The organism is Bacillus sp. N5-665 (assembly GCF_022637375.2).
Taxonomy (GTDB): domain Bacteria; phylum Bacillota; class Bacilli; order Bacillales; family Bacillaceae_G; genus Bacillus_A; species Bacillus_A wiedmannii.
Window position 1 is genome coordinate 980876 of sequence record NZ_CP093325.1, and the last position, 57671, is coordinate 1038546.

General features: G+C 37.1%; 55 protein-coding genes, 1 pseudogene and 2 other annotated features (2 of these 58 running past the window's edge). Of the genes and pseudogenes, 49 read left to right on the forward strand and 7 right to left on the reverse strand.

Annotated elements, in window-relative coordinates; translation table 11 throughout:
- The 32 genes from hemA to pheA all read left to right on the forward strand — a co-directional run.
- A protein-coding gene (hemA, locus tag MNO09_RS07480) for a glutamyl-tRNA reductase (protein WP_000547843.1) crosses the window boundary here: on the forward strand, window positions 1-445 show its 3' portion. 890 nt of this gene lie to the left of the window's left edge; 445 of the gene's 1335 nt are visible here — the last part of the coding sequence; its start codon lies off the left edge, out of view; the stop codon is at window positions 443-445.
- 17 nt (window positions 446-462) lie between these two features.
- On the forward strand, window positions 463-1296 hold the full coding sequence (locus tag MNO09_RS07485) for a cytochrome c biogenesis protein (protein ID WP_000008998.1): 834 nt from the start codon (window positions 463-465) through the stop codon (window positions 1294-1296).
- A 15-nt stretch (window positions 1297-1311) separates the two neighbouring features.
- On the forward strand, window positions 1312-2241 hold the full coding sequence (hemC, locus tag MNO09_RS07490; protein WP_001226427.1) for a hydroxymethylbilane synthase: 930 nt from the start codon (window positions 1312-1314) through the stop codon (window positions 2239-2241).
- A gap of 2 nt (window positions 2242-2243) precedes the next feature.
- A complete protein-coding gene (gene hemD / locus MNO09_RS07495; protein ID WP_241950106.1) occupies window positions 2244-2996 on the forward strand; it encodes a uroporphyrinogen-III synthase in 753 nt (250 codons plus the stop codon).
- Window positions 2997-3016: 20 nt separating this feature from the next.
- Window positions 3017-4006 carry a porphobilinogen synthase gene (hemB, locus tag MNO09_RS07500; RefSeq protein ID WP_001087076.1) on the forward strand — a complete coding sequence of 330 codons (990 nt, stop codon included), beginning with the start codon at window positions 3017-3019 and terminating at the stop codon, window positions 4004-4006.
- Window positions 4006-5295 carry a glutamate-1-semialdehyde 2,1-aminomutase gene (gene hemL, locus MNO09_RS07505; RefSeq protein WP_000712956.1) on the forward strand — a complete coding sequence of 430 codons (1290 nt, stop codon included), beginning with the start codon at window positions 4006-4008 and terminating at the stop codon, window positions 5293-5295. Before hemB ends, hemL begins: the two co-directional genes overlap by 1 nt.
- Before the next feature lie 110 nt (window positions 5296-5405).
- On the forward strand, window positions 5406-6383 hold the full coding sequence (gene spoVID, locus MNO09_RS07510) for a stage VI sporulation protein D (RefSeq protein ID WP_000179735.1): 978 nt from the start codon (window positions 5406-5408) through the stop codon (window positions 6381-6383).
- Window positions 6384-6445: 62 nt separating this feature from the next.
- A complete protein-coding gene (gene ysxE, locus MNO09_RS07515; protein ID WP_000350663.1) occupies window positions 6446-7471 on the forward strand; it encodes a spore coat protein YsxE in 1026 nt (341 codons plus the stop codon).
- A gap of 172 nt (window positions 7472-7643) precedes the next feature.
- Window positions 7644-7876 (forward strand) — a binding site (T-box leader).
- A 37-nt stretch (window positions 7877-7913) separates the two neighbouring features.
- A complete protein-coding gene (locus tag MNO09_RS07520; protein WP_000072220.1) occupies window positions 7914-10559 on the forward strand; it encodes a valine--tRNA ligase in 2646 nt (881 codons plus the stop codon).
- A gap of 92 nt (window positions 10560-10651) precedes the next feature.
- Complete coding sequence (locus MNO09_RS07525; RefSeq protein WP_088107387.1) at window positions 10652-11953, forward strand: bifunctional folylpolyglutamate synthase/dihydrofolate synthase; 1302 nt, start codon at window positions 10652-10654, stop codon at window positions 11951-11953.
- Between the two features lie 165 nt (window positions 11954-12118).
- Window positions 12119-13081, forward strand: coding sequence for a stage II sporulation protein B (locus MNO09_RS07530; RefSeq protein WP_241950107.1), 963 nt, complete (start codon window positions 12119-12121; stop codon window positions 13079-13081).
- A 220-nt stretch (window positions 13082-13301) separates the two neighbouring features.
- Window positions 13302-13877 (forward strand): Maf family protein, encoded by a 576-nt coding sequence (locus MNO09_RS07535; protein WP_001226270.1) that lies wholly within the window; start codon window positions 13302-13304, stop codon window positions 13875-13877.
- Between the two features lie 46 nt (window positions 13878-13923).
- On the forward strand, window positions 13924-14601 hold the full coding sequence (gene radC / locus MNO09_RS07540) for a DNA repair protein RadC (RefSeq protein ID WP_001013378.1): 678 nt from the start codon (window positions 13924-13926) through the stop codon (window positions 14599-14601).
- Window positions 14602-14758: 157 nt separating this feature from the next.
- Window positions 14759-15778, forward strand: coding sequence for a cell shape-determining protein MreB (gene mreB / locus MNO09_RS07545; protein WP_000466737.1), 1020 nt, complete (start codon window positions 14759-14761; stop codon window positions 15776-15778).
- 41 nt (window positions 15779-15819) lie between these two features.
- The gene (gene mreC, locus MNO09_RS07550) at window positions 15820-16671 is read left to right on the forward strand and encodes a rod shape-determining protein MreC (RefSeq protein ID WP_001135497.1); all 852 of its coding nucleotides are present in this window, start codon (window positions 15820-15822) and stop codon (window positions 16669-16671) included.
- 14 nt (window positions 16672-16685) lie between these two features.
- Window positions 16686-17231: a rod shape-determining protein MreD gene (gene mreD / locus MNO09_RS07555; protein WP_000975757.1), complete on the forward strand. Its 546-nt coding sequence runs from the start codon at window positions 16686-16688 to the stop codon at window positions 17229-17231.
- A gap of 35 nt (window positions 17232-17266) precedes the next feature.
- A complete protein-coding gene (minC, locus tag MNO09_RS07560; protein WP_000391511.1) occupies window positions 17267-17953 on the forward strand; it encodes a septum site-determining protein MinC in 687 nt (228 codons plus the stop codon).
- Between the two features lie 2 nt (window positions 17954-17955).
- A complete protein-coding gene (gene minD, locus MNO09_RS07565; RefSeq protein ID WP_000503312.1) occupies window positions 17956-18753 on the forward strand; it encodes a septum site-determining protein MinD in 798 nt (265 codons plus the stop codon).
- A gap of 133 nt (window positions 18754-18886) precedes the next feature.
- Window positions 18887-19633 (forward strand): stage IV sporulation protein SpoIVFA, encoded by a 747-nt coding sequence (gene spoIVFA / locus MNO09_RS07570; protein ID WP_000797469.1) that lies wholly within the window; start codon window positions 18887-18889, stop codon window positions 19631-19633.
- Window positions 19626-20486, forward strand: coding sequence for a stage IV sporulation intramembrane metalloprotease SpoIVFB (gene spoIVFB / locus MNO09_RS07575; RefSeq protein WP_000599080.1), 861 nt, complete (start codon window positions 19626-19628; stop codon window positions 20484-20486). The genes spoIVFA and spoIVFB overlap by 8 nt, the downstream gene beginning before the upstream one ends.
- A 67-nt stretch (window positions 20487-20553) precedes the next feature.
- Window positions 20554-21942, forward strand: a complete 1389-nt coding sequence (locus MNO09_RS07580; protein ID WP_000855438.1) for an Rne/Rng family ribonuclease — start codon at window positions 20554-20556, stop codon at window positions 21940-21942.
- Between the two features lie 77 nt (window positions 21943-22019).
- Window positions 22020-22097 (forward strand) — a sequence feature (ribosomal protein L21 leader region).
- Window positions 22098-22111: 14 nt separating this feature from the next.
- Window positions 22112-22420 (forward strand): 50S ribosomal protein L21, encoded by a 309-nt coding sequence (gene rplU / locus MNO09_RS07585; protein ID WP_000270907.1) that lies wholly within the window; start codon window positions 22112-22114, stop codon window positions 22418-22420.
- 11 nt (window positions 22421-22431) lie between these two features.
- The gene (locus MNO09_RS07590) at window positions 22432-22776 is read left to right on the forward strand and encodes a ribosomal-processing cysteine protease Prp (protein ID WP_002008596.1); all 345 of its coding nucleotides are present in this window, start codon (window positions 22432-22434) and stop codon (window positions 22774-22776) included.
- 3 nt (window positions 22777-22779) lie between these two features.
- Window positions 22780-23070, forward strand: coding sequence for a 50S ribosomal protein L27 (gene rpmA, locus MNO09_RS07595; protein WP_000944957.1), 291 nt, complete (start codon window positions 22780-22782; stop codon window positions 23068-23070).
- Between the two features lie 63 nt (window positions 23071-23133).
- Window positions 23134-23682 carry a sporulation initiation phosphotransferase B gene (locus MNO09_RS07600; protein WP_001003578.1) on the forward strand — a complete coding sequence of 183 codons (549 nt, stop codon included), beginning with the start codon at window positions 23134-23136 and terminating at the stop codon, window positions 23680-23682.
- Window positions 23682-24965, forward strand: coding sequence for a GTPase ObgE (obgE, locus tag MNO09_RS07605; protein WP_000497116.1), 1284 nt, complete (start codon window positions 23682-23684; stop codon window positions 24963-24965). The genes MNO09_RS07600 and obgE overlap by 1 nt, the downstream gene beginning before the upstream one ends.
- 137 nt (window positions 24966-25102) lie before the next feature.
- A complete protein-coding gene (locus MNO09_RS07610) occupies window positions 25103-25810 on the forward strand; it encodes a response regulator transcription factor (RefSeq protein WP_000276709.1) in 708 nt (235 codons plus the stop codon).
- Window positions 25800-26882, forward strand: a complete 1083-nt coding sequence (locus MNO09_RS07615) for a HAMP domain-containing histidine kinase (RefSeq protein ID WP_000865390.1) — start codon at window positions 25800-25802, stop codon at window positions 26880-26882. The genes MNO09_RS07610 and MNO09_RS07615 overlap by 11 nt, the downstream gene beginning before the upstream one ends.
- Window positions 26883-26975: 93 nt before the next feature.
- Window positions 26976-27752 (forward strand): ABC transporter ATP-binding protein, encoded by a 777-nt coding sequence (locus tag MNO09_RS07620; protein ID WP_000114530.1) that lies wholly within the window; start codon window positions 26976-26978, stop codon window positions 27750-27752.
- Window positions 27727-29649, forward strand: coding sequence for an ABC transporter permease (locus tag MNO09_RS07625; RefSeq protein WP_001011405.1), 1923 nt, complete (start codon window positions 27727-27729; stop codon window positions 29647-29649). Before MNO09_RS07620 ends, MNO09_RS07625 begins: the two co-directional genes overlap by 26 nt.
- A 49-nt stretch (window positions 29650-29698) precedes the next feature.
- Window positions 29699-31612, forward strand: coding sequence for an ABC transporter permease (locus MNO09_RS07630; RefSeq protein ID WP_001026329.1), 1914 nt, complete (start codon window positions 29699-29701; stop codon window positions 31610-31612).
- A gap of 96 nt (window positions 31613-31708) precedes the next feature.
- Window positions 31709-32560: a prephenate dehydratase gene (pheA, locus tag MNO09_RS07635; protein ID WP_000621716.1), complete on the forward strand. Its 852-nt coding sequence runs from the start codon at window positions 31709-31711 to the stop codon at window positions 32558-32560.
- A 112-nt stretch (window positions 32561-32672) separates the two neighbouring features.
- Here pheA and MNO09_RS07640 read toward each other — a convergent pair whose 3' ends face one another.
- The 3 genes from MNO09_RS07640 to MNO09_RS07650 form a co-directional block, all read right to left on the reverse strand.
- The gene (locus MNO09_RS07640; RefSeq protein ID WP_070169133.1) at window positions 32673-33320 is read right to left on the reverse strand and encodes an MOSC domain-containing protein; all 648 of its coding nucleotides are present in this window, start codon (window positions 33318-33320) and stop codon (window positions 32673-32675) included.
- Window positions 33321-33403: 83 nt separating this feature from the next.
- On the reverse strand, window positions 33404-33946 hold the full coding sequence (locus MNO09_RS07645; RefSeq protein WP_000812240.1) for a transcription repressor NadR: 543 nt from the start codon (window positions 33944-33946) through the stop codon (window positions 33404-33406).
- Window positions 33946-35088 (reverse strand): IscS subfamily cysteine desulfurase, encoded by a 1143-nt coding sequence (locus MNO09_RS07650; protein WP_000973752.1) that lies wholly within the window; start codon window positions 35086-35088, stop codon window positions 33946-33948. Before MNO09_RS07650 ends, MNO09_RS07645 begins: the two co-directional genes overlap by 1 nt.
- 152 nt (window positions 35089-35240) lie before the next feature.
- Here MNO09_RS07650 and nadB point away from each other — a divergent pair, with 152 nt between their 5' ends.
- From nadB to MNO09_RS07675, 5 genes and pseudogenes are all read left to right on the forward strand, one after another.
- Window positions 35241-36770, forward strand: coding sequence for an L-aspartate oxidase (nadB, locus tag MNO09_RS07655; protein WP_001138553.1), 1530 nt, complete (start codon window positions 35241-35243; stop codon window positions 36768-36770).
- A gap of 19 nt (window positions 36771-36789) precedes the next feature.
- Entirely contained in the window at window positions 36790-37623 is an 834-nt protein-coding gene (gene nadC / locus MNO09_RS07660; RefSeq protein ID WP_001092213.1) for a carboxylating nicotinate-nucleotide diphosphorylase, read from the forward strand.
- Between the two features lie 30 nt (window positions 37624-37653).
- Window positions 37654-38760, forward strand: a complete 1107-nt coding sequence (nadA, locus tag MNO09_RS07665; protein ID WP_241950108.1) for a quinolinate synthase NadA — start codon at window positions 37654-37656, stop codon at window positions 38758-38760.
- A 226-nt stretch (window positions 38761-38986) separates the two neighbouring features.
- Window positions 38987-39143, forward strand: a pseudogene (gene safA, locus MNO09_RS30995) (SafA/ExsA family spore coat assembly protein); the annotation flags it as partial.
- Between the two features lie 2038 nt (window positions 39144-41181).
- On the forward strand, window positions 41182-41838 hold the full coding sequence (locus MNO09_RS07675) for a YhcN/YlaJ family sporulation lipoprotein (protein WP_001093529.1): 657 nt from the start codon (window positions 41182-41184) through the stop codon (window positions 41836-41838).
- 33 nt (window positions 41839-41871) lie between these two features.
- Here the strand turns inward: MNO09_RS07675 and MNO09_RS07680 are convergent, their stop codons facing one another.
- The gene (locus MNO09_RS07680; RefSeq protein WP_078182771.1) at window positions 41872-42315 is read right to left on the reverse strand and encodes a branched-chain amino acid ABC transporter substrate-binding protein; all 444 of its coding nucleotides are present in this window, start codon (window positions 42313-42315) and stop codon (window positions 41872-41874) included.
- A gap of 431 nt (window positions 42316-42746) precedes the next feature.
- On the opposite strand from MNO09_RS07680, the gene MNO09_RS07685 reads away from it, so the two are divergent.
- Window positions 42747-43277 (forward strand): BofC C-terminal domain-containing protein, encoded by a 531-nt coding sequence (locus tag MNO09_RS07685; protein ID WP_000871201.1) that lies wholly within the window; start codon window positions 42747-42749, stop codon window positions 43275-43277.
- An 11-nt stretch (window positions 43278-43288) separates the two neighbouring features.
- Here MNO09_RS07685 and MNO09_RS07690 read toward each other — a convergent pair whose 3' ends face one another.
- A complete protein-coding gene (locus tag MNO09_RS07690) occupies window positions 43289-44233 on the reverse strand; it encodes an iron-hydroxamate ABC transporter substrate-binding protein (protein ID WP_078182770.1) in 945 nt (314 codons plus the stop codon).
- A gap of 188 nt (window positions 44234-44421) precedes the next feature.
- On the opposite strand from MNO09_RS07690, the gene ruvA reads away from it, so the two are divergent.
- The 6 genes from ruvA to yajC are packed head-to-tail and all read left to right on the forward strand — an operon-like array spanning window position 44422 to window position 48755.
- Entirely contained in the window at window positions 44422-45039 is a 618-nt protein-coding gene (gene ruvA / locus MNO09_RS07695) for a Holliday junction DNA helicase RuvA (protein ID WP_000464511.1), read from the forward strand.
- A 5-nt stretch (window positions 45040-45044) separates the two neighbouring features.
- The gene (ruvB, locus tag MNO09_RS07700; RefSeq protein WP_000344466.1) at window positions 45045-46046 is read left to right on the forward strand and encodes a Holliday junction branch migration DNA helicase RuvB; all 1002 of its coding nucleotides are present in this window, start codon (window positions 45045-45047) and stop codon (window positions 46044-46046) included.
- Window positions 46043-46243 carry a DUF2905 domain-containing protein gene (locus MNO09_RS07705; RefSeq protein ID WP_000138162.1) on the forward strand — a complete coding sequence of 67 codons (201 nt, stop codon included), beginning with the start codon at window positions 46043-46045 and terminating at the stop codon, window positions 46241-46243. Before ruvB ends, MNO09_RS07705 begins: the two co-directional genes overlap by 4 nt.
- A 19-nt stretch (window positions 46244-46262) precedes the next feature.
- Entirely contained in the window at window positions 46263-47315 is a 1053-nt protein-coding gene (gene queA, locus MNO09_RS07710; RefSeq protein ID WP_000354006.1) for a tRNA preQ1(34) S-adenosylmethionine ribosyltransferase-isomerase QueA, read from the forward strand.
- A gap of 12 nt (window positions 47316-47327) precedes the next feature.
- A complete protein-coding gene (gene tgt, locus MNO09_RS07715; protein WP_000125362.1) occupies window positions 47328-48467 on the forward strand; it encodes a tRNA guanosine(34) transglycosylase Tgt in 1140 nt (379 codons plus the stop codon).
- A gap of 27 nt (window positions 48468-48494) precedes the next feature.
- A complete protein-coding gene (gene yajC / locus MNO09_RS07720) occupies window positions 48495-48755 on the forward strand; it encodes a preprotein translocase subunit YajC (RefSeq protein WP_001068064.1) in 261 nt (86 codons plus the stop codon).
- A 36-nt stretch (window positions 48756-48791) separates the two neighbouring features.
- Here yajC and MNO09_RS07725 read toward each other — a convergent pair whose 3' ends face one another.
- Window positions 48792-49175 carry a TIGR04086 family membrane protein gene (locus MNO09_RS07725; protein WP_000349130.1) on the reverse strand — a complete coding sequence of 128 codons (384 nt, stop codon included), beginning with the start codon at window positions 49173-49175 and terminating at the stop codon, window positions 48792-48794.
- 103 nt (window positions 49176-49278) lie between these two features.
- Between MNO09_RS07725 and MNO09_RS07730 the strand changes: the two genes are divergently transcribed.
- A complete protein-coding gene (locus MNO09_RS07730; RefSeq protein WP_000455380.1) occupies window positions 49279-49926 on the forward strand; it encodes a DUF421 domain-containing protein in 648 nt (215 codons plus the stop codon).
- A 29-nt stretch (window positions 49927-49955) separates the two neighbouring features.
- On the opposite strand, the gene spoVB is transcribed toward MNO09_RS07730, so the two are convergent.
- Entirely contained in the window at window positions 49956-51515 is a 1560-nt protein-coding gene (gene spoVB, locus MNO09_RS07735) for a stage V sporulation protein B (protein ID WP_078182769.1), read from the reverse strand.
- Between the two features lie 186 nt (window positions 51516-51701).
- On the opposite strand from spoVB, the gene MNO09_RS07740 reads away from it, so the two are divergent.
- The 4 genes from MNO09_RS07740 to recJ all read left to right on the forward strand — a co-directional run.
- On the forward strand, window positions 51702-51986 hold the full coding sequence (locus tag MNO09_RS07740; RefSeq protein ID WP_000890214.1) for a post-transcriptional regulator: 285 nt from the start codon (window positions 51702-51704) through the stop codon (window positions 51984-51986).
- A gap of 270 nt (window positions 51987-52256) precedes the next feature.
- Window positions 52257-54521, forward strand: coding sequence for a protein translocase subunit SecDF (secDF, locus tag MNO09_RS07745; RefSeq protein WP_001119085.1), 2265 nt, complete (start codon window positions 52257-52259; stop codon window positions 54519-54521).
- A gap of 156 nt (window positions 54522-54677) precedes the next feature.
- Entirely contained in the window at window positions 54678-55571 is an 894-nt protein-coding gene (locus MNO09_RS07750; RefSeq protein ID WP_000409734.1) for a cation diffusion facilitator family transporter, read from the forward strand.
- Window positions 55572-55672: 101 nt separating this feature from the next.
- Window positions 55673-57671, forward strand: the 5' portion of a protein-coding gene (recJ, locus tag MNO09_RS07755; RefSeq protein ID WP_000941274.1) for a single-stranded-DNA-specific exonuclease RecJ. It continues 341 nt past the right edge of the window; 1999 of the gene's 2340 nt are visible here — the first part of the coding sequence; the start codon lies at window positions 55673-55675; its stop codon lies beyond the right edge, outside the window.

Genomic DNA, 57671 nt, shown 5'->3' on the forward strand with positions numbered 1-57671 from the left:
ATATGACATTGATGATTTGCAAGGAGTAGTGGAAGCAAATCGTGCTGAGCGTTTGAAAGAAGCAGAGAAAATTCAATTTATGATTGAAGAGGAAATTGTTTTATTTAAAACGTGGTTAAGTACACTTGGTGTTGTTCCGTTAATAGCAGCTCTTCGTGATAAGGCACTTGCTATCCAAAGTGAAACGATGGAAAGCTTGGAACGAAAAATACCGAATCTTAGTGATCGTGAGAGAAAAGTAATTAGTAAGCATACGAAAAGTATTATTAATCAATTATTGAAAGACCCAATTTTAGTAGCGAAAGAGATAGCCGCTGAAAAGGGAGCAGACGAAAAATTAGCGTTATTTGCAAAGATTTTTGACTTGGAAATGGAAGATGTAGAGAGTTGTGCGGAAGAAGTAGAACATAAAAGAGCGTGGACACCATCCGTTCCATCTTTATAATTTGGAAGGATGATCGGATGAGTTTTTTAAATAACAGTATTATTTATCATATTGCAATTATTTTATATGCTTGTAGCATTAGTTTATATTTTATAGATTATTTCCAAAGTAACCGAAAGGCGAACCGATTTGCTTTTTGGTTACTTTCGATTGTATGGGTTCTGCAGTCTATCTTTATGTTACTCAGGGCTACAGATTCAGAAACGAACCCTATATTAACTTTATTATCAGGGATTTATTTTTATGTTTGGCTATTGATTACGATGTCGTTAGTCATTAATCGATTTATGAGAATTGACTTTTTAGTCTTTTTTACAAATGTTGTCGCATTTGGCGTAAGCGCTTTTTCTATTTTTACACCGCTCGGAAAGATGTCGCCGGTACTGGCAGAGCAATTAGTTTCAGAACTTGTATATGTACATGTCGGTATGGCTATTATTTCTTATGCAACTTTCACTGTATCGTTCATTTTTTCTATTATGTATTTATTGCAATATCGCCTATTAAAAAAGAAAAAATGGAATGCGAGATTAAGAAGGTTAGGGAATTTACCGAAGTTAGAATCGATGTCTTACGGATTAAATTTATTTTCTGTTCCATTTTTCTTACTAGCTATTTTATTAGGATGCATATGGGGATATACGAAATTGGACAATTTCCATTGGTATGATACGAAAGTGATTGGGTCTTTTGTCGTTCTATTTGTATATTGTGCTGGCCTATATTTACGAGTGGCAGATGTGTTGCAAGGGAAGAAAATCGTGCAGTGGAACATCGGAGCATTTCTCGTAATGCTAATCAATATTTTTCTATTAAGCAGTTTATCCAACTTCCACTTTTGGTATTTATAATGAGGAGAGAGAATTATGCGCAAAATTATTGTAGGGTCACGAAAGAGTAAATTAGCATTAACGCAAACAAACTGGTTTATTGATCAGTTAAAAGCACTAGGTTTACCATATGAATTTGAAGTGAAAGAAATCGTCACAAAAGGTGATGTTATTTTAGATGTTACTCTTTCAAAAGTAGGCGGAAAAGGCTTGTTTGTTAAAGAGATTGAACATGCGTTACTTACGAAAGAAATTGATATGGCTGTACATAGTATGAAAGATATGCCGGCCGTACTTCCAGAAGGATTAATGATTGGTTGTACACCGAAGCGTGTTGACCCTCGTGATGCTTTTATCTCAAAAAGCGGAGCATCGTTTAAAGAGTTAGCAGAAGGCGCTATTTTAGGTACGAGTAGCTTAAGACGCAGTGCACAATTATTAGCTGCGAGACCAGATTTACAAGTGAAGTGGATTCGAGGAAATATCGATACACGTTTACGTAAATTACAAGAAGAAGATTACGATGCAATCATTTTAGCAACAGCTGGATTACAAAGAATGGGCTGGGATAATGAAGTTATTACAGAACATTTAGATGAGACGTTATGTGTACCTGCTGTAGGACAAGGTGCATTAGCGATTGAATGCCGTGAGGATGATAAGGATTTACTACAGTTGTTAGCGCATATGAATGATGCAGTAACAGAAAGAACAGTGGCGGCAGAACGAGTATTTCTTCATAAACTTGAAGGTGGCTGCCAAGTTCCAATCGCTGGATATGCAACTCTTACAGAAAATGATGCAATCGAATTAACAGCTCTTGTCGGTTCTATGGACGGTTCTATTTTATTGAAAGAGACAGTAGTAGGAACTAATCCAGAGGAAGTAGGATTAGAGGCTGCGGACCGTTTAATTAAACAAGGCGCCAAAGAACTCATTCTTGCTGCAAATAAGGGGCAACAATAAATATGAACGCTCTCGCTGGCAAAACGGTATTAATTACACGTGCCCAGCATCAAGCGAAACAAATGAGTGTAGCGGTGAAAGAAAAGAGCGGAATTCCATTGGAAATTCCGCTTTTGCGTATGGAAGGTATGGCTCATAGGCAAATTCAACATATAGCAGGACAGCTGCATTCGTATGACTGGGTTATTTTTACGAGTAAAAATGGGGTAGCTTTTTTTCTAGATAGTTTGACAAAGAAGCTACCCGCAAAGACTAAAATTGCTGCAGTAGGCGTGAAAACAAGGTTAGAGTTAGAAAAGTGGGGCTATCAAGTGGACTTCGTTCCAACTTCATTTGTTGCAGAAGTATTTGCAGAAGAGTTTGTAAAAAGACTAAGTGGAAACGAGTGCATTTTATTTCCGAAAGGGAATTTAGCAAGAGATGTAATTCCAGTTGCACTTCGCGAAATTGGTGTTTCTCTAGATGAGCTAATCGTATATGGTACGAAAGAGAATGTAGGGAAAAGGCAAGAGCTTATAGTAGCGTTAGAAGTAGGAAAAGTAGACATTATTACATTTACAAGCCCTTCAACTGTTACTAGTTTTGTTCGTTTACTTGAGGGTACAAACTGGAGAGAATGGACAAAAAACTGTACAATTGCTTGTATAGGGCCTATTACGGAAAAAGAGGCGATCCTTTATTTTCCACATGTTATTATACCGAAAGAGTACACTGTAGAAGCATTACTACAATGCATTTGTGAATCTATAAAATAAAAGAATGGGGATAGAAATCTATGAACTCTTTACAATTTAATCGTCATCGTCGCTTAAGACAAAGCGGTAATATGCGTGCGCTTGTGCGTGAAACGTTTTTACATACGGAAGATTTTATTTACCCTATTTTTGTATTAGAAGGAGAAAATGTTCGTAATGAAGTGCCTTCTATGCCAGGCGTATATCAAATGTCTTTAGATTTATTGCAAGCTGAAATGCAAGAGGTTGTTGATTTAGGTATTCGTTCTGTTATTGTATTTGGTTTACCTGCTGAAAAAGATGAAGTTGGATCATCAGCATATTGTGATCATGGAATTGTGCAACGTGCAATTAAGCAAATTAAAGGTGAATTCCCTGAGCTAGTAGTAGTTGCAGATACATGTTTATGTCAATTCACAAGCCATGGTCATTGCGGTGTAATTGAAGATGGTATTATTTTAAATGACGAGTCTCTTGCAGTTCTTGCGAAAACAGCTGTAAGCCAAGCGAAAGCAGGAGCGGACATTATTGCGCCATCAAACATGATGGACGGATTCGTAACAGCAATTCGCCATGCATTAGATGAAAATGGTTTTGGACACGTACCAGTAATGTCGTACGCTGTGAAATATTCATCAGCATTTTACGGACCATTCCGTGATGCGGCGCACGGTGCCCCGCAATTTGGTGATCGTAAAACATATCAAATGGATCCAGCGAACCGTATGGAAGCATTCCGTGAAGCAGAATCAGATGTAATGGAAGGGGCAGATTTCTTAATTGTAAAGCCAGCTCTTTCTTACTTAGATATCGTTCGTGATGTGAAAAATAACTTTAATTTACCAGTAGTTGCTTATAACGTAAGTGGTGAATATTCGATGATTAAAGCAGCAGCGCAAAATGGTTGGATTAATGAAAAAGAAGTTGTACTTGAAAAATTAATTAGCATGAAACGTGCAGGAGCGGATTTAATTATTACGTATCATGCAAAAGATGCAGCAAGATGGTTACAAGAAGGAGGCGCTAAATAATGAAAAAGTTTGATAAGTCGATTGCGGCGTTTGAAGAGGCGCAAGATTTAATGCCTGGTGGCGTAAATAGCCCCGTTCGTGCTTTTAAGTCTGTTGGTATGAATCCGTTGTTTATGGAGCGCGGAAAAGGCTCTAAAGTATATGATGTCGATGGAAATGAATACATCGATTACGTATTATCATGGGGTCCTTTAATTCATGGTCATGCGAATGATCGTGTTGTTGAAGCTTTAAAATCTGTTGCTGAAAGAGGAACAAGCTTCGGTGCCCCAACGGAAATTGAGAATAAATTAGCGAAACTTGTTATTGAGCGCGTACCATCAATTGAGATTGTACGTATGGTTAACTCTGGAACAGAAGCGACAATGAGTGCGCTACGTTTAGCTCGTGGTTATACAGGTCGTAACAAAATTTTGAAATTCATCGGTTGTTACCACGGTCATGGTGATTCATTATTAATTAAAGCGGGTTCTGGTGTGGCGACGCTAGGTTTACCAGATAGCCCTGGTGTACCAGAAGGTGTAGCGAAAAATACGATTACCGTAGCGTATAACGATTTAGAAAGTGTGAAATACGCCTTCGAACAATTTGGTGATGATATTGCTTGTATAATTGTAGAACCAGTAGCAGGAAATATGGGTGTTGTTCCTCCGCAACCAGGATTTTTAGAAGGTCTTCGTGAAGTAACAGAGCAAAATGGTGCATTGCTTATTTTTGATGAAGTCATGACAGGATTCCGAGTTGCTTATAATTGCGGACAAGGTTATTACGGTGTAACACCTGATTTAACTTGTTTAGGTAAAGTAATCGGTGGTGGCTTACCAGTAGGAGCATACGGTGGTAAAGCAGAAATTATGCGCCAAGTTGCACCGAGCGGACCGATTTACCAAGCAGGTACTTTATCAGGTAACCCACTTGCAATGGCAGCAGGTTATGAAACGTTAGTACAGTTAACGCCAGAATCATATGTAGAATTTGAGCGTAAAGCTGAAATGTTAGAAGCTGGCTTACGTAAAGCGGCTGAAAAACATGGCATTCCGCATCATATTAACCGTGCGGGTTCTATGATTGGTATCTTCTTTACAGATGAACAAGTTATTAATTACGATGCAGCAAAATCTTCAAACTTAGAATTCTTTGCGGCTTACTATCGTGAAATGGTAGAACAAGGTGTATTCTTGCCACCATCTCAATTCGAAGGTCTATTCTTATCGACAGCACATAGTGATGCAGATATTGAAGCGACGATTGCAGCGGCTGAAATTGCAATGTCAAAATTAAAAGCTTAATTGTTGAAAGAAAATCGCTCTCCATAAGGGGAGTGATTTTTTTTTATTCATAAAATCAGCTTTCCATACATAAATCTGTAATGACATATAGTTTGGGAGGGGGAAAAGAAGTGGCAACAGATCATTCATTACGTTTTTCATTAAAAGAATCTGTTTGGTTCCAAAAAGGACAGGAAGTCGAAGAACTTTTGTCAATTTCGTTAGATCCAGACGTTGAGATAGAAGAGCTTGATCATGAAGTTATCGTGAGAGGGCAATTAGATTTAACGGGAGAGTATGTTGCGCGGCAAGATGATTCGGCTTATTCATTAAGAGATCTATCGCCAGCGAAGTCAATTGATTATGTAGAAACAAGGGAAGATGGGGTTAATGAACTTGTTCATTCCTTTCCGCTTGAAATATCAATTCCGAGAAACCGTGTGAAAGTAATTGAAGAACTATATGTATCTATTGAAGAATTTGATTATGAATTAAAGGAAAATGGTTGCTTACAATTATTAGCGGATATATCTATCACTGGTTTATGTGATGAAGAAAGAATCGAGGATGAAGAGGAAGAAACAGCGTATGCTGAGTTAGAGGCTGATTCAGCACAAGAGGATGAAAATAGACCTGCGCCGCACGTAGAAGAACCAGTCTATAAGGAATCAGATGAGTGGGAAGATTACGCATTTGAACCGTTCCAACTAGAGGAAAGAAAAGAGCAGGAAGTAGAGGAAGAGGAAATAGAAGAACATGAATTTGTAGAGCGTGAAGAGGAGAAAGAATCAACGCCACAATTTGAATTGTTCGGAAGAAAAGATTTCAAGAAAGAAAAAGCGAAAAAACAAGAAGAGCAAGAAGAAGAAACGTATTCACAGCGAGATGAAAATGCACTTTATTTAACGAAAATATTTACGAAAGAACCGGAAGAAGAATTTACAAAGTTAAGAATGTATTTCGTTCAAGAAGGGGATACAATTGAATCTGTTGCAGACCGTTATGAAACGTCTGTACAAAACTTATATCGTGTCAATCAAACAGAAGATATATATTTAACTGCGGGACAAATTATTTATATTCCTGTTTCAAGGGCAAAAGCGAAATAAGTGAGTGTTTTCACTCGCTTATTTTCCTAAAGGCTATGTTTTGAATAGAAAGGGTTATTCGTATGGATATTGAATTACGAAATCGCTATGAACCCATTGTAAGGCAATACAGATTGGATACACAGCATATGGAAGAGCACGGAAGTGTAACGAAAATTTACACTAATCAAGGTCCGTATGCGCTCAAGAAAATAGAAGACGGGAAGTTAGAGCGGAATAACTTTTTGCACCATATTCAATATTTGAAGGAGAACGGTTTTTCAAATTATGTACCTATATACCATGCGACGGATGGAAATTATATTTTAAGTGACGGGACGTATAATTATTATTTAATGCCTTGGTTAGAACGTGCGGAAGGCAACGGCGAGGATAATGATCAATACCATAAAATGTTTCAAACTCTCGGGACGTTACATCAAAAAACGGTGAAAGAAGAAACGTATACAGAAGAAGATTTAGAAAAACATTATACAAATATATCCGATCGCTGGGAGAATGATGGTGAGATGTTAGAAGAGTTTCTCGTAGAATCTGAAGCGAAGTGGTATATGTCTCCGTTTGAATTGCAATATTGTACGTACTATCATCATGTAATGAGGGCTCGTGAGTTTGCAACGAAGCAATTAACTGAGTGGAACGATGCGATGAAGGAAAAAGAAAAAACACGTATTACTTTTGTGCATGGTAACGTATCGCTTAATCATTTCTTATTTGATTATGAACGGAATGGCTATTTTATTAGTTTAGAAAAATCGAAGTTTGCAACACCAGTGCAAGATATAGTTGGTTTTTATTCTCGGTCTTTAAACACGTATCCAATTGCGCGAAGTGATCGGTTTGAATGGTATCAAATGTACCAAAAAAATTTCCCTTTTACGAAAGAAGAGCAACTACTCATGTTTGCGTATATGACGTATCCATCGCAATTTATTCGGCAAATCCAGTCTTATAAGAAAAGAAGAGAGAGTCGCAATGAGGAAAATGAACTTCTCGGAGTAAAGAGCTTACAACAATCGCATTGGCTCGTTAGCAATATAGAATATTTCCTTTCGCAATTACAAGCTGCCCAGCAAGGGAACGGATAAAGTGAAACTTTAATTAGTGGGGGATCTTACTGCCCGCAAATAGCGGGATAAAGAAGATAAGTAGAGGATGCTACTTATCTTCTTTTTTTGCCCCAAAAGCCATAGTATTAAATTTATCTTGACGAATAGGGTTTCGTTTTTTACACTATTGTATATAATAATTAACAATCATATAAATGCCTTGAAGGGGAAGAGTATAACAAGAAACGTCTTCAGAGAGGAGAATCATTAGCTGGGAGATTCTCTAGATAGTTATGTTAGAAGGTAGCCCTGGAGCATCTTTTCTGAACGGAATAGTTCTCATTAGGAAAAGACGGATTTGTCCGTTATCAAATTAAGAGTATAAGCAAATTTCTGAATTTGTTTGTAAATAAAGGTGGTACCGCGATGTCCCTCGTCCTTTTTGGATGAGGGGCATTTTTTATTTTAAGGAGGGAAAATAATGTCAAACACGGAAAAGAATTTACCAACTAAATATGATCATATGTCCGTTGAAGAAGGCCTTTATCAATGGTGGCTTGAAGGCAAATATTTCGAAGCAACAGGAGATGAGAAGAAACAACCATACACAATTGTAATTCCACCTCCGAACGTAACTGGTAAGTTACACTTAGGTCATGCTTGGGATACAACTCTTCAAGATATTTTAACTCGTACGAAGCGTATGCAAGGTTACGATGTATTATGGCTTCCAGGAATGGACCATGCGGGTATCGCAACACAAGCGAAAGTAGAAGGGAAACTTCGTGAAGAAGGTATTTCACGTTACGATCTTGGCCGTGAGAAATTCCTTGAAAAAGCTTGGGAATGGAAAGAGGAATACGCGTCTCACATTCGTCAACAATGGGGGAAAGTTGGTTTAGGACTAGACTATTCTCGTGAACGTTTCACATTAGACGAAGGTTTATCTGATGCGGTTAATAAAGTATTCGTTCAATTATACGAAAAAGGCTTAATTTACCGCGGTGAATATATTATCAACTGGGACCCAGCAACACGCACAGCTCTTTCTGATATTGAAGTAATTCATAAAGAAGTTCAAGGTGCATTCTACCATATGAACTATCCGTTAACAGATGGCTCTGGTCATATTCGTCTTGCGACTACTCGTCCAGAAACGATGCTTGGTGATACAGCAGTAGCAGTTCATCCAGAAGACGATCGTTACAAACATTTAATCGGGAAAACAGTTACACTTCCAATCGTAGGCCGTGAGATTCCAATTATTGCTGATGAGTACGTAGAAAAAGATTTCGGAACAGGCGTTGTAAAAATTACACCAGCTCATGACCCGAATGACTTTGAAGTAGGTAACCGTCATGACTTACCACGTATCTTAGTAATGAACGAAGATGGATCAATGAACGAAAAAGCTGGTAAGTATAACGGTATGGATCGTTTCGAATGCCGTAAAGCGTTAGTGAAGGACTTACAAGAAGCGGGCGTATTAGTAGAAATCGAGCCTCATATGCATTCAGTAGGTCATAGTGAGCGTAGTGGTGCAGTTGTTGAGCCTTACTTATCAACACAATGGTTCGTAAAAATGGCTCCACTTGCTGAGAAGGCAGTAGAGCTTCAACAAAAAGAAGAAGAGAAAGTAACGTTCGTACCAGAACGTTTTGAAAACACATACTTACGCTGGATGGAAAACATTCACGACTGGTGTATTTCTCGTCAATTATGGTGGGGACACCGTATTCCAGCTTGGTATCATAAAGAAACTGGTGAAGTATACGTAGGTACAGATGCACCAGCAGATATTGAAAACTGGAATCAAGATAACGACGTACTTGATACATGGTTCAGTTCAGCGTTATGGCCGTTCTCAACACTTGGCTGGCCGGATGAAGATTCAGCAGACTTTAAACGTTATTATTCAACAGATGCATTAGTAACGGGTTATGACATCATCTTCTTCTGGGTATCTCGTATGATTTTCCAAGGTTTAGAGTTTACTGGTGAGCGTCCATTTAAAGATGTATTAATTCACGGTTTAGTTCGTGATGAGCAAGGACGTAAAATGAGTAAATCTCTTGGTAACGGTATTGATCCAATGGATGTTATCGAGAAGTACGGTGCAGATGCAATGCGCTATTTCTTATCAACAGGAAGCGCACCAGGTCAAGATTTACGTTTCAGTATGGAAAAAGTAGAGTCTACTTGGAACTTCATTAATAAAATTTGGAACGCATCACGTTTCGTATTAATGAACATGGATGATATGAAGTATGAAGAAATCGATTTAACTGGTGAAAAATCAGTTGCGGATAAGTGGATTTTAACTCGCTTAAACGAAACAATCGAAAGCGTAACGCGTAACATGGATAAATATGAGTTCGGTGAAGCTGGTCGTTCATTATACAACTTCATTTGGGACGATTTCTGTGACTGGTACATTGAAATGGCGAAACTTCCACTATACGGTGAAGATGAAGCAGCTAAGAAAACAACTCGTTCTATTTTAGCTTACGTATTAGACCAAACAATGCGTCTATTACACCCATTCATGCCATTCGTAACAGAGAAGATTTGGCAACATTTACCGCATGAAGGCGAATCTATTACAGTAGCAGCGTGGCCAACAGTTCGCGAAGATTTACAAGATACAGAAGCTGCGGCAGAAATGCACCTTCTAGTTGATATCATTCGCTCTGTTCGTAACATCCGTGCAGAAGTTAATACGCCGATGAGCAAAAAAGTTCAAATGCAAATTAAAGCAAAAGATGAGGCTGTACTTGCTCAACTTACAAAAAACAGCTCTTACATTGAGCGTTTCTGTAACCCAAGCGAATTAATAATTCAAACGGATTTACAAGCACCAGAAAAAGCAATGACTGCAATCGTATCAGGTGCAGAGTTATTCTTACCGTTAGCTGATCTTATCAATCTTGATGAAGAGAGAGCACGTCTTGAGAAAGAATTTGAGAAGTTCGACAAAGAAGTAGAACGTGTACAGAAGAAACTTTCAAACCAAGGTTTCGTAGCGAAAGCTCCTGCAGCAGTTATTGACGGAGAGCGTGCGAAAGAACAAGACTACCTAGAAAAACGTGAAGCAGTTCGCCAACGTCTAGCAGATCTTGAAAAGTAAAATGTTTTTTAGAGGCTCACTATATTGGTGAGTCTCTTTTCTTTGCGTATAATAGGAGTATGAAGGTTGTCTTTTGAAAGGGGAAAGCATACGTGATACATACATACGAGGAAGCGATAGGGTGGATTCATAGCCGATTGAAGTTTGGTATTAAACCAGGATTAGAAAGAATGAGATGGATGCTAGAAGAGCTCGGAAATCCAGAGCGTCACATAAAATGTGTTCATCTTGCTGGTACAAATGGAAAAGGTTCAACGTTAACATATATGCGCTACATGTTAGAAGATGCAAAATATAAGGTAGGAACATTTACCTCTCCTTATATTGAAACATTTAACGAACGTATTAGTGTGAACGGGACACCAATTGCAGATGAAGAGATTACTGAACTTGTAAAGATGGTAAAGCCAGTCGTTGAAAAACTAGATGAGACGGATTTAGGGGAAGCGACTGAGTTTGAAATTATTACTGTTATGGCAATTTGTTATTTCGGTAAAGTTAATTTCTGTGATGTTGTTTTATTTGAAACAGGGCTTGGAGGGCGCTTTGATTCTACGAATGTTATTCATCCTGTTCTTACGATTATTACAAATATCGGCCACGATCATATGCATATTTTAGGGAACACACTAGGAGAAATTGCATATGAAAAGGCGGGGATTATTAAGTCTGGTGTTCCAGTTATTACTGGTGTACGAGATGAGGAAGCATTGCAAGTCATTCAAAAAGTTGCAAAGGAAAATCATGCAAACTTATACGAGATGGACAAGCATTTTACAGCGTTACATAAACAGTCTGGCGAAGATGGAGAACAGTTCGATTTCACTTGTCCTTTCGCCACCTTTGAAGATGTGCGAATCTCAATGAAAGGTGTTCACCAAGTAGGAAACGCAGCACTTGCACTTATGGCAGTCATGTATGTCAAAACATACTTATCATTTTTAATTGAGGAAGAAGAAATAAGAACTGGATTACAGGAAGCGTATTGGATTGGGCGATTTGAAAAACTGCAAAACAATCCAGATATTATTATAGATGGTGCCCATAACCCAGAAGGTATCGAAAGTCTTGTGAAAACAGTAGAATCACATTACAAAAATAAAAATGTAATAGTTTTATTTACTGCCCTAGGTGATAAACAATTGCATAATATGGTAGATCAATTAGAAACCATTGCCGATGAAATTATTTTTACAACATTCGCCTTTGATCGTGCTATTTCTGCTGACAAGCTTGCATCGTATGCAAAGAAAGAGTCAAAACTAGTTTTTGAAAATTGGAAAGAGGCAATTGATACGAAGGTTGAAATGATTGGAGAAAATGATGTTTTTATCATAACAGGTTCTCTTTATTTCATTTCGGAAGTTCGAAAATATATTCGCGAGAAAAACTAGATAGTCTTTGCTATCTAGTTTTTTTGTTCTACAAATGAAGTCAAATGCATACATATAAGATAAATATATAGGGTTATTTGGCGAATTCCTCTGACAAATATCTCGTTTTTTTGTGAAATGAATATGATATGATGCGGACAACGATAAGAGGTGAGGTGTGAGTGTATGGACAAGCAATCACGAACGATCTCAGTGAAAGTGAATGGAACAGAAGCGAAGTATGAGGAGAAGAAGAAAGATGAATTTGAATGGATGGTAGTAGAAAGTGAAAGACCGAAAAACGTTGTTCCGTTTCAAAAAGCGAAATTGGTGTCTAAGGAAAAAAAACGAAAGAAGTGGAGCAATACGTTAATTGCAATCGTTGCAACTGCGATTGTTATTGGTACGGCGTTTGGGATGGGAATGCTACAGATACTTAAAGGACAAGGTGCGACAGGCGGAAGCGAAGTAACAGCTTCGAAGCAGATGCGAAATGAAGAATCAAAGGTGGGTGGAACGGCAGAACAAACACCGGCACCAAAAGAGGAAAAACAAAAAGCACAGACAGGAACGTCATTAGATCCAATGAAATTATTTTTTGTGCAAGGAGGGATTTATTCTTCCGAAGAAAAGGGACAGGCCGCTCTTGAAGAGTGGAAAGGTAATGGAGGCGTTGCAGCTTTAAAACCGAGCGGTGATAAGTATACATTAGTTGTTGGTATTGCTAGCGATGAACAAGGCATAAATCAATTAATGACGCAGTATAAAAATGATAATGTCTCCGTATTGAAAAAGAACTGGGATATAACAGATAAAGCGTTACTTAAAGATGATAAAGAAGTTGGGGCGTTTTTAACAAAAGTACAGCCATTATATACTCATTTAGCAAAATATGCTTCCAGCGTACAAGCTAGTGGAAAAAGTAATGCAAAAGATATAGGTGCGATTGAAAAAGAGTGGAAAGCAATTGAAAAAGAAGGGAAAAGTATGAAGCAGGAAGAAGCAAAGAAATTGTATATGTATACGTCAGTAGCTGTGCAAACAGTGAAGGGTGGAAAAGGTGATAAGGAATCTTTGGCGAAATTAAATCAAGTTATTATTGATGGTATACTTTCATATGAAAAAATTGTTTCCCAAAAGGTGAAATAATAGGATAATGAAATGACGAAGGAAGAAGTATAGGTACTTCTTTCTTTTCTTTTGAATTTAGAGCAAAGTGCTTTCTCTATGGCAGGAATATAATCGTATTTTAGTAAAAAGTATTATTTTATTTAGAGAAAATAATATTTCTTTCATTTGTGGACAAACTATTCCTTTGATACGATTGATGTAAATGATTCTGCTTCATGTGAGAAAGGAAGGAGAAAATATGAGAAAAATTATTTTAGCATCAGGGTCACCTCGCAGGAAGGAACTGCTTGAGTTAGCGGATGTACCATTTGAAATCATTGTAAGTGAAGTAGAAGAGACGATTGGTGCGTACTCATCACCTTCTGATATCGTTATGTCCCTCGCCCTGCAAAAAGCATCTGCGGTAGCAGAAACGAATAGTGATTACATTGTGTTAGGTGCAGACACAATTGTTACATATGAATCGCGTATTCTTGGAAAGCCTTCTAATGAGGCTGAGGCGAAAGAAATGTTGCAATTATTATCAGGGAAAACACATGAAGTGTATACTGGTGTTGCAATTATAGCAAAAGACAAAACAGTCACTTTTTACGAGCGTACAGAAGTTACGTTTTGGGAATTAACAGAAGAGGAAATTGACGTATATGTTGCATCAAAAGAACCTCTTGATAAAGCAGGCAGTTATGGAATTCAAGGTAAAGGATCTATTTTTGTTCAACATATTCAAGGGGACTACTATAGTGTAGTCGGGTTACCAATTTCACGTCTTGTTCGGGAATTAAAACAATTTAATATTGATGTAACCCATGCGTAAAATTGCATGGGATTTTCTTTGAGAGAACAAATAAAGGGGTGGAGAAATGAACGGTATTCGTGATGTTGTCAAAGAAGAACAGCCACGGGAGCGTTTATTGTTAGAAGGAGCTGGAAGTTTATCGAATCGGGAGCTTCTTGCTGTGTTACTTAGAACAGGTTCTAAAGAAGAAACAGTTTTAAAGTTATCAGATAAAATTTTACATCACTTTGATGGTTTACGTATGTTGAAAGATGCAACGTTAGAAGAGCTTGTCAGTATACATGGTGTTGGGATTGCAAAGGCAGCCCAGCTTATAGCTGCTTTTGAACTTGGTAGAAGAATGGTACGTTTAGAATATCAAAATAGATACAGCATTCGAAGCCCAGAAGATTGTGCGAGATATATGATGGAAGAAATGCGCTTCCTGCAGCAGGAGCATTTTGTATGTTTATATTTGAACACAAAAAATCAAGTTATACATAGGCAAACGATTTTCATTGGAAGTTTAAACACATCAATTGTACATCCAAGAGAAGTTTTTAAAGAAGCGTTCCGCCGCGCAGCAGCCTCTATCATATGTCTTCATAACCACCCTTCAGGAGACCCCACGCCGAGCCGAGAGGATATTGAAGTAACGAAACGCTTAGTAGAATGCGGCCAGATTATAGGAATAGAAGTGCTTGACCATATTATAATAGGTGACCATAAATTCGTGAGTTTAAAGGAAAAAGGTCATATTTAAGACTATGCTTTTTACTTATTTTGTTTTATAATGTGATTTATGAGTTTTTTGTAGAAATTTATCTACAAGAAGGATAAAGATATAAAAAACGTACTGTTTTTATAATATAAAGTAAGAAAAAATGAGTCCGTGAAAACAAGAAAGGAAGATAAATAATATGTTTGGATTTGGTGGCTTTACTCGCGATCTTGGAATAGATTTAGGAACTGCGAACACGCTTGTATATGTAAAAGGAAAAGGTGTAGTTTTACGTGAACCTTCAGTAGTAGCGTTACAAACTGATACGAAACAAATCGTTGCTGTAGGTAGCGATGCAAAACAAATGATTGGTCGTACACCAGGAAACGTTGTGGCACTTCGCCCGATGAAAGACGGTGTAATTGCTGATTACGAAACGACAGCAACAATGATGAAATATTACATTCAACAAGCTCAAAAATCAAATGGATTCTTCTCACGTAAGCCTTACGTAATGGTATGTGTACCGTCTGGTATTACAGCTGTAGAAAGACGTGCAGTAATCGATGCGACTCGTCAAGCGGGTGCTCGTGATGCTTATCCAATCGAAGAACCATTTGCAGCAGCAATTGGTGCGAACTTACCTGTTTGGGAACCAACTGGTAGTATGGTTGTTGATATCGGTGGCGGTACAACAGAAGTTGCAATCATTTCTTTAGGTGGTATTGTAACAAGTCAATCAGTTCGTGTTGCGGGTGATGATATGGACGATTCAATCATTCAGTACATTAAGAAAAGCTATAACTTAATGATTGGTGAAAGAACGGCTGAAGCATTAAAATTAGAAATCGGTTCTGCAGGCGAGCCAGAAGGTATCGAGCCTATGGAAATTCGCGGTCGTGATTTAGTAAGTGGTTTACCAAAAACAGTACTAATTCAGCCAGAAGAAATTGCAGATGCATTAAAAGATACAGTAGATGCAATTGTAGAATCTGTTAAAAATACGTTAGAGAAAACTCCACCTGAATTAGCGGCAGACATTATGGACCGTGGTATCGTATTAACAGGTGGCGGAGCATTACTACGTAACTTAGATAAAGTGATTAGTGAAGAAACAAATATGCCAGTTCTTGTTGCAGAAGACCCATTAGATTGCGTAGCAATTGGAACGGGTAAAGCATTAGACAATATCGATCTTTTCAAAACTGCTGCTCGATAATATTGCAAAATAAAAATCAATGAAATTAAGAGGGTGTGAACGTGCCACAGTTTTTCTTAAACAAAAGATTAATTGTTTTGTTAGTTAGTATTATTCTTCTCGTGGCATTGATTGGAATCTCATTGAAAGAACGGAACAGTTTAACATGGCCAGAGCAGTTTGTTAAAGACACTGTCGGTGTTGTAGAACGTGTATTCCAAAAGCCAGCGAAATACGTAGCTGGATTCTTCGAAAATGTAGAGGATGTAAAGCGCACGTATGAAGAGAATAAAGAATTAAAAGCAAAATTAGATAATTATGCAGGTCTATCAGGGAAAGTAAAACAATTAGAAGATGATAACAAGAAGTTACAAGAGTTAACGGGTAAAAAAGAGTTGAATAGCCAATATACTGAAATTCCATCTACTGTTGTTTCTCGTAATCCAGATAAATGGTACGATTTAATCGGAATTGATAAAGGAGCACAGCAAGGAATTAAAAAAGATATGGCTGTAGTAACTTCACAAGGTCTAGTTGGACGAGTGAAAAGTGTATCCCAGTTTACATCATCAGTAGAATTGCTAAGCTCTATGAGCCGAACAAATCGTGTTTCTGCTATCGTACAAGGTGATGAGAAAATCTTCGGATTGATTGAAGGTTACGACAAAGAAAAGCACTTACTTCTTTTCACAAAGATTGGCTCTGATGCTCAGGTAACGAAAGATCAATTAGTTGTAACATCTGGACTTGGTGATATTTTCCCGAAAGGTCTTGTAATTGGAACAATCGTTGATGTTCAGCCAGATCCATACGGCTTAACAAAAACAGCTTATGTAAAACCGGCCGCTGACTTGAATGACGTAGAGCATATTATGGTTGCTAAACGTGCAACGCCTTCAGCGCCATTAGAATAGGAGGGGGAGAAGAGATGATGAAGATTTTAAAAAGAGCAGCTCTTCCTCTTTTGCTCCTTTTTGTTTTTCTATTTGAAAATATGTTTGCTACTATTGTTCCAACAGAGGTTTTTTGGAAAGACAGTATAGCAGCACCTCATTTCTTTATAATTGTGTTATGTTTTATTACTGTGTACTATAGTCCGGTCCAAGGGATTTATTACGGACTCTTATTTGGTTTCTTATTTGATACCGTATACACAGAACTTGTCGGTATATATATATTTGCGTATCCGATTTTAGCGTATTTAGTTTATAGTGTGATGAAGATACTACAATTGAATTTATTTATTGTTGCTTCTATTGTACTAGCTAGCATTGTAGCACTAGAGTATTATGTGTATGGATTTTTAACTTTGTTAGGACGTACTCATATGTCAGCGTATGTCTTTTTCACAGATCGTCTCCTGTCTACTTTATTGCTAAATGCAATTTTCTTATTGATAGTTTGTTTCCCACTGAGACGATATTTAGTGCGTCTTTCAAAAGCGATGGAAGAAAAAGAAAAAAGGATTTTCTAATTTTATGTCGAATTGAATCGGTGGGGTGAACTTTAGTGGAAGAAAAAAAGCAACAAAATGTAACAATAAAAGGGACAAAAGACGGAATAACGCTTCATTTAGATGATTGTTGTTCATTCTCTGAATTACTGGAGGAACTGGATGAAAAGCTTTCTACACATTACTATGATGGTGATGGGCGCTCTTTAATTGAAGTGCATGTGAAAGTGGGAAATCGTTATTTAACAGAAGTCCAACAAGAAGAGATTCGTACGTTAATTCGTAATAAAAAGAATCTTGTTGTGGATTCAATTGAAAGTGATGTTATAACGAAAGCAGAAGCAATAGCTTGGAAAGAAGAAACAGAAATTGTCCCTATTTCCAAAATTGTTCGCTCTGGACAAGTTTTACATGTAAAAGGAAATTTATTGTTAATTGGAGATGTTAATCCAGGCGGAACGGTTATCGCTGGGGGGAATATTTTTGTCGTAGGATCATTAAGAGGAATTGCGCATGCTGGGTATTATGGGGATTCGGATGCTGTAATCGCTGCATCTGATATGAACCCGATGCAACTTCGAATTAGTGATGTGGCAATGCGGGCTCCGGAAGAGAAAGAAGACGGAGCGGAGGCGGCAGAATGTGCGTATATTAATGAGAACAATCACATTGTTGTCGATCGACTGCAACTTCTCACTCATCTTAGACCTAATTTAACAAAGTTAGAAAGGGGAATTGTATAGCTGTGGGAGAGGCAATAGTAATTACATCTGGAAAAGGCGGAGTAGGTAAAACTACAACGTCTGCGAACATTGGTACAGCCCTGGCGTTATCTGGAAAGAAAGTGTGCTTAATTGACACAGATATCGGTCTTCGAAACTTAGACGTAGTAATGGGGCTGGAAAATCGTATTGTATTTGATCTTGTTGATGTCGTTGAAGGGCGTTGCCGTTTACCTCAGGCGCTTATTAAAGATAAGCGTTTTGATGATCTTTATTTATTACCTGCAGCACAAACGAGTGATAAATCAGCGGTAACACCTGAACAAATGGATGAATTAATACAAGTATTACGTCAAGATTATGATTACATATTAATTGATTGTCCTGCGGGGATTGAGCAGGGATTTAAAAATGCGGTAGCTGGTGCGGATAAAGCAATCGTTGTTACGACGCCAGAAGTATCCTCAATGCGCGATGCGGATCGTATTATCGGGCTTTTAGAAAAAGAGGATATTGAACCACCAAAACTTGTTATTAATCGTGTGCGTAGTCATATGCTTCATGAGCAGGATATGTTAGATGTTGATGAAATCGTACGTACATTGTCAATCGAGCTTCTTGGGGTTGTCGAGGATGATGATGAAGTTATTCGTGCTACAAATACAGGTGAACCTGTAGCGTTGCAACCGAGCGGAAAAGCAGCGTTAGCTTATCGTAATATTGCAAGACGCTTGTTGGGTGAGAATGTACCATTGCAAGCATTTGGACAAGAAAAGGTATCGGTATTTACAAAGATGAAAAACTTCTTTGGAATCCGTTAAAAGCACTTCGCACATATGCGAAGTGCTTTCTTTTTTCTTCACACGAATATCTTCCTTTCTTAGCTCATACATATGTACAAACTGTATACAACTGTTTCTATTTAAATTAGCTTAACGAAAGAAAGGAGACAGTATGAAGAATAGACGTGTAGAAGAAATTAAAAAACGGATTGCGAAAAGGAAGGCAGAGCAAGAAAGGATGGAGGAAGAGCAGTATTTTGCTGGTGGAAATTTTGATAGTGAAACAGTATTTATTGAAGAAGGAGAAAAGGAAATTCATCCTTTATTTCGAAAAGAAGTATTTTTCTTCAAAGTTTTGTTATCAGCAATATTAGTTCTTTCTGTCGCTATTTTATATAAGAATGCACCCCCTTCTTTCGACGGTGCTAAAGCTGTTACAGAAAAAGTGATGAAAGAAGAATTTCAGTTTGCTACTGTAGCGAAATGGTACGAAAAGCAGTTTGGAAAACCGCTCGTATTTTATTCACCTACTGAGAAAAAAGAAGGAACTATTCAGCAAAAAGATTATGCCATCCCTGCTTCTGGAAAGGTGATGCAAGGGTTTCAAAAAAATGGCCAAGGTGTATTTGTTCAAACAGCTACAAATGCAACTGTTGAGTCAGTGAATGAAGGGCTAGTTGTTTTTGCAGGTAAGAAAGAGGAGCTTGGTAATACGGTTCAAATTCAGCATGCAGATGGAACAGAATCGTGGTATGCGAATTTAAATGACATGACAGTGAAATTATATGATTACGTTTCAAAGAAACAAAAAATTGGAACGGTGAATAATGATGCGAATAATAAAAATGGTAAGTTTTATTTCGCGATAAAAAAGAATGAAAAATTTATTGACCCGATCCAGGTGATTTCATTTGATTAAATATAGAGAAGTTTTAACGAAGATTTCAGTGCATCCGTTGTTTTGGGTTATTATTGTCATTGGTATTTTTACGGCACGTTTTAAAGAGTTACTACTGTTATTTTGTATCGTTCTTATCCATGAACTTGGGCATGCCTTCGCGGCGGCACACTACAATTGGCGTATTAAAAAGATTCAACTTTTACCGTTTGGTGGTGTGGCTGAGCTTGAGGAACATGGGAATAAGTCATTGAAAGAGGAACTTGTTGTTGTAATTGCAGGGCCTATACAACATATTTGGATGATGGTGGTAGGTTATATAGTGTTTGAAGCTGGTTGGCTGGGTGCAGATTTATATTATTTCTTTATATGGAATAATATAATTATTTTAGCATTTAATTTACTACCTATTTGGCCGCTTGATGGTGGAAAAGTATTGTTTAACGTATTATCATATCGTTTTCCTTATTTACAAGCACATGAAAAGATGATGAAATTATCATGTGTTTTTTTTAGTGTAATACTAGTGTGGCAGTTACTTTGGAATAGTAACAATATTATGATGTGGGTATTACTCATATTTTTAGCGGTGTCGTTATATCAAGAGTGGAAACAAAGACAGTATGCCTTTATGCGTTTTTTATTAGAACGTTATTATGGGAACAAAAGAGGAATTGAAAAGATTGCACCTATTGAAGTGCAATCCGAAGATCATTTATATAAGATATTCACAAAATTTCGTAGAGGGTATAAGCACTCTATTATCGTCCATGGAAAATATAAAGAACATTACACATTGGATGAAAATGAATTACTCTATGCGTATTTTACTGAAAAACGAACAACTTCATCTGTTGAAGAATTAATCGGTTAGTGTTGACGATAGCACTAACCTTTTATTATTGTAAAAGCAAAGAAGATTATAAAGTGAGGAAAGAATTTTGAAAACGTTATATATGAACTATGCAGGATCGGAAAAACGCGTTGCAATTGAAGAGAAGAAAAAAATTGTTGAGTTTTTATGGAAACGAAATGAAGAACAAGAGATTGTTGGGCATATTTATGTTGGACGTATCGTAAGAACGATTGCTGGAATGAACGCAGCTTTTGTAAACATCGGTTTAGAAAAACATGCGTACCTTTCATACGATGATGTACCATCTTCTTATCGTATACATGAAGGGCAAGCAGTACTCGTGCAAGTTGTGAAAGAGGCAATTGATACGAAAGGACCGAAATTGACGGCGAACATAGAATTTACCGGGAAATATGTCGTTTATATGCCATATGATGAAATGCGTGCGGTTTCTCGGAAAATAAAAAACAATAAAAGAAGGCAACAGCTACTCCAAATTGAGGTAGAAGGGACAGGAGGTTATATTTTCCGCTCTGCTTCTGAAAAAGGAGAAATTGAAGAAATACAAGCTGAAATGCAAAGGTTACAGCAGTTATATGAAGAGCTAAAAAGAAAAGAGGGCCAAGGAAAGGCACCGTTACTACTTCATCGACCGGCGACCTTTTTAGATCGTGTATTCCAAGAGAATCCGATTGAAACGATTGAAAAAGTAGTTGTAGATACAAGAAGTATAGTAAAAGAATTAGAAGAAAAGATCGGAAAAGAAAAAGTATCTTTTTATAATGAAAAATCTTCAATGTTTAACCATTTTGGAATAGAGCGTGAGATCGAGAAAGCACTTCAAAAAATTGTGTGGCTCCCGAATGGTGCTTATTTAATTGTGGAACAAATGGAGACGATGACTGTAATTGATGTGAATACGGGCAAGTTTACTGGAAAACAGAATTTACAAGATACAGTCCTTCGTACAAATGAAGTGGCAGCTGAAGAGATTGCACGTCAATTAAGACTGCGTGATATCGGTGGTATGATATTAATTGATTTTATTAATATGAAAAGAAGAGAAGATAAAGAAAAGGTAAGAGAATGTCTGATGGCTGCTATGCAAAATGATCGCACATATACAAGAGTGCTCGGTTTTACAGAGTTAGGGATTTTGGAGATGACACGTAAACGTAAGAAACATTCTTTACGCGACGTATTACTAGAAGAGTGTGTACCGTGCAAAGCGACGGGGTATGTGATGTCATATGAAACAATTGCGTATGAGTTAGAGAGAGAGCTAATTACATATGGCAATATAGAGGATGAGGCAGTATTAATCGCGGCACCTAAAGAATTACAAAAACAATTCTTGCAAAAAGAATTACACAAAAATATTCCATTTGAAATTTATTTCAAAGATGATATGATCGAAAAGTATGCTATTATTCGTTTTGGAAGTAAAACAGAAATTGTAGAACGGAAAAAATAGTTAGTAGAACATTTATTGACAACCGTCTATGATTCATGATAACATCTTTATGTTATAGTTTATAGCACCTAAACGGCTATATGCTACAACCGCACAAGACAGGTTCCCTAAAGACATTTATGTCTACCTCGTTTTTGGCGAGTCTTAGTAATTAAGAGGAGGTGCAAGTATGTACGCAATTATCGAAACAGGTGGAAAACAAATTAAAGTTGAAGCTGGTCAAGCAATCTACATTGAAAAATTAGATGTTGAAGCTGGTGAAACTGTTACTTTTGACAAAGTTCTTTTCGTTGGTGGCGAAAACGTTAAAGTTGGTAGCCCAGTTGTAGAAGGTGCAACAGTTACTGCGAAAGTTGAAAAACAAGGTCGCGCTAAGAAAATCATCGTTTTCAAATACAAAGCGAAAAAGAACAATCGTAAGAAACAAGGTCATCGTCAACCTTACACTAAGCTAGTTGTTGAAGCTATCAACGCTTAATCCAGGTTAACATGATTAAAATTACGATAAGTCGCACGAAATTAGGAAGTATCCAATCATTTAAAATGACTGGACATGCCAATTATGCGCCACATGGACAAGATCTTGTCTGTGCTGGAACTACAGCGGTTGTGTTTGGTTCTATAAATGCAGTGGAAGAACTTTGTAATGTGCAGGCAACTATTGAACTCGGAAGTGACGGCGGATTCTTAACGTATGAATTGCCTAATGATTTAGACGTTCATACAGCAGAAAAAGCACAGATACTTTTAGAAGGATTGGTTGTTTCGCTTAAGACGATCGAACTTGATTACGGAAAGTATATCCGTTTAATAGAAAAAGTGCAGGAGGTGTAACGTATGTTAAGATTAGATCTTCAGTTTTTCGCATCTAAGAAAGGTGTAGGTAGTACAAAGAACGGTCGTGACTCTCAGTCAAAACGTCTTGGTGCTAAACGCGCAGATGGTCAAACGGTTTCAGGTGGTTCAATTCTTTACCGTCAACGCGGTACAAAAATTTATCCAGGTGTTAACGTTGGTCGTGGTGGCGATGACACTTTATACGCGAAAGTTGACGGCGTAGTACGCTTTGAGCGTCTTGGCCGTGACCGCAAACAAGTGAGCGTATATCCTGTTGCTCAAGAAGCATAAGAACTCACGGAAAACTCTAACCTGAGTGCAGGTTAGAGTTTTTCTATATTAAGGGGTATCTAAATGAATGAAAAATGGACAATTATAGATGCATTGCGTCATTCAAGACATGATTGGCTCAATCGTATGCAGATGGTGAAAGGAAACCTTTCCCTTGGAAAAGTGGAAGAGATTCATAGTCTCATCGATCGTTTTGTCCAAGAAGCGAGACAAGAATCCAATCTGATAGGGCTATCAATGCCTTTATTTTCAGAGTGGATTTTAACATATAATTGGAAACAGCAGCCGTGCTTATTGGAGTACGAAGTATTAGGGAAATTACATAACTTATCTCACTTAGATGAGACTGTATGTATATGGACGAATCAATTTTTCTCAATACTTCAGCATAGTTTAGACGTATATGTTGAAAATTATGTTTGTATCACAATTGAATGTGACGCGGAGAATGCTCGTTTCTTTTTTGATTTTCGTGGTAAGCTAACGAGTGTAGAAGAACTACAGAATTGGCTTGCGAACCAAAACAATAAATGGTATTCCATTTCTTATACAGTACGAGACGAAGAAGTCTCAGTTATATTACAACCAATCGAAAAAAGTGTGGTGAAATAATGTTTGTAGATCAGGTCAAGATATATGTAAAAGGCGGCGACGGTGGTAACGGAATGGTTGCGTATCGTCGTGAGAAGTATGTACCTAAAGGTGGCCCAGCAGGTGGCGACGGTGGTAAAGGTGCAGATGTTGTTTTTGTTGTTGAGGAAGGCTTACGTACATTAATGGACTTCCGCTACCAACGTCATTTCAAAGCTGATCGTGGTCAGCATGGAATGAGTAAAGGTCAGCACGGTCGTAAATCTGAAGATTTAATCGTAAAGGTTCCACCGGGAACAATAGTAAAAGATGAAAAAACAGGTGAAATTCTTGCCGATTTAGTAACGCATGAACAAACAGCTGTAATCGCAAAGGGTGGCCGCGGTGGTCGTGGTAACTCACGTTTCGCAACACCGACGAACCCAGCGCCAGAAATCGCTGAGAACGGTGAACCAGGTCAAGAACGTGATGTCACGTTAGAACTTAAAGTGCTAGCAGATGTTGGACTTGTTGGATTCCCAAGTGTAGGTAAATCTACATTATTATCTGTTGTATCATCAGCGCGTCCGAAAATTGCAGAGTATCACTTTACAACAATCGTTCCAAATCTTGGTGTTGTTGAAACTGGTGATAACCGCAGCTTCGTTATGGCTGACCTTCCTGGACTAATTGAAGGCGCACATGCCGGCGTCGGACTTGGACACCAATTCTTACGTCATATTGAGCGTACACGTGTAATCGTGCACGTTATCGATATGTCTGGTTTAGAAGGCCGTGAGCCATATGAAGATTATGTAACAATCAATAGTGAACTAAAAGAATACAATATGCGTTTAACTGAGCGTCCACAAGTTGTTGTTGCAAACAAAATGGATATGCCAGGTGCAGAAGAAAACTTACAAGCATTTAAAGAAAAATTGGGAGACGAAGTGAAAATTTTCCCAATCTCAGCTATAACGAAACAAGGTGTTCGTGACTTACTATTTGAAGTAGCGAACTTATTAGAAACAACACCAGAATTCCCAATGTACGATGATGTAGAAGAATCTGAAGCAAGTGTAATGTACAAATTTGAATCTGAATCTAATTTTGAAATTACACGCGAAAGTGATGGCACATTTGTTATTTCTGGTTATGATATTGAGAAAACATTCAAAATGACAGACTTCTCACGTGATGAATCTGTACGCCGATTTGCTCGTCAAATGCGTGGAATGGGTATTGATGAAGCCCTTCGTGCACGTGGTGCAGTAGACGGAGATATTGTAAAAATTCTTGAATATCAATTTGAATTTATCGATTAAGACTGCCGAAATATGGCAGTCTTTTTTTATTGTAAATGTCTGATTCGTATAGGAAAATATACCCACTAATTTAATTTTCAATTTATAATAGAACAAGGAGTGGCTTTGGAAGAATTTTTTATGGGGAGAAAACGAACATGTATAAAATATTAATTGTAGAAGATGATGAAAAAATAGCGGGAATATTAGAGGAGCATTTAGAAAGGTATGGCTATCAATCATTTAGAGCAAGTGATTTACGTCATATAAAAGATGAGTTCGTAAAAATAAATCCTCATCTCGTATTACTGGATATTAATTTACCATATTTTGATGGTTTTTATTGGTGTCGTCAAATTCGTACTGTATCGAATGCGCCGATTATTTTTGTTTCTGCAAGAACAGGGGAAATGGATCAAGTAATGGCGATCGAGAATGGTGGAGATGATTACATTACGAAGCCATTCCATTTAGATATTGTAATGGCTAAGGTGAAAAGTGCACTTCGTCGTGGCTATGGTGAGTATGCCTCTGTTGCTGAGAGTGATTGTTTAGGTGTAAATGGACTGTTGTTATTTCCGTCCCAGCACATTGTTGAGTGGCAGGGGCAACAAACGGAGCTGACAAAAAATGAATTTTACTTATTAGAATGTTTAATGAAACAAGCAAATCAATATGTAACGCGTGAAGAACTGTTAGAAGCCCTGTGGGATGAGATAGCTTTTGTTGATGATAATACATTAACCGTAAATGTAAAACGCGTAAGGAAGAAACTAGAGGAGCTAGGCATTCAAAATGCAATTGTAACGAAACGCGGATATGGTTATGCGCTTCTTACAGAGTGGGGCGAAGGGCATGAAGGTTAAAAATTACTTCATGGACCGTTTTTCTTTACTTCTTTCTTATATTAGTAGCCTTTGTTTATTTGGGCTCGTTTTGCAGTTGCAAAGTTTTTTAGAAAAAAGATCCATTGATTGGAGTACGTGGTTATATGGGCTTTTATTAGGGACAGTTGTATTTATTGTATACCTCATTTACGATTATCGAAAACGAAGTGTATTTTTAAAAAGAATCGAAAAATATGTTGCTAGCGGAAATACATTACACGACTCTTTACTTATTGATACTTCTTATACGTCAGAGCAAGAGATGGTTGTTGAATCGTTTACGCTATTAAGACAGCAATATATGAATGAAGTTCATAAACAACATGCGAAAGAACAACAGCAAATGATATTTATGAACCAATGGATTCATCAAATGAAAACACCAGTATCGGTTATAGAATTGCTATTACAAAAGTTTGGTAAAGAGCATCGTGAAGCAAGAGCAACAGTTGAAAGTATTCGCGAAGAAAATAATCGTATACTAAATGGTTTAGATTTAGCGTTACATATGGCAAGGTTAGAGCAATTTGCGAAAGATTATAAAGTAGAAGTAGTAAATGTGATAGATATCATCAGGGGGATTATTAATGAAAATCGAAAATCTTTCATTCAATCGTCGGTATTTCCGAAAGTAATGTTTGATGAAGATACTTGTATGGTTGCATCTGATAGAAAATGGCTAAGTATTGCTATAGGGCAAATTGTTGTAAATGCAATTAAGTATACGAAAATTTCAGAAGCAGAGAAAAAGGAAATTCAATTTCAAATTGAAGAGAAAGATCAAAAGGTGTTACTACATATTAAGGACAATGGAATTGGTATTCCAAAGCAAGATGTAAAGCGTATATTTGATCCATTCTTTACGGGAATAAATGGCCGTAAAACGAGAGAAGCGACTGGAATGGGTTTATATATTACGAAGGAAATTTGCGATAATTTACATCATGGAATGTATGTGCAATCGGCTGAAGGGGAAGGGACAACATTCACGTTCCAATTTGCAAAAGATGAAGAATATCATACATTAATGAGAAAAATGACAAAACTGTAAGATAACAAAACGTTTTGTAAGGGAAATCACTCGTTTCTTTTTCTTATTTTTCTTATAGTAAATGTAAGAAGAAAACACATAGGGGGATTAGAAATGAGTGTTCTTGAAGTAAAAGGATTAACAAAGGTGTACCAATCAAAAGGTTCAGTAGCGACGACTGCTTTAAATGATATAAATTTTAAAATAGAAGAAGGCGAATTTGTAGGGATTATGGGTCCTTCAGGAAGCGGGAAAACAACGCTTTTAAATTTATTAGCAACAATTGATAAGCAAACTTCAGGTCATGTGCTTGTAAATGGCGAAGAAATTAATCAAATGCGTGCTGCAAAATTAGCAGAGTTTCGCCGTACACATTTAGGGTTCATTTTCCAAGATTTTAACTTACTTGATACGTTATCGATTAAAGAAAATATCATTTTACCACTTGTAATGGCGAAGAAATCTGTAAATGAAATCGATGCAAAAGTGCTTGAGATTGCAAAGTTCTTAAATATCGAAGAAATATTAAATAAAAAAGTATATGAAGTATCAGGCGGACAGCAACAACGTGCAGCAGCTGCGAGAGCGATCATTCATGAACCGACGTTAATTTTAGCGGATGAGCCAACTGGAAACTTAGATTCAAAGTCAGCAAAATCATTAATGAGCGCGTTGCAAGATTTACATGAACAAAAGAAAGTGACAATTGCAATGGTAACGCATGATCCAGTAGCGGCGAGTTATTGCGAACGTATTCTTTTCATTCGCGACGGAGAAATTTTTTCAGAAATACATAAAGGAAGAACGAAACAAGCCTTTTTCCAAGAAATTCTGGACGTACTTGCGATGCTAGGAGGGGAATATCATGAACTTTCGCCAGCTCGCGCTTAATAACGTAAAAGGAAATTGGCGTAATTATAAAGCTTTCCTTATTAGTAGCTGTTTATCGATTGTCGTATTTTTCATGTATGCTTCCTTTATTTATCATCCAGATGTCGTAAGTGGTAATATTAGTATGAGAGGGATGATCTCAAAAGGGCTAGAATCGATGAATTATATTGTAGTCATCTTCTCAGCACTCTTTATTTTATATGCAAATTCAACATTTTTACGAGCAAGAAAAAAAGAGTTTGGTCTATTAACATTAATAGGCGGAACAAAATCTCAACTTGGCCGAATGATTATATTAGAACAGCTTATGTTAGGTAGCATTGCAATTGTAGTAGGTATTGGGCTTGGCATGCTTTGTTCAAAATTATTTTTCCAAGCATTAAGCGTAATATTGAAAATAGATAAAACACTTCCACTCGTATGGAATAGTAAAGCAATTCTTATTACAGCAGGTATATACTTTATTCTATTTTTAATCCTATCATTGTTTAGTGTTTGGACAGTAGGGCGCTTGCAAATTATTGATTTATTAAGAGAAGCAAGAAAACAAAAAGTAGAACCTTTTGCATTTACATCGTTATGTGTAGTTGGTATAGGATGTATTATTGTTGCATATGTACTGAGCTTCCAAGTGACATTTATGAATTTTATCATTCTGTTTTTACCGATTGTAGGGCTGACGATAGGCGGAACTTATTTACTGTTTACACAAGGTAGTACAGTCGTATTAAAAGCATTGCAAAAAAGAAAAAGATCTTTTTATACATATCCAAATATGTTCGTACTTAGCAATCTTATTTATAAAATGAAAGATAATGCTCGTTTTCTATTTGTAATTTCTATCATTACGGCCGTTGTATCTTCAGCAGTTGGTACACTGTACGTATTTTTTGAGGATATGAGTTATAAGGCAGTAACTAGTACCCCGCATGCTATTTCGTATGAGGAAAAGGGAATAAATACGCATAATGTCATCAAAGAAGGAAAGGCAAAAGAATTAATAAAAAAACACGGATTTGAAGAAGCGCGAGAAGTAATGTACGTAAAACTTCCTGGAACTCAAAAAATCACGATGTTTAACAGTGAACATGAAGTACCGATGGCGATTGTTTCAGAAAAAGAATATAATGCTGAAGTACGTAAACAAAAGAGAGAGCAAGTTAGAGAAGTTCATAATGCACCAGGTAGTGCAACGATGGTCATAATGGATATGGCAAACGATATGATGAAGATAGATCGTACGAAACCGTATGAAATTAAAATTAACGGACAAACGCAGTCTGTTCAATTAAATGAGCCAACTCCATTTTCTGTTTTTAATGATAGTGAATATCTCATTGTGAATGATCAAGATTTTGAGAAATACGCAAAGCTCGTACCAGATGAAGAAAAGACGAAATATTACGGTTATTATATAGAAGACTGGAAAAGTACGGAAGACCTTGTGTTAGATTTGAAAAAGGAAGTTGCATCGGATAAGCAAGAGGAATTAAATAACTCGGTGCTCGCTTATAAAGATATAAGGGAATCAGGAGCAATTACGATGTTTATCGGTTTCTTTGTAGCTGTACTGTTCTTCTTCTTCGCTTGTAGTATGACATACTTTAAATGGTTTAACGATAAAGAACAAGATCGTATTCAATTTAAATCGTTAAAGAGAATCGGTATGACAGATAAAGAAATTCGTAAAATTGCAATTCGACAAATGGGCGTTATCTTCTTTATCCCAATTTTAATCGGTGCAATTCATAGTGGATTTGCTCTTCATACGTTAGGGAAAATGCTCTATATTGATTTATGGAAATCAGGAGCGATTGTAATTGGAGCATACATTGTAGCTTCTGCGATTTACTTTATGATCGCGCAAAGGGGATATTTGAAACACGTGCAAAGCTAGAGAAACCTCTAGCTTTTTGCCTATGTAGTAAGTTATAGGGGGACGATAGATGAACATTCGGCAACTAGCGCTGCAAAATATAAAAGGAAATTGGCGTAATTATAAAGTGTTTTTCTTAAGTAGTTGTTTTGCAATATTTGCGTCTTTTGCATACATGTCTGTCATTGTACATCCGTATATGCAAGAGACGATGTGGTATCAAAACGTACGCTGGGGACTTATCATATGTAATGTTATAATTATTTCTTTTTTCGTCATATTTATTTTGTACGCTACTTCTATTTTCATAGAGGCACGTAAGAAAGAATTAGGATTATATATGTTAATGGGGGCAACGAAATCTAACGTAATAGGAGTAATTATGACCGAGCAAATATTGATCGGGGTATTTGCTAATATTTTCGGTATTGGGCTTGGTATAATCTTTTTAAAGCTCTTTTTCATGGTGTTTAGTATGTTACTGGGGCTTCCGAAAGAACTCCCTGTCATATTTGATGTGAGAGCAATTGGGGGAACGTTTATTACGTATATGTTCGTATTTGTTGTTTTATCTTTTATAAGTGCTTTACGAATATGGAATATAAAAATCATTCGGTTATTGAAAGAATTTCGAGCAGATAAAAAAGAGAAGAAAACATCAATGTGGCTTTGTATATTCGGCTTTATTTGTTTAGGGATAGGATATGCGTTAGCGTTACAAGCGACGGTGACAACGATAGCATTCTATTTTTTCCCTGTGTCTATACTTGTCTTTTTCGGAACGTATTTTTCTTTTACACACGGCACTGCTCAAATATTAGAAATGATAAAACGAAATAAAAAGATTATGTATACATACCCGTATTTATTTATAGTGAATCAATTGTCACATCGAATGAAGGAAAATGGTCGTTTTTTCTTTCTAATGTCAATGGCAACGACGTTTGTAGTTACGGCAACAGGTACGGTATTTTTATATTTTTCTGGTATGCAAGATATGTGGCGGGGCGGGGGAGTACACTCATTTTCTTACATAGAAAAAGGTACTTCTTCTCATGAAGTCTTTGCGGAAGGTGCGGTTGAACAATTATTGCATCAATATGGGTATAATGATTTTCAAACTATGAGTTTTGTTGGAGTGTATGCATCCTTTCAGTCCAATAAGGGAGAAACAGAAGTAGCGCCGCTCATTAAAGAAAGTGAATACAATCAAGAGGCAAGAAAACAAAAACAGAAAACGTATCATCCTAAAAAAGGGACAGTTACACTCGTTTATTATAGTAAATACAATCATCCGTATATATATGATCAAAAAGAGATTCAATTACAAGTAATGAATCAAACATATTCATTCGTATTTAACGGTCAAAAGGAAGGGGTACAATTTAACTATCACCCTTCGTACATTAATGGTCTGTTCTTCGTCACGAATGATGAAGACTTTGACAGTATAGCAAATCAGGTTTCTGATTCTGAGAAAATGATATATAGAAGCTATACATTACCAAATATCGAAAATACGAAAAAATTAAATGAAGATTTACGGAAACATATGAAACAAGATAAAGATAATGCATTTCGAAGTAATATGGAGCTATATGTGAATATGAAATCGTTCGGTGATATTACTCTATTTATGGGCTCATTCATTAGTATATTATTTTTCCTTACATCATGTAGCATCGTATATTTTAAATGGTTTCATAATATTGCATCGGATCGTAAAGGGTACGGTGCACTTTCTAAGCTTGGAATGACGAAAGAAGAAGTGTGGAAAGTTTCCCGTTGGCAATTGTGTATGCTATTTTTTGCGCCAATTATAGTAGGAAGTATGCATAGTGCAGTTGCGCTATATACGTTTCATAATACGATCTTTATGGATGGTTCATTACGAAAAGTAGGCTTGTTTATTCTGTGTTATATCGCTGCATGCATCGTTTATTTCTTTTTCGCTCAAAGAGAATATAGGAAACATTTAGACTAGCAAACGCTAGTCTTTTTTAAATATTCGAAATTTACATAGAAGAATATAAAAAAGTATGGTATAACAGTAAGAAAACGAAAAAGAGGGGAAAAGACGATGATTCGAGTAGGATATTTAGGACCGGAAGCAACATTTACAAATATGGCGGTGAGTCGTTTTTTTCCGGAAGCAGAGCATGTACCGTATCGCACGATTCCAGACTGTATTGATGCAGCTGCAAATGGAAATGTAGACTTCGCAGTTGTACCGTTAGAAAATGCCATAGAAGGTTCAGTGAATATAACGGTTGATTATCTTGTACATGAGCAGCCGCTCTCCATTGTAGGAGAAATTACAGTACCAATTCAGCAGCATTTACTTGTACATCCGCAGTATGCAGGAGTGTGGGATGAAGTATATGCGGTGCATTCTCATCCGCATGCCATTGCACAGTGCCACAAGTTTTTAAATGAAGAATTAAAAGGAGTAACTGTTCGAGATATGACATCAACAAGTGCTGCTGCGCAATATGTGAAAGAACATCCTGAAGAAAAAATCGCTGCTATTGCAAATGAAGCAGCCGCAGAAAAATATGGATTAACGATCGTAAGACGTAGCATTCATACGCATAAAAATAATCATACACGCTTCCTCGTGCTCCATAAAAAAAAGAAAGCAATACTCCCAAATAACGGAGAAAACCGCGGAGAGAAAACGACGCTTATGATAACGTTACCTGCTGATTACGCAGGAGCACTATATCAAGTGTTATCAGCTTTCGCATGGAGAAAATTAAATCTATCAAAAATCGAATCCCGCCCGATGAAAACAGGTCTTGGAAATTACTTTTTCTTAATCGATGTCGATAAAGCATACGATGATGTATTATTGCCAGGCGTAACGATGGAACTTGAAGCACTCGGCTTTTCTGTTACTGTGCTGGGGAGTTATTCTTCTTATTGGTTGTGAGAGAAGTGGATGAACTGTCGATATTTCCCTTCTAATCGCTAATATAATTTCATCGGATAATACATTTTGTGATATATAAATAGAATCCCACCTATAAATGGTGGGATTCTATTTATTTTAACTTCGCAAGACGATCCTCTAACTGACCACGCCAAATATCGGCTAGTTCTGGAACAGCAAGAATCTTTTCGATGCCATCTTTATCTTTTCTATTATGAAAATAAATTTCGTTAGAGAACAAGACAGAAACATTGCTCGGTTGACGTTCTAGTAATGTAATTTTAGAATCTTTACGTACAGTACCTTCTTGAAGAACGCGGCATAGGTAACCAGTAAATCCAGTTGCTACAATGCGCGGCAGTATGCCAGGAATACCAAGGCGCTTTGAAATTGTGCTACAAGGTACTCTCGCTTGTGTCACTTGAATGATTGCTTCACCTAGTTGATATGTATCTCCGATGTAAACATCACGCTCTAACATATTTGTTACGGTAATGTTTTCGCCAAATGTGGAAGCTGGAAGCGTAGTTTGAAATTCTTCTTCCCATAGTGCGTAATGTTCGTGTGGGTACACACAAACTGCGCGATCAGGTCCCCCGTGGTGTTTTAAATCCGCTACATCATCACCACAAAATCCATCTTTTGAGAGAAAAGCTTCTTCTGTAAGTTCTTTACATATACCAGTAATCATTTCTTTATCTTCGCTATATTTCATTTGTTTCGGTTTGCCAATGCTAAAGTGAACGAGTTCAATTCCCATGTTTGATCCCCTTTACAATTGATTACAATATTATATCACTAAAAAAGCACAGAGAATGATAAAAACTCTGTGCTTTACATGAATTAATAAACGAGAAATCCTGCTTTATCTAGAGCCTCGCAAGCAGCATCTAACTTTTCTTTTGAATCTGCCTCAATTGTATGTAAGTGAATACCATCTGTTAGCTGCGAAAGATAGGAAGCATTCGTGTTTTCGATTTTTTGTAAATATTGCTCTACATCAAATCGATTACTTACCATGATGGATGCTGTTAAGTCACCGTATACAGGATGCTCAACTTTTACATCTTTAATCGTAACGCCGTGATCAACAAGCATTGTAAGTTCTTGACGTACTTCTGCTGGTTTATGTTGGCATACAATTACGCGTTCGAAAGCTTGTTGTTTCTCTTGTGGTTTTAAATATAAATATCCTTGAGCAGTTGCAATAATCGGTTCGTTTCGTGCTTTAAGCAAGGAAATATCTTGCACGATAACTTGTCTACTTACATTTGTCTTTTTCGATAGTTCATTCCCAGATAACGGTTCATTTGCAGCGAGAAGCCATTGAAGGATGAGCTGTCGTCTTTCTTCACCTAAAATCTTTTTTTGGTCATTTTGTTTCATTATGATTTAACACCTCTATAAAATTGATTTCCAATTGTGTGTAGTGCATGAATAGTAGTATCAATTTGATCTTTCGTTGTTTGTTGTCCGAAAGAGAAGCGAACATATTGTTTTGCCTCTTCATACGTTTTTCCAATTGCAAGCATTGTTTTCGAAGGTTCTTGTTTACCGACTTGGCAAGCACTTCCGGTGGAAATGGCAATACCATGGCGATTACATTCTAGCATTGTATATTGACCTTCTATTCCTTTTATTGTAACCCCAATAATATGTGGTAAACAAGAAGTAGAATGACCTTCTACTTGAATTTCTAGAGGAAGCGCTTGTAAATGTCTTAAAAAGTAGGAGCGTAACTCTTTAAAACGTAAGCTCTCTTCTTGTTGATTTTTTAATATATTCTCAGCAGCTGTTAAAAAAGATGCGATGCCAGGAACGTTCACTGTACCTGGGCGAAACCCTTTTTCGTGAGAAGTTCCCGGAAAGATTTGTGCCCAGCGAACTTGGGGATTTATATAGCAAGCGCCAACACCCTTTGGTCCGTATATTTTATGTGCTGAAACAGAGAGACTATCAATTCCCATCTCAAAAACATTGATAGGAAGTTTACCAAATGTTTGTACACAATCTGAATGAAATAAAACGTTATATTTTTTTAAAAGTGCCCCGATCTCTGTGATGTTTTGAACGGTTCCGATTTCAGAGTTTCCGTGCTGTATGCTTGCTAGAACAGTATTTTTTGTAATGGCTGTTTCTAAATCATCTAAATGAATTAGCCCGCCTTCATCAACAGGAATTTCAGTAATTGTATACCCTTCTGATTGTAAGGATTGAAAATAACTTCGAATGGATGCATGTTCCATAGGTGTCGTAATAATGTGCTTCTTATTTCGAGCATTGAGAAGGGATTGAATCGCAAGGTAGTTGGATTCCGAGCCGCCGCTTGTGAAGAATACCCCTTGTTCCTTTCCACCAATCATGTCAGCAAATGTTTTTCGGCAAACTTGTAATAAAGAAGAGGCTGTTCCTCCAATATCATGTAAACTTTGTTCATTTCCAAAGTATTGCGATGCTGCTTTCATATATGTGTGTAATGCTTCTTCACTCATAGGTGTAGTAGCTGCATAGTCAAGATATATCATCATGTAAGTTCCTCTCCTTAGTAAGAGTTACATTTCTTATATTTTTTTAATGGTAGTGAAAATAAGAATTATAAAAAAACTCTTGTCATTATTTTAAAACTATGTAAATATAGGTGTCAAGACAGTTGAAAAGTGTAAAGTAGGAGGCAACAATTATGCCAAGTGCAGATGTCTTAATTATTGGAAGTGGCGTTGCGGCACTTCGTGTTGCGAAAGAGATTTGTCACGAAAAGAATGTGATTATTATCACAAAGGAAACAAATCGTAATAATAATACATATTTAGCGCAAGGTGGAATTGCCGCGGCGGTTGCAACATATGACAATCCAAATGATCATTTTGAAGATACGTTAGTAGCAGGATGTCATTATAACAATGAAGATGTGGTCCGTTATTTAGTCGAGGAAGGGCCGAAAGAAATGAATAATCTCATTGAAAATGGAATGAAATTTGATGGAGATGAAACGGGTCCTCATCTTGGAAAAGAAGGCGCACATCGAAAGCGTCGTATTTTACATGCAGGTGGCGATGCAACAGGAAAGAATTTATTAGAGCATTTTATTCAAGAAGTAGCTCCGCACGTTACGGTAGTGGAACAGGAAATGGTGCTCGATTTTATTATAGAAAATGATAAATGTGTTGGAGTTTTAACAAGAACTAGTGAAGGGAAGTTGAAGCGTTACGTTGCAGATTATACGGTGTTAGCAACAGGCGGGATTGGCGGTTTATACGCCTTTACTTCTAACGATAAGACAATTACGGGTGATGGACTTGCGATGGTGTACCGCGCAGGCGGGGAGCTCGTAGATTTAGAGTTTGTACAGTTTCATCCAACAATGTTATACGCGAACGGGCGATGCTGCGGCCTCGTCTCTGAAGCTGTCCGTGGTGAAGGAGCTATCCTTATGAATGGAAAAGGGCAGCGTTTTATGATGAATATACACCCTGATCACGATCTCGCACCACGTGATGTAGTAGCAAGAGCGATTCATGAGCAGCTTTTGGCGGGTGAACAAGTGTATGTAAATATCGAGTCTATCCAAAATTTCGAAGAACGTTTTCCGACTGTATCATCATTGTGTAAAAAGAATGGTGTCGATATAAATGAAAAACGCATTCCAGTCGTACCCGGTGCTCATTTTCATATGGGCGGCGTGAAAACGAACTGTGATGGAGAGACGTCCATTCCAAATTTATATGCGGTCGGTGAAGTAGCTTGTAATGGTGTTCATGGAGCAAATAGATTAGCAAGTAATTCATTATTAGAAGGTCTTGTGTTTGGAAAAAGAATAGGACAACATATTTTAACCAAAGCGACAAAAGAAAGCTGGAACAACGTGGCTGAGAAGGAAAAGAAGTTTATCGTTCTGAATCATTTGCCGGCGAAAGAAGAAATACAAGAATGCATGATGAAATATGTTGGGATTGTGCGAACAGAGCAAAGTTTATCTTATGCAAAGAGATGGCTTAGAAAGTACGGTGTTCGAAATATGATATTACAACATGATGCTCTTACAAATGAAGAGATAACACTTATTAATATGTTAACAGCCTGTGAGCTTATAGTCGTGTCAGCTTTGCAAAGAGAAGAAAGTATTGGTGGCCATTATCGAAATGACTATCCAGATAGAAATAGCGTAAAAAAAGAGATCGTTCGAGTGAGAAGAAAACTACAACTTGTGTGATGAAGGGAAGAAGGGCTCTATGAACACGATAAAAGTGAAAGAAGCATTAAATCGATTTTTTCTAGAAGATATAGGAGAAAGAGATGTAACATCTCAGCTTATTTTTCCAGACAATTTACTTTCAAAAGGAACGTTTCTTGCGAAGGATACAGGTGTCTTTGCGGGGCGTTTAGTAATTGAAGAAGGATTTAAATTAATTGATGAAAGAATTGAAGTGGAGCTTCATAAAAAAGATGGAGATCTTGTAGAAAAAGGCGAAATAATAGCAACTGCGCAAGGACCAATTGCTTCGTTATTGACGGCAGAGCGCGTTATATTAAACGTTATCCAGCGTATGAGCGGGATAGCTACGATGACACATAAAGCTGTTCTTGCTTTAGATAGCGGCCATACACGTATTTGCGATACGCGAAAAACGATGCCAGGGCTACGCATGTTTGATAAGTATGCAGTTGTGTGCGGAGGCGGATTTAATCACCGTTTCGGTTTATATGACGGTGTCATGATTAAAGACAATCATATTGCTTTTGCTGGTTCTATTACGAAAGCTGTTACATCGGTGAAAGAAAAATTAGGACATATGGTGAAAGTAGAAGTGGAAACAGAAACGGAGGAGCAAGTGAGAGAGGCTGTAGCTGCTGGTGCAGATATTATTATGTTTGATAACCGTACGCCAGATGAGATCCGGGAGTTTTCAAAGATTGTACCAAGTGCCATCGTTACGGAAGCATCAGGAGGCATTACAATTGAAGATTTATCGAAATATGGAAAAACAGGGGTCGATTATATTTCACTTGGAGCGTTAACACATTCAGTGAAAGCACTTGATATTAGTTTCAATATTGAGGCGTAAGGAAAGTGGCTTAGAGGGGGAGAAAGGAATATGAGTATTTTAGAAAAAGTGCAACCGATTGAAACGATGTTACCAGAGCGTTATTACACGATGACAACAGAAGAAATGGAAAAGCGTGTTCGTGAAATTAAAGAAAAAATGGGGAAAACACTATTTATTCCAGGACATCATTACCAAAAAGATGAAGTGGTACAATTTTCTGATGCAGCAGGAGATTCACTTCAGCTTGCACAAGTTGCAGCGAGCAATAAAGAAGCGAAATATATTGTATTTTGCGGTGTACACTTTATGGCAGAAACAGCAGATATGTTAACGACAGATGATCAAATCATTATTTTTCCAGATATGCGTGCAGGTTGTTCGATGGCAGATATGGCAGATATTGAACAAACAGAAAGGGCATGGAAAGAGCTCGCAAAATTATTTGGAGATACGATGATTCCGTTAACATATGTTAACTCTACAGCTGCAATTAAAGCGTTTTGTGGTCGTAATGGCGGAGCAACAGTAACTTCTTCTAATGCAAAACAAATGGTGTCTTGGGCGTTTACACAAAAAGAGCGTCTTGTCTTTTTACCGGATCAACATTTAGGAAGAAATACAGCATACGATTTAGGTATCCCATTAGATAAAATGGCAGTATGGGACCCACATACAGATTCATTAGAGTACGATGGAGATATAGAAGGAATTCAAGTGATTTTATGGAAAGGGCATTGTTCGGTTCATCAAAACTTTACAGTGAAAAACATTGAGAATATACGGAAAAATCATCCGGATATGAATATTATTGTACATCCAGAATGTTGTTATGAGGTCGTTGATGCTTCGGATTACGCAGGATCAACGAAATATATTATTGATATGATTGAAGCAGCGCCACCTGGAAGTAAATGGGCAATTGGTACAGAGATGAATTTAGTGAACCGAATTATTCAGCAACATCCAGATAAAGAGATTGTTTCACTTAATCCATTTATGTGTCCGTGTTTAACGATGAACCGAATTGATCTGCCGCACTTATTATGGGTGCTTGAAACGGTAGAAAGAGGAGAAGAAATTAACGTTATTAGCGTAGATAAACAAGTGACTGAAGAAGCGGTTCTTGCATTAAATCGTATGTTAGAGCGTGTGTAAAGCAACGGTATTTCTGTTGCTTTTTTTCATGCATATAATCATAACGAGAACGAAATGGGCATACATTGTTTTGAAGAAATCATTGCGATTTTCTTATGCTTATTCCACTTCTAATGATATTGAAAATCGAAGAAGTGATACAAGTGAAAAGAAGTTAACGTTATTTAGAAAGGGTTACTTCATGAGATTTGTTACTTATAGATAAGTTATACAGGAGGGGGAAAATTTGAAAATTCATATCGTGCAAAAAGGGGATACCCTTTGGAAAATTGCGAAAAAGTACGGAGTGGATTTTGATACGTTGAAAAATACAAATACACAACTTAGTAATCCAGATTTAATCATGCCAGGTATGAAAATTAAAGTACCATCAAACAGCGTTCACGTGAAACAACATGCTGGAGCAGGTTCATCACCTCCAAAACAATACGTAAAAGAAGTACAACAAAAAGAATTTGCAGCAACGCCAACTCCGCTTGGAATAGAGGATGAGGAAGAAGTTACGTATCAATCAGCGCCAATTACACAGCAACCTGCAATGCAACAAACACAAAAAGAAGTGCAAGTAAAACCACAAAAAGAAGTACAGGTAAAACCACAGAAGGAAATGCAAGTAAAACCACAAAAAGAAGTACAGGTAAAACCACAGAAGGAAATGCAAGTGAAACCGCAAAAAGAAGTACAGGTAAAGCCACAAAAAGAGGTGCAAAAAGAAAAGCCAATTCAAATAGAAAAACCAGTTGAAAAACCGTCTGTTATTCAAAAACCACCTGTTATAGAAAAACAAAAACCAGCAGAAAAAGAAAACACGAAGTTTTCGATAAATGTATTACCACAGCCGCCGCAACCACCAATAAAAGCAAAAAAAGAATATAAAATTTCAGATGTAATTAAAAAAGGAAGCGAGTTAATTGCTCCTCAAATTACTAAAATGAAACCTAATAACATCATTTCTCCGCAAACGAAAAAAGATAACATAGTGTCACCACAAGTGAAGAAAGAGAACGTAGGAAATATAGTATCATCGCAAGTGAAGAAAGAGAATATAGGAAATATAATATCACCGCAAGTAAAGAAAGAGAATGTAGGAAATATAATATCACCGCAAGTAAAGAAAGAAAATATAGGAAACATAGTATCACCACAAGTGAAGAAAGAAAATGTAGGAAACATAGTATCACCACAAGTAAAGAAAGAAAATGTAGGAAACATAGTATCACCACAAGTAAAGAAAGAAAATGTAGGAAATATAGTGTCACCAAATGTATCGAAAGAGAATGTAGTCATTCCGCAAGTAATACCGCCAAATATTCAAGTACCAAACATCATGCCAATGTTGGATAACAATCAGCCACCAAATATGATGCCAATGTTGGATAATAATCAACCACCAAATATGATGCCAATGTTGGATAATAATCAACCACCAAATATGATGCCAATCATGGATAATAACCCAATGCCAAACATCATGCCAATGTTGGATAATAATCAACCACCAAATACGATGCCAATCATGGATAACAACCAAATGCCAAATATGATGCCGATAATGGATAACAACCAAATGCCAAATATGATGCCGATAATGGATAACAACCAAATGCCAAACATGATGCCAATCGTGGATAATAATCAAATGCCAAATATGATGCCAATAATGGATAATAATCAAATGCCAAATATGATGCCGATAATGGATAACAATCAAATGCCAAATATGATGCCAATCATGGATAACAATCAAATGCCGAATATGATGCCGATAATGGATAATAATCAAATGCCAAATATGATGCCGATAATGGATAACAATCAAATGCCAAATATGATGCCGATAATGGATAATAATCAACCACCGAATATGATGCCATATCAAATGCCATACCAACAGCCTGTGATGCCGCCTAATCCGTATTATCAACAACAAAATCCATATCAAATGCCATATCAGCAAGGAGCACCGTTTGGACCGCAATATACGTCTATGCCGAATCCAAATATGATGCCAATGGATAATAATATGCCGCCGCTCGTACAAGGTGAGGAAGATTGTGGATGCGGAGGAGAGAGTAGGTTATATAGTCCTCAACCTGGAGGACCGCAATACGCAAATCCTTTATATTATCAACCAACTCAATCGGCATATGCGCCACAGCCAGGAACGATGTATTATCAACCAGATCCACCAAATGTATTTGGAGATCCAGTTTCAGAAGAAGAGGACGAAGAGGAAGTTTAAAAAAGGTGGGATTATTCCCGCCTTTTTTTTATGTAGAGTCGTTCTGAAAATGGAAGATTTACATCAAATGTTAGAAAATCCCCAGTGAAATATTAACAGTGTAAAAACCTTCTCTGTTACTCATCATAAGAGGGAGCTTTTCAGAAGAGAAGCTCATTCTAACAGAGGGGGTTTTTGTATTGAATACGAAAGTAAAAGTGATTGCTGCTTCTTTGTTAGTTACCAGTGCATTAGCTGCATGTGGTACACCAAAAGATAACAATGCAATGGATGGACGTAACTACAATTACGAGCGTACATCTTATAATGATACACACCAGTACCGTGATAATGTAACGCGTAATGATCGTTATACAGATTATGTAACATATAGAAATGGTCGTAACGATACAGGATATAACAATTATTACCGCGATGTAAATTACAACGGTCAAATTGCTAACCCGCATCCAACACGTAATATTACAATGAACAATTCATACATTAACAATGATGGTAAAACAGCAGAAAAAATAACAAATCGTGTAAAGCGTATGAATAACGTAGACCGCGTGTCTACAGTTGTATATGGAAACGATGTGGCGATTGCGGTAAAACCGCGTAATCCAGTATCGAATGAAACGGCACTTGCAAACGAAGTTCGTCAAGCCGTTGTAAATGAAGTTGGAAACAGAAATGTATATGTTTCTGTAAGAAATGACATGTTTACTCGTGTCGATGCAATGAGTACACGCCTACGTAATGGTACAGTTACAAACGATTTTAATCGTGATATAGGGAATATGTTCCGAGACATTCGTTACGGTTTAACCGGTACTACTGGTACTATGCGATAGCAAAATAAAAGAGGAAGGGGGAGCCCTTCCTCTTTATTCATCATTGTCTTGTACACGACGTTTTTTAATAAAATAACTAACGGAATAAGACGCTAAAAAGCATATGAAGAAAATACTACCTGTTAAAACTGCTTCAAAGAGAGGTCTTTCTGGACTGAAAATGATATAAATAATAGCTATAATAGTTCCTACAATAAGAGAACGTAAAATAATTTTGTAATAAGGAGTTAACTTTATATCTTTTTCGCTCTCTTCTACATCGATTGAAACGCTTAACTGTAAATAAGCAATTAAAATACTCGTAAGCATAAATAATAACCATAATGGAGATTTCGTAATTTGATCCATTCCTTCAGTGAATCCGATATAGCCTAAAATGCCAATTATACCAAGTGATTGAAAAAGAAAGGCAATACGTATGTTTTTTAATGTTTTCAGAATGAGACGTTCATCCTTTATTTTTTTCACAATATCCATCTCCTGTTTATTATGATTTCGCTGTTACACTAATTGTAACGTATATATTACATTTATCAATTTATAATTTACATAAATTTATTTGGCTAAAAGAGGAAATAAAATATTTTTATAAACATGTTGCACTTATACTTTATTAATGTTATATTAGCAAAGCGATGAGCTAATTTACGTAAGACGAGAGATATGCTTAAGTGCTAAACACGCGAATGTGGTCGCCTGGTCTCTCGCCGTAAACGCATCAAGACGCCTGCTTTGCAGGCGTCTTTCATTTTATATAAAAACAAATGCTAATGCAGATAAAGATAAAACTTTATCTGCATTTTTTATTTTCGAGAGAAATGTAATACGGTCATTTATATGGATAAAACCTCCATTTCCGGAAAAGCTACTAATGAAAGTTTGATCTTGCCTAAAAGAGGTGAACGGAAATGAAATGGATACTGATTGCAGTACAAGCTTTCGTTATGATGTTTTGTTTCGTTTATGAAACGAATGTGAAGGCGGAAGGGCCAGTACCAGAAGTAACAGAAAAAGAGCCGGAAGTTACAATTTTATTAGAGCGAATGTATGTTGATGGAGAAGTAAGCGAGGAAATATTTACAGAAAAAGTAGCGGACTTAGAAAAGTTTCTACAGCAATATAAAGAATGGCAGCTTGTTGATCGTGATGATGTACAAATCGTATTACAAAAGAAAGTTGATGATATTTCTCCATTATTGAAAACGAGCGGATATTTTGGTGTGTCAGAGGAAGGGATATTACAAATTTTTAAAGGTGTACCGAAAAGTGATAATGCGATTCATTCCTTCTTTCAAATTGATATGAAAAAGCTGGAGAGTTATGAGCGTGCAAAATTGAAGCGTGGTATTCGCATTAAATCAAAAGAAGGTTTTGTGAAGACGATTGAAAAAATGAAGCAATACGCAGTGCAAAATAAGAAAAAAAGCAGCTCATGGTGAGCTGCTTTTTTTTACTTGTTTTTATCTAAAATTTGTTTTGCGATTTCATCAATTAGCATATCTTTTCCGATTGGATTGAAAGCTTTCGTATTGAAGATTTCATTTGATACTTCATATACGTGATTGTTTTTAACTGCTTTATTGTCTTTCCAAACGGCACTGTTTTTGTAGTCTTCGTAAACTTTATCAGCTTCGCCGCCAAAGTTTACAATAAACATTTGATCAGGTTGGAATGCAACAAGACCTTCTAGCGATACTTGTGCCATCGTTTGTTTTAAATCTGTACCTTTTGTTACTGGAAGTTTTAAGTCATTAAAGATGATGTCACCGTATCCGAAGCTACCGTATACACGGAAGTTTTGTGGTGTAACTGCGACGAACATAAAGTTCTCATCTTTTGTTTTTTCTTTAATTTTTTTAGATAAAGAGTCTGCTTTTTTATCGTAGTCTGCAATCCATTTGTCTGCTTTCTTTTCTTCGTCAAATAGTTTACCTACTTCTTTAAACTTACCGCGCCAGTCTTCTAAGTTTGTTTCTAAAACAACTGTTGGTGCAACCTTTTCTAATTGATCATAAATCTTCAATTGACGATTATTTAAAATAATTAAGTCTGGTTTTAATGCAGTAACAGCTTCTAAATCAACTTTAGGTGCCCAGTACCAACCTACTGCTTTTACGCCATCTAATTTGTCAGTTAAATGATTTTGGATTTTATCTTTATATGTGTTTGCTGTACCAACAGGTTTGTGTCCAAGAAGTAATAATTCTTCTGTTGATCCAGATAGGTCAACAATTCTCTTTGGATTTACTGGAATTGTAGCCTCCCCTTTAGCGTGTTTTACAACTTTTGTTTTCGGTTGTTCTTTCGCTTTCGATTCTTCTTTTTGAGAAGAACAGCCAACGATAGAAAGAACAACTAGCATAATAGTAAATAAAATAAATAGCTTCTGTTTCATCCTGATGTAACCCCTTTAATTAGTATTGATAATCATTATCGACTTCTGTATATTAAGGTGCTTCATACTTTCTGTCAATGGAAAATAACAGAAGTTTCAAATAGAGAACATTTGTTGGGGTAGTCTCGCTTTTCTATCATTAAATATGTTAAAATGGAATACATGATTTAAGAGGGAGAGATCGTATTTTGTTTGAATATGTTACAGGTTACGTGGAGTATGTAGGACCGGAATATGTCGTAATTGACCATAACGGAATTGGTTATCAAATTTTCACACCAAATCCGTATGTATTTCAAAGAAGTAAGCAAGAAATCCGTGTCTATACATATCATTATGTGAGAGAAGATATTATGGCACTTTACGGTTTTAAAACACGTGAAGAGCGTTTATTATTTACAAAGTTGTTAGGTGTGTCTGGTATTGGACCAAAAGGCGCTCTTGCAATTTTAGCGTCTGGTCAAACAGGACAGGTCGTTCAAGCGATTGAACACGAAGACGAGAAGTTTTTAGTGAAGTTCCCGGGCGTCGGAAAGAAAACAGCACGCCAAATGATTTTAGATTTAAAAGGAAAACTAGCTGATGTCGTGCCAGATGCATTTGTTGATTTATTCTCAGACACAGAACGTTTTGATGAGAAGAAAGGTTCATCAGCTGAGCTTGATGAGGCGCTGGAAGCTCTGCGCGCACTTGGATACGCAGAACGAGAAGTTTCTCGCGTTGTACCAGAGTTATTAAAAGAATCATTAACGACGGATCAGTATATTAAAAAGGCACTTAGTCTTTTACTAAATGGTAAGAGGTGAGTATAATGGACGAACGTCTCCTTTCAGGGGAATCTGCATATGAAGATTCGGATTTAGAATATTCATTACGGCCACAGACGCTCCGTCAGTATATTGGCCAAGATAAAGCGAAACATAATTTAGAGGTGTTTATTGAAGCAGCGAAAATGCGTGAAGAAACGTTAGATCATGTGCTTTTATATGGACCACCAGGACTTGGTAAAACGACGCTTGCCAATATTATTGCCAATGAAATGGGCGTAAATGTTAGAACGACTTCAGGTCCAGCAATTGAAAGGCCGGGAGATTTAGCAGCTGTATTAACAGCACTTCAGCCGGGGGATGTACTATTTATTGATGAAATTCATCGTTTGCATAGATCAATTGAAGAAGTATTATATCCTGCGATGGAAGATTTTTGCCTTGATATTGTAATTGGAAAAGGGCCGTCAGCACGATCTGTACGTCTAGATTTGCCTCCGTTTACACTAGTTGGAGCAACGACACGTGCGGGAGCATTATCAGCGCCGCTTCGTGACCGTTTCGGTGTACTTTCAAGATTAGAGTATTACACAGTAGATCAGCTTTCTGAGATTGTTGAACGTACAGCAGAAGTATTCGAAGTTGAAATTGATTCGTTAGCCGCACTAGAAATTGCAAGACGTGCTCGTGGTACACCTCGTATTGCGAATCGTTTATTACGACGTGTACGAGATTTCGCACAAGTTCGTGGTAACGGAACTGTTACGATGGAAATTACACAAATGGCGTTAGAACTACTGCAGGTAGATAAACTAGGTCTAGATCATATCGATCATAAATTATTGCTTGGTATTATTGAGAAATTCCGTGGTGGCCCAGTCGGGTTAGAAACGGTTTCGGCAACGATTGGAGAAGAGTCTCATACGATTGAAGATGTATATGAGCCATATTTATTACAAATTGGTTTTTTACAACGAACGCCAAGAGGCCGAATCGTAACGCCGCTTGCATATGAGCATTTCGGAATGGAGATGCCAAAAGCATGACGGAGATGCCAAAGCTGCTTATTACAGCTGGTATTTTGCTCATTGTTGTTGGATTAGCTTGGAAGTTCATAGGAAGGCTTCCAGGCGATATTTTTGTGAAAAAAGGTAACGTTACCTTTTATTTTCCTATCATTACATGTATTGTGTTAAGTATTGTATTATCTTTTATTATGTATATAATAAATCGATTTAAATAAGAAATAGGTGGATATAGTTATGGATATTAATCTGTTTGATTTTCATTTACCAGAAGAACTTATTGCACAAATCCCATTAGAAGATCGTGAAACATCAAGATTAATGGTGTTAGATCGTGAAACAGGCGATATTGAGCATAAACATTTTACAGACATTCTTTCTTACTTACATGAGGGGGATTGCTTAGTTTTAAATGAAACGAAAGTTATGCCTGCTCGTTTGCACGGTGTGAAAGAAGATACAGGCGCGCACATTGAAGTACTTCTTCTAAAACAAGAAGAAGGCGATAAGTGGGAAACGCTTGTTAAGCCAGCGAAACGTGTAAAAGAAGGAACTGTTATCTCTTTTGGCGAAGGGAAATTAAAAGCAACTTGTATAGGAACTGCAGATCAAGGTGGACGTCAGCTTGAATTTTCATATGACGGCATCTTCTATGAAATTTTAGATGAGCTTGGGGAAATGCCACTTCCTCCATATATTAAAGAGACGCTAGAAGATCGTGATCGCTATCAAACAGTATATGCGAAAGAAATCGGTTCAGCAGCAGCGCCGACTGCGGGACTTCACTTTACAGAAGAGCTATTGGAGAAGTTAAAACAAAAAGGCGTTGGGTTAGCTTTCATTACACTTCACGTAGGACTTGGAACATTTAGACCAGTTTCTGCAGATACGATTGAAGAACACCATATGCACGCAGAATATTACCATATGTCTGAAGAGACAGCTGCGTTATTAAATCGCGTGAAAGAGAATGGTGGACGTATTATTACGGTAGGTACGACTTCAACTCGTACGTTAGAAACAATTGCGACAGATCATGATGGTAAGCTTTGTGCTGCTTCTGGCTGGACAGACATTTTTATGTACCCAGGTTATGAATTTAAAGCAATTGATGGTTTAATTACAAACTTCCATTTACCGAAATCAACATTAATTATGCTTGTAAGTGCATTTGCAAATAGAGATAATGTACTTCACGCTTATAATGAAGCAGTAAAAGAAAAATATCGTTTCTTTAGCTTCGGTGATGCAATGTTCGTTGCATCTCACGCTAAAATGGGAAACAAATAAAAGGAGTAAATTATGACAGCAATTCGTTATGAATTTATTAAAACTTGTAAACAAACAGGTGCCCGTTTAGGACGTGTACATACGCCACACGGTTCATTTGATACACCAACATTTATGCCAGTTGGTACACTTGCAACAGTTAAGACAATGTCACCAGAAGAATTAAAAGCAATGGATTCTGGCATTATTTTAAGTAATACGTATCATTTATGGCTACGCCCAGGTCACGAAATTATTCGTGAAGCAGGTGGTTTGCATAAATTTATGAACTGGGATCGTGCAATCTTAACGGACTCTGGTGGTTTCCAAGTATTCAGTTTAAGTGACTTCCGTCGTATTGAAGAGGAAGGCGTTCACTTCCGTAACCACTTAAATGGAGATAAATTATTCTTATCACCAGAAAAAGCGATGGAAATTCAAAATGCATTAGGATCGGATATTATGATGGCATTTGATGAGTGTCCACCTTTCCCGGCTACTTTTGAATATATGAAGAAATCTGTAGAACGTACAAGCCGCTGGGCAGAACGTTGTTTAAAAGCGCATGAACGTCCACAAGATCAAGGTTTATTCGGTATTGTACAGGGCGGAGAGTTCGAAGAGCTTCGTCGTCAAAGTGCAAAAGACCTTGTTTCAATGGACTTCCCTGGTTACGCTGTAGGTGGTTTATCTGTAGGTGAGCCGAAAGATATTATGAACCGTGTACTTGAGTTTACAACGCCACTTCTTCCAGATAATAAGCCACGTTACTTAATGGGAGTAGGTTCTCCTGACTCATTAATCGATGGTGCAATTCGTGGTATTGATATGTTTGACTGCGTACTCCCAACTCGTATCGCTCGAAATGGTACATGTATGACAAGTGAAGGCCGTCTAGTTGTAAAAAATGCGAAATTTGCAAGAGACTTCGGTCCGCTTGATCCAAATTGTGATTGCTATACATGTAAAAATTACTCTCGTGCGTATATTCGTCACTTAATGAAATGTGATGAAACGTTCGGAATTCGTTTAACGTCTTATCACAACCTTCATTTTCTGTTAAACTTAATGGAGCAGGTGAGACAAGCTATTCGTGAAGACCGTCTTGGCGATTTCCGCGAAGAATTCTTTGAACAGTATGGCTTTAATAAACCGAATGCTAAAAACTTCTAATACATAATTTAAAAGGAGGAACAAAAGATGAATCCAGGTATGATGAATATCGTTATGATCGTTGCGATGTTTGCGATTTTCTATTTCTTATTAATTCGCCCGCAACAAAAGCGTCAAAAAGCAGTTGCTCAAATGCAAAATGAGTTAGCAAAAGGTGATGCTATCGTAACAATCGGTGGTTTACACGGTACAATCGAATCAGTAGATGAGACGAAAATCGTTATTAAATCTGGTGGTTCACACTTAACTTTCGATCGTAATGCGATTCGTGAAGTTGTGAAAAACTAATGAGGAAGGCCCTGCATGAAATGTGCAGGGCCTTTTTTAGTTATTTTGTTTTGACATATTTACCCCGAAAATACCACCGAGTGTACTCGCGCCCATTAATGCTAATTGATAAAGTAACTGGGAGTTCGATAAAGTTTGAGAGAAGCCTAAATAGTTAACTAGAAAAACAAGTATTGCGAATGTAAGACCTGTTGTGAAACCTACTAGCCAACCTTTCCCTTGTGCTTTTTTGCCGGCAGTAAATCCGGATATAAGCATAGATAAAAGTGCTAGTATAAAAATAGTAACGGCTAATGTCCCTTCAGTCATAGCTGTAAACTTTAATAAAAGAGCTATAACCATGCTAATAATTGATGCAAGAATTAATAAGGTAATGATACCAAAGCCGATTGCGGTTGATAATTTTTTCGTTCCATCCATTTATACATTCCCCCTTTTTAATACAAGCATATTTTCTTTTTGCCCAAGTTAGACTAGTTTATTTTTTATAGGGGAGTCTATACGTAAAAAAGGAGATGTAGAAATGGAATGGGTATCAATCATTGGCCGGACGATGCTTTTGTATATCATCATATTAATTATTTTTCGTCTTATGGGTAAACGTGAAATTGGAGAGTTAAGTGTATTAGATTTAGTCGTATTCATTATGCTTGGCGAAATGGCCGTAGTCGCAATTGAAAATACCGATAAATCACTTTGGCACCAATTAGTTCCGATGACTTTTCTTATGTGTATACAGATTATTTTGTCAGTCATTTCATTAAAGTTTCAACGATTTCGGCATTTAATAGAAGGTGAGCCGGCTATTCTTGTAAATGCGGGGAAAATTGATGAAAAGAAGATGAGAAAGCAGCGTTATAATATAGATGATTTATTGATGCAATTAAGGGAGCAAGGAGTTGGAGATATCCGAGATGTAGAATACGCTATTTTAGAACCATCTGGGAAGTTATCTGTCTTTCAAAAACAAAAAGGTAAACAGGATACATTGCAGTTTACTCTTCCTCTTATTATTGATGGAGAAATTCAATTGAATCATTTACAAATGATTGAACATACAGACGAATGGCTCATTGGCAAATTAAAAAACTTAGGTTATAACGATATCACACAAATTTTATACTGCAGCTTTCAAAATGGACAATTTTTTGTTGATTTGAAAGAAAACTAGAGGCTTACTATATGAAATAGTAAGCCCGTTTACTTCAAAAATGAAAGTTTTCGAATGATTGGGAGTCGGCTTAACTCTTCTTTTCGAATGAGTTTAAAAGTGAAGAGGAGGACGATATAAATGATTGTTGTTAAAGTGATTTCCCATAATGTTTGTACGCCAAGTGAATGAGAGAAAATCATATATTTATGAAGGTAAAAACCGAAAGCACCTGCAATACCGATAGCAAGTCCGCCGAAAATGTAGTCTTTTGCATAAATGGTAAATGTAATTTTCTTTAAAACAGTAGCGTAATGAAGGAATGTTACCGTCACTATATTTGCAGCGATAGCGAGTGCAACCCCCATCATTTGAAAATCTGGCCTTGAAGCTAGTACAAAAATAAGGATTAATTTCACGATGGCGCCAATAAATGTATTCATCATTGCAGCTCTTGCTAAGTTTAAAGCTTGTAAAACAGAGGTAAGTGGACTTTGAAAGTAATGAAATAAAAAGCAAGGTGCAAGAAGCTGGATAAATGCTGTTGCACTATCCGATCCATACATAAGAGTTAAAATAGGAGAAGCGAATACGTATAATATAACGACTGACCACCCACCAGTAATTAATGAGATTCGAAGAGCTTGTTGTAGGCGGTGTTCCACTAATTTATGCTGTCTTTTAGCCATCGCTTCACTAATAGATGGAACGAGCGCTGTAGAAAGAGCGTATGTAATAAAGGCTGGCAGTGATAGAAGTGGGAATGCATAACCGTTTAATATACCGTATTGCTGGGTTGCGACAGAAGCAGCAACTCCGGCAATCGCTAAGCTTTGCATAACGACGATAGGCTCAAAGAAATATGAAACGGAACCGATTAAACGACTTCCTGTAGTCGGAAGAGCGATATCCATAAGAGAATAAAATGTACCTGTGCTCTCCTTTACAGTAGTGAAAAATCCAGAGCGTATAGATAAATGTTTTTCGCGCTGGAATAAAGTGAGTAAAAATAATAACGATGCAACTTCACCGAGAACGGCTGATAACATAGCGCCAGCTGCAGCATATTCTACGCCGTAAGGTAAAAATAACTGAATGCATATAGCGATAATTGTAATGCGGACAACTTGTTCTATAACTTGAGCATAAGCGCTAGGTTTCATATTTTGTTTCCCTTGGAAATAACCGCGTAAAACAGAAGAAACAGCAATAACAGGAACGACAGGTAAAATGGCCATTAATGGATAGTACGTTCGTTCATCAGTTAATAATGTTTTTGCTAAAATAGGTGTGAGGAGCATAATTCCGATTGTTAAAATGATACTAATAACGGATGTAACAGCTAATGATACTGTTAATATTTTTTTAACCCTTTGTTTATCGTTCACAGCTTCCGCTTCTGCTACAAATTTTGCGATTGCGACAGGAAGGCCGATTTGTGTTAATGTAATTGCTAGAATGAATGTAGGAACGGCCATCATATAAAGGCCAACGCCTTCTTCTCCTAAAATACGTGCCATTACAATCCGGTTAATAAATCCAAGGATTTTGGTAATAAAGCCGGCTATCATTAAAATAAATGCGCCTTTTAAAAAGCTTTGTCTCGTCATGGTCTTCTCCTACCTTCTCAAAATCAGTGGAATGATTTACAATAATTTATATGCACGTATGAGACAAGAATGACAAGCATTTAAGAGAGTGAAGTATGAGAGTACTCTTGAAAGTAGTTATTGCTGTCCATTAGAGCGGGATTAAAAGCGACTTTTCGTGCTGAAATAAGAAGGAGATGTTTATGTATGTTAGAAAAAGAGGCTTTGGTAGAATCATACCGCGGACAGTTACAAGTCGTTTTAGAAAGCAAAGTAGAAGAGTTTCACATGTTCGGTTATGACCGAGTAACAGATGATGATATTTGGAAGTTTCTTAAAGTGAAGAAGTGGAAAAAGATAAACGGTGATGTTAGATTATATGAATTAGTAAATGATGTATTAAGAGTAAGTACTAATGAATATATGAATTATTTAACTGTAGAAGCATATCAAGCGCCACTTTGGTCATTTGATGAATATGAAAATAAATAACCGACTGCAATTGGTTTGTTCTTCCTTTTGCAGTATAATGATAGGTATTGATAATGAGGAAATAATTATGTCTAAGATTATATATAAAGGGGGTAGTGAAGAGAAAAAATAAATAATGAAAGTGTAGGTATTGTGAAAAACGTACCGACACAGCTAGTGATGAACTAGCAAAATTATAGAAAGGAAGTCTACTAACTAGGCGTATGCATACGTGTAAAAGTGAATCGTAAGAGATTTATTTAAAGTGTTAGTAGCAGAAAGAGGGTACATATGGCAAAGCGTGGTACGAGAATTGCCGCCTTTTTCCTCATCGTTTTATTAATCGGTGGAGTAATTGGTGCGGCAGGAAAAGACATAGCAAAAGGAATTAGTCTAGGACTAGACCTTCGCGGTGGTTTTGAAATTCTGTATGAAGTAAAACCAGCCAAAAAAGGTGATAAAATCGACCGAGAGGCACTTGTAAGTACAGTAGGTGCTCTTGAAAATCGTGTCAATGTTCTCGGTGTAAGTGAGCCGAACATTCAAATTGAAGGACAAGATCGAATTCGCGTACAGCTTGCTGGTGTACAAGACCAGCAAAAAGCACGTGAAATGTTATCAACACAAGCGAAATTAACATTCCGTGATGTAGATGACAACCTTCTTATGGACGGAACGGATTTAAAAGGCGGCGGAGCGAAACAAACATTTGATGAGCAAGGCCGTGCGAGCGTAGGTCTTACACTAAAAAGCGCTGATAGATTCCGTGAAGTAACTGAAAAAATTTCAAAAATGCCACCACCAACGAATTTAATGGTAATTTGGCTTGACTTTGAAGAAGGAAAAGATTCGTATAAAGCAGAGTCTGCAAAACCGAATCCGAAGTTCTTATCAGCAGCAACAGTAAGCCAAGTGTTTAATCAAGCTGAAGTATCTATCGTAGGTGGAAACTTCACAGTTGAAAGTGCGAAACAACTTTCATCTTTATTAAATGCAGGTGCACTTCCTGTTGATTTAAAAGAAATGTATTCAACATCAGTTGGAGCGAAATTTGGTCAACAAGCGTTAGAGCAAACGATTTTCGCTAGTGCGATTGGTATCGCTCTTATTTTCTTATTTATGCTTGTATACTACCGTTTACCAGGAATTGTAGCGGTTATTATGTTAGGTCTATACATTTTTGTTACGCTACTCGTATTTAACTGGATGCATGCGGTTCTGACATTACCAGGTATTGCGGCATTAGTGCTCGGGGTAGGTATCGCAGTTGATGCGAATATTATTACGTACGAAAGACTGAAAGAAGAGCTGAAAATTGGTAAGTCAATGATGTCAGCATTCCGTGCTGGTAATCATCGTTCATTAGCAACAATTTTAGATGCAAACGTTACGACTCTTGCAGCGGCTGGTGTATTATTCGTTTATGGTAATAGCTCTGTAAAAGGATTCGCAACAAGTTTAATCGTAAGTATTTTAGTTGGTTTCGTTACGAACGTATTCGGTACTCGTTTCTTACTAGGTTTACTTGTAAAGAGCCGTTACTTCGATAAAAAGCCAGGATACTTTGGTGTGAAACAAAAGGATATTATTCCATTAACAAAAGGTGTAGTACACCCACCGACAAGATTTGATCGTATTAACTTCGTAAATATCGGTCATAAATTCCTTGTTTTCTCGATTGTAGTTGTAATTGCAGGTGCAATTATACTACCAATTTTCAAATTGAATCTTGGTATTGATTTTGCGAGTGGTACACGTATCGACTTGCAATCAAAACAAGCACTTACTGTGTCTGATGTTCATAAAGATTTTAAAGAATTGAAAATTGACGTGAAGGAAGAAAATATTGTACCGACTGGAGATGACAATAAAGGATTCGCAGTTCGTACATTAGGTGTTCTATCAAAAGATGAAATTGCGAAAACAAAAACATTCTTCCACGATAAATATGGTACAGATCCAAATGTAAGTACAGTTTCACCGACAATTGGTAAAGAAATTGCACGAAATGCATTTATCGCAGTATTAATTGCTTCTGCGGTTATCATTTTATACGTAAGTATTCGATTCAGATTTACGTACGCATTATCTGCAGTACTTGCATTATTACATGACGCATTCGTTATGGTTGTTATATTTAGTATTTTCCAATTAGAGGTAGACTTAACGTTTATCGCTGCAGTGTTAACAATCATCGGTTATTCTATTAATGACTCAATTGTTACATTTGATAGAAACCGTGAATTATACAAACAGAAAAAACGAGTTCGCGATATAAAAGACTTAGAAGAAATCGTAAATGCAAGTATTCGCCAAACGCTTGGTCGTTCAATTAACACCGTATTAACAGTGTTATTCCCGGTAATTGCGTTACTTATCTTCGGTAGTGAGTCATTACGTAACTTCTCGTTTGCGTTACTTGTTGGATTAGTTGTAGGTACGTACTCTTCTGTTTTCGTTGCTTCTCAAATTTGGTTAATGCTTGAAAACCGTCGTTTGAAAAAGGGAAAAAACAAGAAAAAGGTTGAGAAAGTAGAATCTGAACCACAAGTATAAATAAGATGATGTCTCTTTATGAGGCATCTCTTTTTTCGTTTGTGGATACAATAAGATAGCAACTTTTTAACAAAAGAAAGATGGAAGAAAGTGGTGGTGTTATCGCTGTTTTTGCTACAATAAAAAGATAGGTTAAGAAAAGAAGGGATTTTAATTATGGAAAAAGATGAACGTTTTAAACAGGCCGAGTTTGGTGCTATTGTCGGAATCGTTGGTAATATTATATTAGCGATTGTAAAGGCGGTAATTGGTTATATTGGGAACAGTAAAGCACTATTAGCGGATGCCGTGCATTCTGCATCAGATGTAATTGGTTCGCTCGCTGTACTTTTTGGATTGCGAGCAGCAAAGCAACCGCCTGATGAAGATCATCCGTATGGTCATGGTAAAGCGGAATCGATTTCAGCAATTATTGTTGCAGTATTATTATTTATTGTGGGAATCGAGATAGCAATTTCGTCTATAAAAGCTTTTTCGCAGGAACTAGAACCACCGAAAGGAATTACGATTTTTGCTGTTGTTCTTTCAATTATCGTGAAAGAAGGAATGTTTCAATATAAATTCCGATTAGGGAAGAGGGTAAATAGTGATGCAATTATTGCAAATGCATATGAACATCGTTCGGATGTGTTTTCTTCAATTGCAGCTTTAATCGGTATTTGTGCAGCGATTATGGGAGGTAAGTTCGGGTTAGATTGGCTTGTATATGCCGATCCAATTGCAGGATTATTTGTTTCACTTCTTGTTGCAAAAATGGCGTGGAGTATTGGGGCAGAAGCAATTCATGCAACGCTTGATCATGTTCTTCATGAGGAAGATGTTGTTCCGCTTAGAGAAGCAGTACTTCAAATAGATGGTGTGAAAAAAATCGGTTCTTTATATGCAAGGGAGCATGGTCATTACGTTATTGTTGATATTAAAGTTTCTGTAGATCCATACATTACTGTAGAAGAAGGGCACCGCATTGGAAAGCATGTGAAAGAAACGCTTATGGAACAAGATAACGTACAAAATGTGTTTGTACATATAAATCCGTATTCCCCAAATTAAATATCATTAACATTTTAGTATATAGATATTGCATCGTAGTTTGCATTATATTGTCACCCCTTAATCTGTCTTGTATAATGAACAGGTTAAGGGGTGATTTCGTGTTACAACCGAAGACGCGTTGGAAAGAAAAAGAATATAATAATGAGCGAGTGAGTGAATTAGCAAGTAAATTACAATTATCACCACTTGTCGTTTCGTTATTCCTCGGTAGAGGACTAGATACAGAAGATAAGATTTTAGATTTTTTAAATACAGAAAATCAAGAATTTCATGATCCATTTTTATTAGAAGGAATGGATAGAACGGTAGAACGTGTAAATAAGGCGATTCAAAATGGAGAGCAAATATTAATATTTGGTGACTACGATGCGGATGGAGTAAGTAGTACGACTGTGTTATATCTTGCCTTGCAAGAATTAGGTGCAGACGTAGAATTTTATATTCCAAACCGTTTTACAGAAGGATATGGACCAAACGAAGAAGCATTTCGTTGGGCACATAGCGCAGGATTCTCACTAATTATTACTGTCGATACTGGTATCGCAGCAGTACATGAAGCGAAGGTAGCGAAGGAGCTTGGGATAGATCTTATTATTACAGATCACCATGAGCCACCACCAGAATTGCCAGAAGCACTTGCGATTATTCATCCGAAATTAGATGGCGGTGTATATCCGTTTCACTATTTAGCTGGTGTAGGTGTTGCGTTTAAAGTTGCACATGCACTACTAGGCCGTGTACCAGAACATTTATTAGAAATTGCAGTAATTGGTACAGTAGCCGATTTAGTATCACTTCATGGTGAGAATAGATTACTAGTGAAGCGCGGTTTAAAGCATATGCGCATGACGAAAAATATCGGACTAAAGGCGCTATTTAAAGTTGCTAACGTTTCGCAAAGTGAAATTACAGAAGAGAGTATTGGCTTCTCACTCGCTCCGCGTATTAATGCAGTTGGACGTTTAGAAGATGCTACACCGGCTGTACATCTTTTATTATCAGATGATCCAGAAGAAGCGAAAGAGTTGGCTGAAGAAATTGATGAGCTGAACAAACTGCGAAAAGATATTGTAAAGCAAATTACAGAAGAAGCTATCGCTGAAGTGGAAAATAATTTCCCGCCAGAAGACAATAAAGTACTAGTACTGGCAAAAGAAGACTGGAATCCAGGTGTAATTGGAATTGTCGCATCTAAATTAGTTGAACGTTTTTATCGTCCAACGATTGTATTATGCATTGATCCTGTAAAAGAAACAGCAAAAGGTTCAGCACGTAGTATTGCAGGATTTGATTTGTTTGCAAATTTGTCAGATTGTAGAGAGTTATTGCCACACTTCGGAGGGCATCCGATGGCAGCGGGAATGACGCTACATATGAATGATGTAGATGAATTACGCCGCCGCTTAAATGAACAAGCAGAGGTAATTTTAACAGAAGAAGATTTTATTCCAATTACAGCTGTTGATGTCTTTTGTAAAGTGGAGGATGTAACACTGGCAGCAATTGAAGACATGCAAAAGTTAGCGCCATTTGGTGTTGGAAATCCAAAACCACGTATTGCAGTGAAGGATGCAGAGCTAGAAAGTATTCGTGCAATCGGATCAGATGGCTCTCATTTGAAAATGGCTCTTCGCGATGGACAAGCGACACTGGATACAATCGGATTTGGTTTTGGTGCGTATGCAAAAGAAATTTCTCCAGTTGCAAAGGTATCTGTAATAGGGGAAGCATCTATCAATGAATGGAATAATTTTAAGAAGCCGCAATTAATGGTACAAGATATTGCTGTAGAGGCGTGGCAATTATTTGATTGGCGTAGTATGCGTAACGTAGAAGCGAATGTAGCAGAACTTCCGAAAGAAAAAATAACGATGGTGTATTTTTCTGAAGAGGTATTGAATAAGTTTTCTCTAGAAGACTATAAAGAGCATATGATGCATGCATCAGAAGTAACTCATTTAGACGATCAATACATCGTGTTACTTGATTTGCCAAAAGGAACAGAGGAATTACGAGATTTATTTAAAGTGGGGTTCCCGTCGCGAATTTATACGCTATTTTATCAAGAGAATAATCATTTATTTAGTACTGTTCCAA

What these genes read in the sequence shown, in the direction of transcription:
- MNO09_RS07645 (WP_000812240.1), bottom strand. Translation starts at nt 33,946, where the DNA reads ATGAAACAAAATGACCAAAAAAAGATTTTAGGTGAAGAAAGACGACAG.
- MNO09_RS07530 (WP_241950107.1), top strand. Translation starts at nt 12,119, where the DNA reads ATGGACAAGCAATCACGAACGATCTCAGTGAAAGTGAATGGAACAGAA.
- MNO09_RS07725 (WP_000349130.1), bottom strand. Translation starts at nt 49,175, where the DNA reads ATGGATGGAACGAAAAAATTATCAACCGCAATCGGCTTTGGTATCATT.
- pheA (WP_000621716.1), top strand. Translation starts at nt 31,709, where the DNA reads ATGATTCGAGTAGGATATTTAGGACCGGAAGCAACATTTACAAATATG.
- MNO09_RS07640 (WP_070169133.1), bottom strand. Translation starts at nt 33,320, where the DNA reads ATGGGAATTGAACTCGTTCACTTTAGCATTGGCAAACCGAAACAAATG.
- nadB (WP_001138553.1), top strand. Translation starts at nt 35,241, where the DNA reads ATGCCAAGTGCAGATGTCTTAATTATTGGAAGTGGCGTTGCGGCACTT.
- hemB (WP_001087076.1), top strand. Translation starts at nt 3,017, where the DNA reads ATGAACTCTTTACAATTTAATCGTCATCGTCGCTTAAGACAAAGCGGT.
- MNO09_RS07590 (WP_002008596.1), top strand. Translation starts at nt 22,432, where the DNA reads ATGATTAAAATTACGATAAGTCGCACGAAATTAGGAAGTATCCAATCA.
- MNO09_RS07750 (WP_000409734.1), top strand. Translation starts at nt 54,678, where the DNA reads ATGGAAAAAGATGAACGTTTTAAACAGGCCGAGTTTGGTGCTATTGTC.
- MNO09_RS07520 (WP_000072220.1), top strand. Translation starts at nt 7,914, where the DNA reads ATGTCAAACACGGAAAAGAATTTACCAACTAAATATGATCATATGTCC.
- radC (WP_001013378.1), top strand. Translation starts at nt 13,924, where the DNA reads ATGAACGGTATTCGTGATGTTGTCAAAGAAGAACAGCCACGGGAGCGT.
- MNO09_RS07600 (WP_001003578.1), top strand. Translation starts at nt 23,134, where the DNA reads ATGAATGAAAAATGGACAATTATAGATGCATTGCGTCATTCAAGACAT.
- MNO09_RS07690 (WP_078182770.1), bottom strand. Translation starts at nt 44,233, where the DNA reads ATGAAACAGAAGCTATTTATTTTATTTACTATTATGCTAGTTGTTCTT.
- rpmA (WP_000944957.1), top strand. Translation starts at nt 22,780, where the DNA reads ATGTTAAGATTAGATCTTCAGTTTTTCGCATCTAAGAAAGGTGTAGGT.
- MNO09_RS07740 (WP_000890214.1), top strand. Translation starts at nt 51,702, where the DNA reads ATGTTAGAAAAAGAGGCTTTGGTAGAATCATACCGCGGACAGTTACAA.
- rplU (WP_000270907.1), top strand. Translation starts at nt 22,112, where the DNA reads ATGTACGCAATTATCGAAACAGGTGGAAAACAAATTAAAGTTGAAGCT.
- queA (WP_000354006.1), top strand. Translation starts at nt 46,263, where the DNA reads ATGGATATTAATCTGTTTGATTTTCATTTACCAGAAGAACTTATTGCA.
- spoVB (WP_078182769.1), bottom strand. Translation starts at nt 51,515, where the DNA reads ATGACGAGACAAAGCTTTTTAAAAGGCGCATTTATTTTAATGATAGCC.
- MNO09_RS07705 (WP_000138162.1), top strand. Translation starts at nt 46,043, where the DNA reads ATGACGGAGATGCCAAAGCTGCTTATTACAGCTGGTATTTTGCTCATT.
- mreB (WP_000466737.1), top strand. Translation starts at nt 14,759, where the DNA reads ATGTTTGGATTTGGTGGCTTTACTCGCGATCTTGGAATAGATTTAGGA.
- MNO09_RS07730 (WP_000455380.1), top strand. Translation starts at nt 49,279, where the DNA reads ATGGAATGGGTATCAATCATTGGCCGGACGATGCTTTTGTATATCATC.
- MNO09_RS07620 (WP_000114530.1), top strand. Translation starts at nt 26,976, where the DNA reads ATGAGTGTTCTTGAAGTAAAAGGATTAACAAAGGTGTACCAATCAAAA.
- hemL (WP_000712956.1), top strand. Translation starts at nt 4,006, where the DNA reads ATGAAAAAGTTTGATAAGTCGATTGCGGCGTTTGAAGAGGCGCAAGAT.
- nadA (WP_241950108.1), top strand. Translation starts at nt 37,654, where the DNA reads ATGAGTATTTTAGAAAAAGTGCAACCGATTGAAACGATGTTACCAGAG.
- obgE (WP_000497116.1), top strand. Translation starts at nt 23,682, where the DNA reads ATGTTTGTAGATCAGGTCAAGATATATGTAAAAGGCGGCGACGGTGGT.
- MNO09_RS07615 (WP_000865390.1), top strand. Translation starts at nt 25,800, where the DNA reads ATGAAGGTTAAAAATTACTTCATGGACCGTTTTTCTTTACTTCTTTCT.
- hemD (WP_241950106.1), top strand. Translation starts at nt 2,244, where the DNA reads ATGAACGCTCTCGCTGGCAAAACGGTATTAATTACACGTGCCCAGCAT.
- MNO09_RS07630 (WP_001026329.1), top strand. Translation starts at nt 29,699, where the DNA reads ATGAACATTCGGCAACTAGCGCTGCAAAATATAAAAGGAAATTGGCGT.
- mreD (WP_000975757.1), top strand. Translation starts at nt 16,686, where the DNA reads ATGATGAAGATTTTAAAAAGAGCAGCTCTTCCTCTTTTGCTCCTTTTT.
- tgt (WP_000125362.1), top strand. Translation starts at nt 47,328, where the DNA reads ATGACAGCAATTCGTTATGAATTTATTAAAACTTGTAAACAAACAGGT.
- MNO09_RS07685 (WP_000871201.1), top strand. Translation starts at nt 42,747, where the DNA reads ATGAAATGGATACTGATTGCAGTACAAGCTTTCGTTATGATGTTTTGT.
- MNO09_RS07625 (WP_001011405.1), top strand. Translation starts at nt 27,727, where the DNA reads ATGAACTTTCGCCAGCTCGCGCTTAATAACGTAAAAGGAAATTGGCGT.
- MNO09_RS07535 (WP_001226270.1), top strand. Translation starts at nt 13,302, where the DNA reads ATGAGAAAAATTATTTTAGCATCAGGGTCACCTCGCAGGAAGGAACTG.
- ysxE (WP_000350663.1), top strand. Translation starts at nt 6,446, where the DNA reads ATGGATATTGAATTACGAAATCGCTATGAACCCATTGTAAGGCAATAC.
- MNO09_RS07610 (WP_000276709.1), top strand. Translation starts at nt 25,103, where the DNA reads ATGTATAAAATATTAATTGTAGAAGATGATGAAAAAATAGCGGGAATA.
- yajC (WP_001068064.1), top strand. Translation starts at nt 48,495, where the DNA reads ATGAATCCAGGTATGATGAATATCGTTATGATCGTTGCGATGTTTGCG.
- secDF (WP_001119085.1), top strand. Translation starts at nt 52,257, where the DNA reads ATGGCAAAGCGTGGTACGAGAATTGCCGCCTTTTTCCTCATCGTTTTA.
- MNO09_RS07485 (WP_000008998.1), top strand. Translation starts at nt 463, where the DNA reads ATGAGTTTTTTAAATAACAGTATTATTTATCATATTGCAATTATTTTA.
- MNO09_RS07680 (WP_078182771.1), bottom strand. Translation starts at nt 42,315, where the DNA reads ATGGATATTGTGAAAAAAATAAAGGATGAACGTCTCATTCTGAAAACA.
- hemC (WP_001226427.1), top strand. Translation starts at nt 1,312, where the DNA reads ATGCGCAAAATTATTGTAGGGTCACGAAAGAGTAAATTAGCATTAACG.
- spoIVFA (WP_000797469.1), top strand. Translation starts at nt 18,887, where the DNA reads ATGAAGAATAGACGTGTAGAAGAAATTAAAAAACGGATTGCGAAAAGG.
- ruvB (WP_000344466.1), top strand. Translation starts at nt 45,045, where the DNA reads ATGGACGAACGTCTCCTTTCAGGGGAATCTGCATATGAAGATTCGGAT.
- nadC (WP_001092213.1), top strand. Translation starts at nt 36,790, where the DNA reads ATGAACACGATAAAAGTGAAAGAAGCATTAAATCGATTTTTTCTAGAA.
- MNO09_RS07650 (WP_000973752.1), bottom strand. Translation starts at nt 35,088, where the DNA reads ATGATGATATATCTTGACTATGCAGCTACTACACCTATGAGTGAAGAA.